Raw genomic sequence first — 56965 nt, 5'->3', positions numbered from 1 at the left:
GGTCCGGACGGGTGGAGCGCCGAGGTCCTGCGCCGCTTCTTCGATCGAATGATCGAAGCTCACCAGCCGCGACTGCACGACAACGGCGACAAAGCACATCGTCAGCGTCGTATGCGCCAGCGTGATCGTCCAGAAACCGCGGTCAAACCCGATCGCCACAAACAGCAGCAGCAACGAAAGGCCGGTGATCACCTCGGGCATGACGAGCGGGGCATAGACCATTCCAGAGAAGAGCATGCGTCCGCGAAACCGCGTGTAGCGCACGAGCGTGAGCGCCGCGAGCGTGCCGAGGATGGTAGCCAGCGTGGCGGAGAGCACGCCCACGCGCACCGTCACCCAGGCAGCGTCGAGCAAAGCCTGATTGTACAGCAGCTGTGTGTACCATTTCGTCGAGAAGCCGCCCCACACGGTGACGAGCTTCGATTCGTTGAACGAGAAAATCACGAGCAGGACGATCGGCAGATAGAGGAAGGCGAAGCCGAGCGTGACCGAGACGATATTGAAGCGGGTCCATCGCAGCATGGCTTACCTTCCCTGTTCGTCGGCTTTGGCTTGCGCGTTCTGGAAGAAGACGATCGGGATCACCAGGATCAACAGCAGGATCGTCGCGACCGCGGAGGAGACCGGCCAATCGCGGTTCGAATTGAACTCGCTCCAGAGCGTCTTGCCGATCATCAGCGTCTGCGATCCGCCGAGCAGGTCGGGGATGACGAATTCGCCGACGGCCGGGATGAAAACCAGCATGCAGCCGGCGACAACGCCCGGGAGCGAAAGCGGGAACGTCACACGCCAAAAGGCCATGATCGGCGTGCAGCCGAGATCGTGCGCGGCCTCCACAAGCGTTCCGTCCATCTTTTCCAGCGATGAATAAAGCGGCAGAACCATGAACGGCAGGTAGGAGTAGACGATCCCGATATAGACCGCGATGTTGGTGTTCAGGATGATGAGCGGACTGTCGATGATCCCGGTGGCCAGCAGCACCTGATTGAGCAGGCCTTCCGGCTTCAGGATCGCGATCCAGGCGTAGACACGGATCAGGAAGCTTGTCCAAAACGGCAGGATGACGAGCATGAGCAGTGTCGGGCGGATGCTGCGAGGGGCCTGCGCCATGCCATAGGCGATCGGATAGGCGATGAGCAGCGTCAGGAATGTCGAGATCGCGGCGATAACGACGCTCGAGACATAAGCGTTGAAATACAGCGGATCGTCGATGAGGTAACTGTAATTTTCGAAGGAGAACGTCGACACCTTGTCCCAGAAGCCGGCCCAGCCATCGCCGAGCGAAAAGACGGGCGTATAGGGCGGCATCGCGATCGCCGTTGCCGACATCGAGATGCGGAAGACGATGAAGAACGGCGCGAGGAAGAAGATGAGCAGCCAAGCATAGGGAACGATGATCACGAGGCGGCTGTAGATCGCGGAACCGAGCTTGCCCATGGTCAATCCCTCAGCAGCACGCCGGCATCTTCGGCGAAAGAGATCCAGACTTCCTGATCGTATGTGAAGGGATCATCGACCGCACGCTGCGCATTGAGCGAGGAAGCCTTCACGACCTTTCCGCTCTTCAGCTTGACATGGAAAACCGTCATATCACCGAGATAGCCGATATCCCAAAGCTCGCCGGATGTGGCATTGACCGAAGGGTTCGGCGGCGGATGACGAAGCACCTTCAGTTTTTCAGGGCGGATCGCAAAGCCGGCATTGCTGCCCTTCGCAGGCTTATCGGATGTCGCGACCTTGATGGTGAGGCCGCTGTCAACCGCAATCTCGACCGTACCGGCCCCGGTGGAAGCCACCTGGCCGTCGAAGATGTTCACATCGCCGATGAAATCCGCAACGAAACGCGAGTTCGGGGCCTCGTAGATTTCCGCCGGCGTCGCCACCTGGATGACCTTGCCGTGGCTCATGACTGCGATGCGATCCGCCATCGTCATCGCCTCTTCCTGGTCGTGGGTCACGACGACGAAGGTGAGGCCGAGATTCTGCTGCAGATCCATGAGCTCGAACTGCGTTTCCTCGCGCAGCTTCTTGTCGAGTGCACCAAGCGGTTCGTCGAGCAAAAGTACTTTGGGGCGTTTGGCAAGCGAGCGGGCGAGCGCCACGCGCTGACGCTGACCGCCGGAAAGCTGGTTCGGCTTGCGGGAGGCAAACTGCTCCAGCTTCACCATCTTCAGCATCTGCATAACGCGCTCGATAATCTCGTCTTTCGGCATCCCGTCCTGGCGAAGGCCGAAAGCGATGTTCTTCTCGACCGTCATGTGGGGGAAGAGCGCATAGGACTGGAACATCATGTTGACCGGCCGCCTGTGGGGCGGAGTACCTGCCAGGTTCGTGCCGTCGAGGACCACTTCGCCGGAGGTCGGCTGCTCGAAGCCCGCAAGCATGCGCAACAATGTCGACTTGCCGCAGCCCGATGCGCCGAGCAATGCAAAGAATTCGCGATGATAGATATTCAGCGACAGGTCATTTACGGCGGTAAAGTCGCCGAACTTCTTTGTCACGTTCTTGAAGGAGATAAACGGCTTGGAAGCCGGATCGGCCCAAGGCGCGAAGGTGCGGCGAATATTGCCAAGTGACTTCATATTGTTCCCCGAGACATGATTTGAGAACCGGTCCTCCCCAACGGCCGACAGTCGTCAAGAAAAGGCCCGGGCGTTTCCACCCGGGCCGGAGTCTTAACTACTGGCCGGTAACGACCTTGGTCCAGATTCGTGTCACGAGACGCTGCGTCTTCGGATCGAGCGGCGGCACCGTAAAGAGCTTAGCCATGACCTCCGGGGTCGGATAGATCGCCGTATCATCAATCACTGCCTTGTCCAGCAGCGGCTGCGATGCCTTGTTACCGTTGGCATAGAAGACAAAATTCGATGCCTTGGCGGCAACTTCCGGCCTCATCATGTAATTGATGAATTCATGCGCCTCTTCGACATGCGGCGCATCCTTCGGGATGCCGAAGACGTCGAAGAAGATCTGCGCGCCTTGGGAAGGAACGGAATAGTCGATATTCACGCCAGCCTTTGCCTCGGCCGCGCGATCGCGCGCCTGGAACACGTCGCCCGAATAGCCGAGTGCAATGCAGATATCGCCATTGGCGAGCGCGCTGATATATTCGGAGGAGTGGAACTTGCGCACGAATGGACGGACGGCGAGCAGGACATCCTGTGCCTTTTCCAGCTCTTCCGGCTTCTTGCTGTTCGGATCGAGGCCGAGATAGGCAAGAACGGACGGAATGACGTCCGTCGGCGAGTCCAGCATATAGATGCCGCAATCCTTAAGCTTAGCGGCCTTGGCCGGATCGAAAAGAGCATCCCAGTTCGGCTTTTCGTCAGTGCCGAGCGCGGCCTTCACCTTGTCCAAGTTATAGCCGATGCCGGTCGTGCCCCACATGTAGTCGACGCTGTACTCGTTGCCCGGATCGAAGGTGGCGACGCCCTTCATCACCACGTCCCACATGTTCTTCAGGTTCGGCAACTTCGACTTGTCGAGCTTCTGATAAACGCCCGCAGCAATCTGGCGCTGCATGAAGGAAACGGTCGGAACGACGACATCGTAGCCGGTCCCGCCTGCAAGAAGCTTGGTTTCAAGCGTCTCATTGGAATCGAAGGTGTCGTAGACGACCTTGATGCCGGTTTCCTTGGTGAAATCCTCGAGGATGGAACTGTCGATATAATCCGACCAGTTATAGACGTTGACGACACGCTCCTGCGCAAACCCCGGCGCTGCAGCGAAAACGGCAACGACAGCCGTGGCCGCAAGTCTTGCGATTCTTGACCTCATATTATCTCCTGTCCGTTCTTATTATAAAGCGTTTGCAGGCATCACCCCGGACACCGTTTCCCTCTGGATTTTCGGGTAGACTAGAAAGGATTTTGTGAGGCGACAAGCGCAAAATCCTGCACTCTCAATGATTTCACCGGTCACTGGAAATCAAAGGCACTGAGCCCTGTTACCATCTCATCTAACCCAAGCGGGCGAGTGACAGGCGGTTCGGCGCGCGCAAGACAGCCCTTCCTTTCGCAGAGGCGACAGGCAGGCCCGATTGCCACCGGATGCAGGGTTGCCGAGAGGGCCTGGCCATAGGCAGTGCTGTCTTTGAGCGCGATATCGCAGCCGAGCAGAAGTGCTGTACGCCGGACCCGTTCGCCAAAGGGTGCATGCGGCCCTTCAAGCGTCCGCGCTATGGTAAGATACGCGGAGCCATCCGGCATCTCGGTAGCCTCGGCCAGAACTTGGCCCGGCTGGAGAAAGGCGGCGTGGATGTTGAGCTTTGGACAGCCGCCGCCGAAGCGCGCGTGAGGAAAACCTGCCGCTCCTCCCCGCCGCAGCCGATGGCCTGCGGCATCGGCCTCCATGACAAAGAACGGAATGCCGGCATTCGCTGGCCGCTGCAGCATGGTCAGCCGTGTCGCAGCCTGGCCGAACGAACAGCCGAAGCGCGCGCAAAGAATATCGATGTCATAACGCGATGCTTTTGCCGCGGAAAGGAACGCATCATAAGGCATCATCAGCGCAAGTGCTGCGTAACGCGCGAGCTCGAAGCGGACAATGCGCCTCGCCTCCTGCGTCGAGAGGCTGAGTGCTTCCAGTTCTCGCGCAATGGCGTCGCGAAGCGCGAGCGTTGAGACCTCGACGGCGATCTCCTGGAGCTGATCGGAAGCCGCAAGGCGCTCCGAAATAAAAAGCCGCATGGAATGCCGGTCGAAGCGGCGACGCAGATCGGGCATCACGTGCACCGGCAGGATGCGGACGCTGATGCCACGCTCTTTCTGCAGCCAGTCCTTCAGAACCTGCGCGCGTTCACCCGCTGGCAGAGTGACGAAGAAAGCCTCAGCAGCCTCTTCAAGCGCGCCGAAATAGGCAGAACGGCGCTCCAGCACGTCGCGCACTTCATCTGCCGGCAGCCGCGCGCCAGCGGCCGGCGCCTGCCCCTCTCCCGCCATCAGGACCGTCAAATCGGAAAGCCGCATAGCCTGCTCGCGATAGGCGCGATAGAGTTTCACGACACCGCTTGCCGCATTGGGCGCGGCTTCTGCGACTTCGATGAGTTCCTGGTCTCCGGGCAGTTCGCCCGAAAGCAAGGGATCGGCAAAAACCTCGCGCAATTGCGCAAGATTGTTTCCAGGCTCACTGTGCAGCTCCTCAAGGTCGACCTTGTAGACCGACGCCAGCTTCAAGAGGAGCTGCACCGTCAACGGCCGCTGATTGCGCTCGATCAGATTGAGGTAGGATGGCGAAATTCCCAATGCCTCAGCCATCGCCGTCTGCGTGACCGCCAGGCCGTTGCGAATCCGGCGAACTTTCGGACCAGCAAATATCTTCCGCTCGACCATTCGACATCTCCCGTATCGAAACGAATTTACAAACATTCACAAATTTACAAAATAACGTTGTAAATGCGCCTGCAACCTAACCTCAATTCCCTCCTAAGAATCAAGCTTTTCCTGGCATTTTGTGTGTTTTTGTAAATTATGTCACACAGCTGACAAGGCCATGTTTATCGCGAAGGAGGATATCGTGACAGAATTTGACAAGCTTATCCGCAATGCTCCGGCAGGCCGTTTCGACGGTATCGAGCGGCCCTATTCGCCCGAGGACGTGAAGAGATTGCGGGGCTCCGTCGAACTTCGCTATTCGCTTGCCGAGATGGGGGCGAACCGGCTGTGGCAACTGCTGCATCAGGATGATTTCGTCAATGCGCTCGGAGCGCTATCTGGCAATCAGGCAATGCAGATGGTCCGTGCCGGACTGAAGGCGATCTACCTGTCCGGCTGGCAGGTCGCGGCCGATGCGAACACAGCTTCGGCGATGTATCCCGACCAATCGCTTTATCCCGCCAATGCCGGACCAGAACTCGCCAAGCGGATCAACCGCACGCTTCAGCGCGCCGACCAGATCGAGACATCGGAGGATCGGGGACTTTCCGTCGAAACATGGTTTGCGCCGATCGTTGCCGATGCCGAAGCCGGCTTCGGCGGACCGCTCAATGCCTTCGAGATCATGAAGGCCTATGTCGAAGCTGGCGCTGCCGGTGTCCACTTCGAGGACCAGCTGGCATCGGAAAAGAAGTGCGGGCATCTGGGCGGCAAGGTGCTGATTCCGACGGCAGCTCACATCCGCAATCTGAACGCGGCGCGGCTTGCCGCAGACGTCATGGGGGTTCCCACGCTCGTCATCGCCCGTACGGATGCCGAAGCGGCAAAGCTGCTGACCTCGGACATCGACGAGCGCGATCGGCCATTCGTCGACTACGATGCCGGGCGCACGGTCGAAGGCTTCTATCAGGTGCGCAATGGCCTCGAGCCCTGCATTGCCCGTGCCGTTGCCTATGCGCCGCATTGCGATCTCATCTGGTGCGAAACCTCCAAGCCGGATCTGGAGCAGGCGCGCCGCTTTGCCGAGGGCGTGCACAAGGTCCATCCCGGCAAGCTGCTTGCCTACAATTGCTCACCGTCGTTCAACTGGAAGAAAAACCTCGATGACGCGACGATCGCCAAGTTCCAGCGCGAACTCGGCGCGATGGGCTACAAATTCCAGTTCATCACGCTCGCTGGTTTCCACCAGCTGAACTTCGGCATGTACGAACTGGCGCGCGGCTACAAGGACCGGCAGATGGCTGCCTATTCGGAACTGCAACAGGCCGAGTTCGCCGCCGAGGCTCAGGGCTACACAGCGACCAAGCACCAGCGCGAAGTCGGGACCGGCTACTTCGATGCCGTCTCGCTCGCCATTACCGGCGGCAAGTCCTCTACGACCGCAATGAAGGAATCGACCGAACATGCCCAGTTCAAACCCGCAGCCGAGTAGCCACACCAAAGGAGAAAAGGCCATGGCTTCCATCGCACGTGTCCGCGAAAGAGCGGAAGAACAATCCTCCAGCATGAGCGCCGATCAGCAGGCCACGATCCGCATGCTCGCAAACGACCTGCACCGGCTGAATCAGTCCGTGATGAAGGCCGTCGAGGCCGGCGTCTCGGTCGAGCTCGTGCGCTCCGCCCGCCACCATGGAGGAGACGGCAATTGGGGCGATCTCCTGATCCCCGTCGTCGTCGCCAACAGGATGTAGGATCAGAGACGGCGGCGCCGCTCCGGCGCCGCCGTCTGCGTTATTCGACGTAATTGTCACTGTCACGAAAGGCGGGCATAATAAGCATCCGCTCATTTGAGACGCCGGATGCCCGCCACGACTGACGCCAATCTTGAATCTCTAACTGACCTGGTCTATGGCGCATTGTTTGGCGAAACGGACTGGCAGGACTTTCTCGACACCCTCAATACGAGAATGCCCGATGCGAAGACGACGCTCTTCTACCATGACAGCGTGGCAGGCGCCGGTGCCTTTTCGCTCTGCTCAGGCTTGGACGATACCGGCCTGGAAGACTACAACCGGTATTATTGCACCATAAACCCGTGGATGCCGAAGGCAGCCGTCCGGCCGGTCGGCCTCGGCGTCATCGCCGACCAGATGCTTCCGCATGTCGAACTCGTCAAAACGGAATTCTACAATGACTTTCTGCGTAGTATCGGCTGCCGTAGCAGTATTGGCGTGACGATCCTTCGCGAGAACAACCGGTCCTTCAATCTATCGACGCTGACATCGAGCACCGACACCGGCTTCAACCGGATCAACGCCGATCTCCTGACGCGGCTTGCGCCGCATCTGCAGCGGGCCTTCGATTTCATGCGCCGGGACAACGCAGGCAATGAGACGGGCCGTTCGCTGTTCGACGCGATCGGCGTCGGGCTCATCTACATCAGCGAAGGCCGCCAGATCCGATCGATGAATCTTGCCGCGGAACAGATGCTCGGCACAGATGCCGGGATCAGCGTCACGCCAACAGGACGTCTGAGTTCCAGCGATCGGGATTTCCTCGAGCATCTCGCCCTTTTCTCCGGCTACCGCCCCCCCGCCGCGGCAGGGCCGTTCACCGCAAGATTCAGTTCTCCCTGCGCCTCGTTCAAATGCACGCTCGTGCGCCTCACCTCCGATTTCATGACCGAGTTCCTGCAGGGGCCAACCGCAGCAGTCGTCATCGAGCGAATACCCGTTGCGTGCCCCGAGTTGAACGATCATTTGCCTGCAAAGCTGCAACTGACTGCTGCCGAACTGCGGATCGCCTCCTCCATCGCCGCGGGTCTCTCGCCGCGCGAGACGGCCAGGCTGCATGGCATCAGCTACGAGACGGCTCGGACGCATCTGAAGAAAATCTATTCCAAGCTCGGCGTGAACAGCCAGGTCGCGCTTGTGCGACGTCTGATGCCGTAGAATTCAGCTGCGGCTGGCGCGCTTGCCGGCGAAAAGATCGGCATAGCTTTTCAGCAGCTTCGTCATGCGATCTGCGACAGTGCGGATCTCCGGGCGATGGCGATCCTCGTTGTTCAGCACGATCCATTGCCGGTGGCGCAGCTCCGCCAGCTCGCCGCCGAGCCGTTGCAGTTCCGGATCAAGATCACCCACGAAGCAGGGGAGCACCGCCTTTCCCGCACCTGCACGGACGAGGTCCGGCAGTGACCGGGGCCGGTTGACCGTCGCAACGATCGGCTCCGGCGTCTGGCGGTACGGCCAGCGGAGATAGGCAGAAATGGCCTCATCCTCAGCGACCGCAATCCATCGGTTTTCCAACTCGCCGGCATTGCGCCGGACATAGACGGCATAAGCGACTTCGCCCAAAAGCCGAGCGGCGAGATTGGCTTCGTCCGGCTCGAAAGCGCGGATGCCGATGTCGCTCTCGCGGTAGGCGAGATTGGCCCGCGCCTCTCCGATCGTCAGCACGATGTTGAAAGCGTCGGCAGGCATGCGGATTGCGGAGAAGTTTCCTGTCAGCAGCCAGGCCACCCAGGTCCCGGCTGCGATCTTCACCGTTGCGCCGCCCTCGCCGGCCTGGCGCCAGGCATCGACTTTCCGGGCCGCCGCTTCCATCTCCTGGAGATGGTCGAGGAGCGTCTGACCGTCGGCCGTCAAGCGGTAGCCGGTCTGGCTGCGGGCAAAGAGCATCCGTCCCGTTTCCTGCTCCAGTTCAAGCATTCGCCGGCCGACCGTGGCCGGGCTCAAGCCGCTCGCGACACTCGCACCGGTCAGCCCGCCGCGGCGCGCGACCTGCAGGAAAAGCTGATAGGAGTCCCATGGGGTGTTTTTCATTGATGAAAAACATAGCCGGATCTTCGATGTTTATGAAGCGATTTTTGATGTGTATTTGAAGGGATGTCTTTAACGGAGGACGTCACCAATGATCGACCAGATCATGATTGCCAATTTCCTCGGCCTTTCGCAGAACTGCCAGCCAATCCAAAAGCGTGAGAGGACCGAGGATGACTTCTACAGGGATTTTGGAAGCTCGCCTTTCGTAAGCTTCACCGCGTGGCTTACAAGCATCAGCCTCAAAAAGCAGAAGGACCGCGCCCTTCCGGCGCGATCCTCCTCCAAACCTTCAAGCTGCAAGCCCGATCAGGCTGCCTGCCTTGCCCGGCCATGAGACTGTGTCGACGCTTCGATGCGGAACTGCTGCAGCAGGCTCATCAGCGTGTCGGCCTCGTCGGCGAGCTGGCGGCTTGCTTGTGTGGTTTCCTCGACCATCGAAGCGTTCTTCTGGGTCATCTGGTCCATGGCATTGACCGAACCGTTGACCTCCTGGAGCGCCGCCGACTGATCCTGGCTCGCCGTGGCAATGGTTTCGACGTGCTTGCTGATCGCAATGATCTCGTCGCTGATCGAGGCGAGGACGCTGCCGGTTTTCTGTACCAGCGCAGAGCCTGCCGTCACTTCTTGGCTGGACTTCTCGATCAGACCCTTGATCTCGCGGGCGGCATCTGCCGAGCGCTGTGCCAATTCGCGGACTTCCTGTGCGACAACCGCAAAGCCCTTGCCCGCCTCGCCGGCGCGCGCCGCTTCGATACCGGCATTGAGGGCGAGAAGGTTCGTCTGGAAAGCGATGTCGTCGATGACTTCGATGATCTGTTCGATCTGCTGCGAAGCCTGCTCGATGCGCCCCATCGCGGCCACGGCCTCGCTGACGACGACCCCGGAACTGTCGGCGGTTTTCTTCGTGGCGGTGACCGCGTTGTTTGCTTCGCGAGCGCGCCCTGCAGACGAGCGCACGGTCACAGTGATCTCTTCGACGGCAGCAGCTGTTTCCTCCAAGCTGGCGGCCTGCGCTTCGGTTCGCTTGGAAAGTTCGCCGGCTGAGCTCAGCATCGCGCCGCTATTGCGCTGGATGGCATTGGCGTTTTCGCGAATCTGCACGAGGGTATCCTGCAGGCGGAGAAGCGATGCGTTGAAATCGACGCGCAACTGCTCCAGCCGGCCGACAAACGGCGTCTCGATCGTCTGTGAGACATCGCCCTTAGCGAGGCGTCCGAGGCCGGCCGCAAGCTGGTTCACGGCAAAGTCGATCTGAGCGTCGAGCGAACGCTTATCGGCGTCGTTGCGGGCACGCTCGGCTTCGCTCAGCGCCCGCTGTTCCGCGGCCTGCGCCTCAAGATCCTGCTGGGCGCGGGCGCTGTCGCGGAAAGCGGCCAAAGCACGTCCTATCTCCCCGAATTCGTTCTTCTTCCCGAGGCAGGGGATTGTGCCGTCAAGATTGCCGGCGGAGATCGAATGAACGGTCTGCGTCAGCGCAAACAGGGGCTTCACGCAGGCGCGGATCGCAAAGAAGGCAAGCAGGCCGACAAGCAGCATGACGGCAGCGCCGACGCCGAGAACCATAGTCTGCAGGTGATTGATGCGGGCGAAATAGACTTCCATCGGAATGCCGATGAAGAGGATGCCGATATTGGCGCCGGCGGCACTCTTGACCGGGAAGTAGCCGGTCATGAAATTCCGCCCGAAGAGCTGCGCCGGACCGTAGTAGGCCTTGCCGTTCGCGAGAACCGGTTGCGCGGGATGATCGGCTGCAAGCTTGGTGCCGACAGCGCGGCTGCCATCTTCCTTCTTCACGTTGGTCGAAACGCGGACATAGTCATTGCCCTGCTTCTGAAAGACCGTCGCGACACCGGCGATCGACTGGGCCGTGCGATCGACGAGGGTATGGTCCTTGAATTCGGGAATGCCATCTTCCGTCACGGCGAGAAGCTCGTCCCCCGTCACGCCGACAGCCGCGTTCGCATCCGCCGCACCATAGAGTACCGCCATCGTGCGGCTTGCGCCCTTTGCGTCCGAAACGGCGCTTTCCATCACGTATCGGCTAAGATTGTGATATGTGACAGCGACGATCGCCGCGGTGCTGATGGCGAGCAGAGCAAGCGTGATCGCAACCACCTGACGCACGATGGACGTCGAAAAGAATCGCGGCATGAAGACCTCCGGTGAGTACAACCAAAGTAAGAATAAGAGAAAAGCGTTAAGGATTTTTCTCGCAGCCGGCTTGCCTGACAAGTTGTTGCCACTGGCCTGCTGACAGCTGCTTTCCTGCCTGCCGGATTAGCTGCACCGGTATGGCCAGTTTGCAACCATAGGAAAAGCGGCTCCGGAGACCGAAGCCGCTTCGCGAATGGCAAGATGGCGCGGAGTTTATGCCGCGCGATAGAACGCAGCGTCCGAACCTTCGCCGTCGATCTTGAACTGCTGGACGAGACCGAGAAGCGCGTCCGCCTGACAGGCAAGTTCGCGGCTCGCGGCTGTCGTCTCTTCCACCATCGCGGCATTCTGCTGGGTCATCTGGTCCATCTGATTGACGGTCGCATTGACTTCCTGCAGCGCACTCGACTGGTCATGGCTTGCACGGGCAATCATCTCGACATGCTGGCTGATCGTCACGATCTGCGCGCTGATCTTTGCAAGCACGGTACCAGTCTCCTGCACGAACTGCGAGCCTGAGCTGACCTCCGTCGTCGACTTGTTGATCAGGCCCTTGATTTCCTGCGCGGCAGCGGCGGAACGCTGCGCCAGTTCGCGGACTTCCATGGCAACGACTGCAAATCCCTTGCCTGCATCGCCCGCCCGCGCGGCTTCGATACCGGCGTTCAGCGCCAGCAGGTTGGTCTGGAAGGCGATCTCGTCGATGACGCCGATGATCTGTTCGATCTGGCGCGATGCGTCCTCGATGCGGGTCATCGCGTCGATGGCGTTGCTGACGACGGTTGCCGAATCGTCGGCGCTGCGCTTGGCCTCGCGAACGACCTGGTCGGCATCCTTGGCTCGCGCCGCCGACGAACGGACGGTGACGGTGATCTCATCGACAGCGGCCGCCGTTTCCTCGAGAGAAGCGGCCTGATGCTCCGTGCGCTTTGCGAGATCTTCGGCGGACTGAGCCATCTGATTGCCGTTGCCCTGGATCATTTGGACATTGTCGCGGATCTGGCTCATCGTCGCCTGGAGGCGCAGCATCGAGCCGTTGAAATCCTGGCGCAGCTGCTCGAGGCGGCCGATGAACGGCGTTTCGATCGTCGTCGAAATGTCGCCCTGCGCCATACGTTCGAGGCCGGCGGCAAGCTCGGTGACGGCGAACTCGATCTGGCGATCCATCTCGCGCTTTTCGGCGTCGTTGCGCTGGCGCTCCTGTTCGGCGGCTGCGCGCTCTTCTTCGCTTTCTTCCTCGATGCGGATCTTCGAGATCGCATTTTCCTTGAAGATGCCGAGGGCTCGGGCCATGTCGCCGATCTCGTCGAACCGCCTCTCACCGGAAATGCTGGTATCCAGCGCACCGTCGGCAATGCGGCGCATGGCGGCAGTGATCTGGCCGATCGGACGCTGCAGCGTCAGCACCAGGGCGAAGCCGCCGACGATCGAGACGAGGATGCCGAGGCCGGTGGTCAGAACGGAGATGCTGTTTGCCTGCGTGCGCTCGGTTCCTGCCGACTGCTTCTGCAGCTCGGCGAAGGTGGTCAGTTGGCCCCAGACGCTATCGAGCTGCTGACGGGCGGCTGCATAGTCAGTGGTACGCTGGCCGATCGTCGCAACCAGCTTTTCGCCGTCGCTGTCCATGGAAGCCAGTGCGGGCGACATGGCGGCAACGATGTCTTCGGCGAAGTCCATGCCCTTGGCGCTCGCAAGCAGCGTGTTCAGGTTGGTGCCGAGCGTCGTGATTTCCTGATGCAGGCGAACGCGGTTGTCCGGGTTCGGCTTGGCGGTGAATTCGCCGAGTACCAGCTGCAGCGAATAGATCGAGGTCTCAAGACGGCGAGTGTCTTCGAGAACGGAGTTCGTCTGAGCGATGCGGCCGTCGAGCTCGACGAAGGTCGTCGTCGCTTCCCGCATCATCTGCGTAGCCGTCAATTGCGTATAGGTCGACATCTGGCGGAAGCGGGAAACAAGGCGGCCAAGGTTGGCAATCGCTTCGTCGGTCGCCGCATCAGGCGCTGCCGCCTGCGTCTTCAGGTCGTTGATCGTCTGGGCAATCGACTGCGTCATGCTCTTCTGGTTCTGCGGCACGGAGATTTCGATGAGGCGCTGCGCCTTGGCGATCTGCGGGATCGCGTCGGTGACGACCTTCAGCTTGTCGGCAGGCACCTGCGCCTTGTTGAAGGCAGTCATGACGGAGGCAAGCGTATCGCCACCCTTCAACAGCCGATCGGCGGCGCGGAGCGTCGCGGTGGCCTTGCCTTCGTCGTTGCGAATATTTTCCTGGAGCTGCTGTGCGTCGTAATTGACATTGAAACGGCTGCTGATCAACGTCTTCTGTGCGTCATCGATCGACTTGCGAAGCGCCAGCTCCTGTTCATGAAGAGACCATAGCTTGCCGACGGTATCCGCAATCCCAGCCGTGCCGTCCGACGCGGCTTGCAGGTTCTCGCGGCCACCATTGTCGCCGATCTGGTTCAGGGTGGCTTTCAGCGTGTCCCGCTGCGTCTTGATGTCGGTGTAGAGCTTGTCGCGCGCTTCCTGGTTGGTGATCTGCAGGAAATCGCCCATCGAGCCATACAGATCCTTGAAGCCACTTAGCGACTGGAGGACGCTGTTTGAAATCTCCATGCGGCCCTGCAGCAGGCCGGAGGCATAGAGGCCTGTCAGGCCGACGGCGGAAATGGCGACCACGAAAGGCAGGACGAAGATCAAAACCTTGGTCTTGATCTTGAAGCGCGAAAGGATCTTGTCAATAAACATGGCGATACCGGCCTTCCATACACCACTCCTCCCACCGGCTGAAATCGGCGCCGGCCGAGTGCATCGAGCTGATTGTGGGACACTGGGGAACCCGAGGGGTCAGGCGGCAATCATTGCCAAATCATCTCCGGCACAAAAGCGGCGATGCCCAAACATTCGAGGTGAATGTGACAGAAGATATCTTAATATTCAGATAAGCTGAACCGTTTGAAATCGTGTCTTCCCACAACAGCGTATCCGCCCAGAGTTTGCCGCATAAGGACAAAGCGCAAAAAGTATGACGAAAGGGGTGTGTCAGAAGACGTGAACGATCAGGATGCTCACAAGTGCCGCCGTTGCACCGGTCGCGAGCATGAGGAAGCGGGAGGTCGCAAGCTTCGTATCAGGCTTTGCCTGAGCGATTGCGATGGCGCGGGCGCGTCGTGCGTTCCTGTTCATGCGAAGATCCTCACTTCGTTCAAGACTCAACAATCCATCAAAACGGCTTGCCGGTAAAGCGCGATTTAGGAAGCTCTTTCCTAACGGCCATTGGGACACGATGGCGCAACCTTCTTAACGAGTCTTGAATCTCCTGCTCCAGATTCCTGCCTACAAGGATTCACCTGCGGCAAAACCCGAGGCCCAGGCCCATTGGAAATTATAGCCGCCGAGCCATCCCGTCACATCGACGCATTCGCCGATGAAATAGAGGCCGGGTACGCTTTTCGCCTGCATCGTGCGGGAGTCGAGCCCAGTGGTATCTATGCCTCCAAGCGTCACTTCGGCGGTGCGATAGCCTTCCGAGCCGGAAGGCTTGATCTTCCAGTTCTGCACCGCATCGCAGAGGCGGATGAGCCCCCTGTCCGAGAGATCGGCCATGTTGCCGGAAATGGCTTCCCGTTCCGTCAGATATTGCGCCAGCCGCTTCGGCAGGATTTCACCGAGCGCCGTCTGGGCCGACTGGCGGCCGTTCGCCTGCTTGGCTTTTTTCAGATGCAGCAGAAGGTCGACGTCCGGCTCGATATCGATGGCGATCTCATCCCCTTCCCGCCAATAGGAGGATATCTGCAGGATTGCCGGGCCGCTAAGGCCGCGGTGGGTAAAGAGCAGGGCCTCGCGGAAGCCGGTTTTTCCATGCCGTATTTCGGACGGCGCCGAGATCCCCGAAAGCGGCGCAATGCTTTCCAATAGGACGGGATCGAGCGTCAGCGGCACGAGACCCGGGCGCGTTTCGACAAGCGCCAGACCGAACAGTTCGGCGATGCGGTAAGCAAAACCCGTCGCACCCATTTTCGGTATCGACTTGCCGCCGGTCGCCACGACGAGCGAGGCGCACTCGTATTCGCCTTCGGACGTCCTGACGCGAAAGCCGTCGCTGTCTTTTTCAACGGCCAGGATTTCGGTCTGCAACCGCAGTTGCACACCTGCCGCCCGCATCTCGTCGAGCAGCATCCGGATGATGTCCTTGGCACTGTTGTCGCAGAAGAGCTGGCCGAGCGACTTTTCATGCCAGGCAATTCCGTGGCCCTCGACCATGGCGATGAAATCGGCAGGCGTAAAGCGTGCAAGGGCGGATTTGCAGAAGTGCGGATTGGCGGACAGGAAGTTCTTCGGGCCGGCATGGATATTGGTGAAGTTGCAGCGGCCGCCGCCCGAGATGCGGATTTTCTCCCCCGGCGCTTTCGCGTGATCGAGCACGACCACGGAGCGGCCGCGCTGCCCGGCGCGGATGGCGCACATCATTCCGGCGGCGCCCGCGCCTATGACGATCACGTCGCTCTTCAGTCTCAAGCCCATTTCCCTTCCGTGAGTGGCGCCTTCTTTTTCTATCAAATGGCGAAAGTCAACGCTCCTGCCCCTCGCCAATTGCCAAACTCCAGTTATGATGACCTTCCGATCAACCGCGAACATGTGTGCCATGTCACCCAAGAAGACGACGCTGAAACCTGCCAGAAACGTGCCTGCCTCTACGAAAATTCCCCCAGATCCCGGATCTTCGCGCGGTGTGGCAAACTGGAAGGAAGCGGCGCAGTGGCTTCGCGCACGCGGCATCGAGGACATCGAGTGCATCACCCCGGACCTCGCCGGCGTTCCGCGCGGCAAGATGATGCCGACATCGAAATTTACATCCAATACGTCGCTGGCCCTGCCCTCGGCGATCTATCGCCACACGATCTCCGGCGAATATCCCGAGGAGACCGAGAGCTTCCGCTACGAGCCCCGTGACAGCGACCTCAAGCTGATGCCCGATCTTTCGACGCTTTCCGTCGTTCCTTGGGAGACTGATCCGACGGCGCAGGTGATCTGCGATATCGTCAACTCGGAAGGCGAGGAGGTTCCCTATACACCACGCAACCTTCTCAAGCGGATCATGGGACTTTACGCCGAACGCGGTTGGAAACCGGTCGTCGCGCCGGAGATCGAATTCTATCTCGTCGCCAACAACGACGACCCGGATTATCCGTTGCGCCCGCCGAAGGGCCGATCGGGCCGCTCGATCCTCGGCGGCCAGGGTTATTCGATCGCCGGCATCAACGAGTTCGACGAACTGATCGACGATATCTATCATTTTTCCGAGAAACAGGGCCTCGAGATCGACACGCTGATCCATGAGGAAGGCCCCGCGCAGCTCGAGATCAATCTGCGCCACGGCGACCCGATCGAGCTTGCCGACCAGGTCTTCATGTTCAAGCGCACCATCCGCGAGGCTGCGCTGAAACACGATATCTATGCGACGTTCATGGCGAAGCCGATGCAGGGTCAGCCGGGCTCGGCGATGCATATCCATCAGTCGGTCGTCAACATCGGGACCGGCAAAAACGTCTTTTCCAATTCCGACGGATCGGCGTCGAAGGAGTTCTTCCACTTCATCGGCGGCATGCAGAAATATGTGCCGAGCGCACTTGTGATGCTGGCGCCCTACGTCAACTCCTACCGGCGCCTTGCGCCGGACATGTCCTGCCCAGTCAACAACGCCTGGGGTTACGACAACCGCACCACCGCATTCCGCGTGCCGGTTTCCGACCCGCAGGCACGGCGCGTCGAAAACCGGCTGCCGAGTTCGGATGCCAACCCCTATCTGGCCCTGGCTGCTTCGCTGGCATCGGGCCTTCTCGGCATCATGAAGGAGATCGAGCCGACGGCACCGACCGAGGACGCAGCCAATGAAGGGTCGATCGACCTTCCGCGCGGCCTGCTCGAAGCCGTCGCACTCTTGGAAGACGAACCGGCATTCGAGGAGGTGTTCGGCAAGGAATTCATCGGCCTCTATGCAGGCGTGAAGCGGGGAGAGTTCGAAACCTTCATGCAGGTGATCAGCCCCTGGGAACGCGAATTCCTGCTGCTCAACGTGTGAGGAGGCCGCCGCATGACGGTGCAAGAAAACTGGCAGAGCCCCATCGCGCCGGGCGTTTCGTGGTACCAGGCGACGGTGGGCGAGCGGCCGACCTATCCGGAGCTTGACGGATCGAAGACCTGCGACGTCGCCATCGTGGGCGGCGGCTATACCGGCTTGCAGGCGGCATATAATCTGGCGAAAGCTGGCGTCTCTGTCGTGCTGATCGATGCATGCCGTTTCGGCGACGGGGCATCCGGCCGCAACGGCGGGCAGCTCGGCACCGGCCAGCGCTGGTGGCCGGAGGAACTGGAGGAGAAGATCGGCTACGAGCGTTCCAAAGCGCTCTTCGATCTTGCGGAGGCTTCCAAGAAACACCTGCTCGATTTTGCGACCGAATATCAGATCGACATCGAATTCATGCCCGGCCAGATGAACGTCTCGCACAAGGAAAGCTACAAGCGCTTCTACTCCGAAAATGCCGAGATCGCAGCCCTTCGTTACGATTATCCGCACCTGCGGTTCATGGACAGAGAAGAGACGCGGGAGCGCCTCGGCTCCAAGCGCTACTACTGCGGCGTGCGCGACACCGGCACCGGCCACATTCATCCGCTGAAGCTGCTGATCGGGCTGGCGCGCGTTGCGGCCAATGCCGGGGCGCAGATTTTCGAGATGACCAGGGCGACCGCAATCGGCCAGGGCGGCGGCAAGGTGACGATCGAAACGCCGAAGGGCACAATTGCCGCCGGCCGCGCGCTGATTGCCTGCAACGGCTATATCGGCAATCTGGAGCCGGTGACGGCAAGCCATGTCATGCCGATCCGCTCCTTCATCGGCGCAACCGTGCCGCTCGACAAGTATCCTGCCGTGCTTCCCGGAGGGGAAGCCGTCGCCGACTCGCGTTTCGTCGTGCGTTATTTCCGGAGGTCCAAGGATGGACGGCTGCTTTTCGGCGGGCGGGAAGCCTATACTGCCGACAATCCGCGCGATATCAGCGAACATATCCGCCGCCAGATCGCCGAAATCTATCCGGCACTCAGGGACATCGAGATCACGCATGCCTGGGGCGGCAGCGTCGGCATAACGATGCCGCGCCAGCCCTTCGTGCGCGAAGTGATGCCGGGCGTCACCTCAATCGGCGGATATTCGGGCCATGGAGTGATGCTGTCAAATTACTGCGGCAAACTTTATGCAGAAACGGTGCTTGGAAAATCCGCCGATCTCGAGCTCTTCAAGGCGCTCGATATTCCGGCATTTCCCGGTGGCGCGGCAATGCGCGCGCCGCTGCTATTCCTCGCCTTGTCGTGGTTCGCGCTGCGCGACAAGTTTTAAGGGCGATTGCGGGATTTCCTCCCGGGGCAATTCGCTTTAAAACCGAGATCCGACAGATTCATTGCATCGCACACTGGCTTTTTTAAATCGATTAGATTAAAAGGCCGCAACCAGCCTGATTGAGAGAAGAGCTCATGAGCAGCCAGATCATTCCCGTCGAACCCTTTGATTATGTCGTCTTCGGCGGCAGCGGCGATCTTGCCGAGCGCAAGCTCCTTCCCGCCCTTTATCACCGCCAGATCGAGGGCCAGTTCACCGAGCCGACGCGCATTATCGGCGCTTCGCGCAGCCCGCTTTCCGATGACGAATACCGCAAGTTCGCGCAGGATGCCCTCAAGGAGCATCTGAAGAAGGGCGAGTATGACGAGGCGGAAGTCGAGAAATTCTGCAAGCGCCTCTTTTACGTCTCCGTTGACGCGCGTTCTGACGGCGGCTGGGATCAGCTGAAGAAACTGCTGGACGAGGGCAAGGACCGCGTCCGCGCCTTCTACCTCGCCGTCGCACCCGGCATCTTCGGCGACATCTCGCAGAAGATCGCCGAACACAAGCTGATCACCAAGTCGACGCGCATCGTCGTCGAAAAGCCGATCGGCCGCGACCTTTCCTCGGCACTGTCACTCAACGATACGATCGGCCGTGTCTTCAAGGAAGAGCAGATCTTCCGCATCGACCACTATCTCGGCAAGGAAACGGTGCAGAACCTGATGGCGCTGCGCTTTGCGAACGCCCTCTACGAGCCGCTGTGGAACGCCAATTACATCGATCACGTGCAGATCACGGTTGCCGAAGCCGTGGGCCTGGAAGGCCGCGCCGGTTATTACGACACCGCCGGCGCACTGCGCGACATGGTGCAGAACCACATTCTGCAGCTCCTCTGCCTGACCGCCATGGAAGTACCGTCATCGATGGATTCCGAGGCGGTCCGCGACGAAAAGCTGAAGGTCTTGCGCGCCCTGAAGCCGATCGATGCTTCCAACGTCGAGCAGGTCACCGTGCGCGGCCAGTACCGCGCCGGCGCCTCCGGCAGCGGCCCGGTCAAGGGCTACCTCGAAGAGCTGGAAGGCGGCGTTTCGAACACGGAAACCTTCGTTGCCATCAAGGCTGAGATCAACAATTGGCGCTGGGCGGGTGTTCCGTTCTTCATCCGCACCGGCAAGCGTCTTACCGGCCGCATGTCGGAAATCGTCATTACCTTCAAGCCGATCCCGCACGCAATCTTCGACCAGGCGGCCGGCCGCATCAACCAGAACCAGCTCATCATCCGCCTGCAGCCGGACGAAGGCGTCAAGCAGTCGCTGATGATCAAGGATCCCGGCCCGGGCGGCATGCGCCTGCGCAACGTCTCCCTCGACATGAGCTTTGCGTCAGCCTTCAATGTGCGCAATCCGGACGCCTATGAACGTCTGCTGATGGACGTCATCCGCTCCAACCAGACGCTCTTCATGCGCCGCGACGAAGTTGAAGCCGCTTGGCAGTGGGTCGACCCGATGCTCAAGGGTTGGGAAACAACCGGCCAGCTCGTTCAAGGCTATACCGCCGGCACCTGGGGCCCAAGCCAGGCCATCGCGCTCATCGAGCGTGAAGGCCGCACCTGGCACGACAACATCTAGGATCGCGAGCGATGGCAGCAACCTTGCATGCTTTTACCAATGCAGCGGAACTTGCAAGCGGCCTTGCGGACAAGGTGACGGAGCGGCTTTCTGCAGCGATCACAGCCCGCGCAACGGCCAGCATCGCCGTTTCCGGCGGCTCGACGCCGAAGGCCTTCTTCCAGGCGCTCTCCGTCCGCGACCTCGACTGGAGCAAGGTGACCGTCACGCTTGTTGACGAGCGCTTCGTTCCCGCCGACAATGAGCGTTCGAACCATCTGCTGGTCGCAAACAATCTGCTGCAGAACAAGGCGAAGGCGGCGCGCTTTCTGCCGCTCTATCAGAAATCAGGCTCTGCCGAAGATGCGGCAAGGCTTGCGACTGCCGAAACGAAAGCGATTGGCAACCCGTTCGATGTGGTGATCCTCGGCATGGGCGGCGACGGCCACACGGCATCGTTCTTTCCCGGCGGCAGCAACCTTGCTGCCGCGCTCGATCCGGCGACGCCGCGCGGCATCATCACGATGGAAGCGCAAGGCGCCGGCGAGCCGCGCCTGACCTTCACCTTCTCCAGCCTTCAGGATGCCCGGCTCCTGGTGCTTCACATCGAAGGCGCGGGCAAGAAAGATACGCTGGCGAAAGCGGAAGAGGCCGGAGAAGAGGCCGAGATGCCGATCCGGGCCGTTCTGCGCCGGGCGGCTTCCCCGGTCGAAATCTACTGGGCGCCGTAAGACCAAGCCTTCGGGCAGAGCCGCCGAACGAAAAACTTGAAAGCAACCAAGGCAGGATACCTCCCATGTCCGCTAACGCACGCATTTCCGCGATCACATCCCGCATCGTCGAACGATCAAAACCGACGCGCGAGCGATATCTGGAACGCCTGCAGGCCGCAACTTCCAAGGGCGTGAGCCGCTCGATACTCGGCTGCGCCAACCTCGCCCACGGCTTTGCGATCTGTTCCCCCTCCGAAAAGGATGCCCTGGCGGGCGACCGCGTGCCCAATCTCGGCATCATCACCGCCTACAACGATATGCTCTCGGCCCATCAGCCTTTCGAGACCTATCCGGCGATCATCCGCGAAGCTGCGGCGGAAGCTGGGGGCATTGCCCAGGTCGCCGGCGGCGTTCCGGCCATGTGCGACGGCGTCACGCAGGGCCAGCCGGGCATGGAGCTGTCGCTCTTTTCCCGCGACCTGATTGCCATGTCTGCCGGCATCGGTTTGTCGCACAACATGTTCGATGCGGCGCTCTTCCTCGGCGTCTGCGACAAGATCGTGCCGGGCCTGGTGATCGCGGCCCTCTCCTTCGGCCACCTGCCCTCGATCTTCGTGCCGGCGGGGCCGATGACCAGCGGGCTGCCCAACGACGAGAAGTCTCGTGTGCGCCAGCTCTATGCGGAAGGCAAGGTCGGCCGCGCCGAGCTGCTCGAGGCCGAGTCCAAGTCCTATCACGGCCCGGGAACCTGCACCTTCTACGGCACCGCAAACTCCAACCAGATGCTGATGGAGATCATGGGCTTCCATCTGCCCGGCTCGTCCTTCATCAATCCGGGCACGCCGCTGCGCGAAGCGCTGACGCGCGAGGCGGCAAAGCGCGCTCTGGCGATCACTGCGCTCGGCAACGAATTCACGCCGGCCGGCGAAATGATCGACGAGCGCTCCATCGTCAACGGCGTCGTCGGCCTGCACGCAACCGGCGGCTCCACGAACCACACGCTGCATCTCGTCGCCATGGCGCGCGCTGCCGGCATCCAGCTCACCTGGCAAGATATTGCCGAACTCTCCGAGGAAATCCCGCTGCTTGCCCGCGTCTATCCGAACGGACTGGCGGATGTGAACCATTTCCACGCCGCAGGCGGCATGGGCTTCCTCATCAAGGAGCTTTTGAAGAAGGGCATGCTGCACAATGACGTGCGCACGGTTGCCGGCCAGGGTCTCGAAGCCTATACGATCGACGTGCGCCTCGGCGACGACGGCACGGTCGTTCGCGAACCGGCACCGGAAAAGAGCCACGATGGCAAGGTGCTCGCCAGCATCGAAACGCCGTTCCAGGCGAATGGCGGCCTGAAGATGCTGCGCGGCAATCTCGGCAAGGCGGTCATCAAGATCTCCGCGGTGAAGCCGGACCGCCATATCATCGAGGCACCGGCGATCGTCTTCCATAGCCAGCAAGAGCTGCAGGACGCCTTCAAGGAAGGCAAGCTCAACCGCGACTTCGTGGCGGTTGTGCGCTTCCAGGGGCCGAAGGCAAACGGCATGCCGGAGCTGCACAAGCTGACGCCGCCGCTCGGCGTACTGCAGGACCGCGGCTTCCACGTCGCCCTGCTCACGGACGGACGCATGTCCGGCGCGTCAGGCAAGGTTCCCGCTGCGATCCATGTCACGCCGGAGGCTGTCGAGGGCGGGCCGATCGCCCGCATACAAGACGGCGACATCATCCGGCTCGATGCGATCCGCGGCACGCTGGAAGTCCTCCTTGATGCCGCCACCCTGGCGGACCGCGAGCCGGTGACCGCCGATCTTTCGGACAATGAATTCGGTATGGGCCGCGAGCTCTTCGCTCCCTTCCGCCGCGCCGTCGGCGCCTCGGACCACGGCGCCAGCGTGCTCTTCCACTGACGCAAACAGCCCGCGAACGGATCGCGGGCTTGTGCAATTCCAGAAATGTCCGATCAGGCGCGAACGTCTAGAACGTGGTCGCGATGCGCCGGATGCGTGCTGTAGACAAAAATCTTGTTCATTTCCTTCTGCGTCAGCAGGCGCAGGAAGCGGACCTCGATGGTGTTGTTGGTGTTCACCCGCATCAGCATGCAGCCGACCTTGGTGATGCGTGCATCGGGAATATCCAGATAAAACTGCTTCGGCAAGGTGAACTGCGTCAGGATCGCCAGGATCGCGCTGCTCATCGAAATTCGAATGATATCGCAGCGCCGGGACGCCATATGCATGACGCCCTTTTCGGTGTACTCGATCCGCGCAGCGTTCATCGTATCCTCCATTTTGAACCGCTGTTCGCGGTCGTACATGAAGGATTCTTCCTTGTTGAGAAAATGCCCTGTTGGCAATGGATTGGATGCACCCACGACCCTGATTCCCCTTGAAACTATAAAGGGAAAGCTAGCAGCGGATGTTTAACAGAACGTGATGATCGCTGCGTTTCAGGCGCTCACAAAGAACCGCGCAAAAATAGTCTCCTACCTTCTGTAAGTGTGGCCCTCGGCATCGAAAAGATGCAGTTTCGAGCGATCAGCAGCGAACCTCATCTTCTGACCTTTCTTGATGTCGGTGATGCCCGGCAGCTTGACGATGATCGGCTCTCCCGGCATCAGGCCTTCGATATAAAGGAGCGTGACTTCGCCGAGCGCTTCGACGATCGAGACCTCGCCTTCGAAGATGTAGTCGTCGCCATTGGCGATCTGCAGGTCTTCAGGACGCACGCCGAAACTTGCCGTCTTGCCTTTTTCGGAAGCCGCGGTCGGAATGTCGAGCGTGACCGACCTGCCGCCCTTGAGCGTGATCGTCGTGGTGGCACCCGCTTCACTGATGGTAGAGGGGATGATGTTCATGGCCGGAGAGCCGATGAACTTCGCGACGAAGAGGTTTGCCGGGCGCTCGTAAAGCTCCAGCGGTGCGCCGACCTGCTCGATGTGGCCGGCCGACAGGACGACGATACGATCGGCAAGCGTCATCGCCTCGACCTGGTCGTGGGTGACGTAAATCATCGTGGTATCGGCCATCTGCTCATTGAGGCGGGCGATCTCGATACGGGTCGCGACGCGCAATGCTGCATCGAGGTTCGACAGCGGCTCGTCGAAGAGGAAGACCTTCGGATCGCGGCAGATGGCGCGGCCGATCGCAACGCGCTGGCGCTGGCCACCGGAGAGCGCCTTCGGCAGGCGGTCGAGATAATTGGTGAGCTGCAGGCTTTCGGCGGCGGCTCTCACGCGACGATCGATCTCCTGCTTGCTTTCGCCGGCGATCTTCATGCCGAAAGCCATGTTGTCGAAGACCGTCATGTGCGGATAAAGCGCGTAGGACTGGAACACCATGGCGATGCCGCGCTTCGACGGCGGGACGTCGTTGACGAGCTGGCCATCGATATACATCTCGCCGCCGGTGATGTTCTCAAGGCCGGCGATCATGCGCAGCAGCGTTGACTTGCCGCAACCCGACGGCCCCACGAAGACGATGAACTCACCCTGTTTGATCTCCAGGTCGATGCCGTGGAGGACATCCACGGAGCCGTAGGATTTACGGATTTCCTTTAGAGTAAGTCCAGTCATTTGATGCTCCCCTCCTGATCCTTACGCGAGACGGGCGAAATACGCCCCCCAAGCCGGAATATCGATCTTATCGCCGTAGTTGTTGCTGGTGAAACCGTGTCCCGTCAATGCCTGCCATTCTCCCATCGGCAAGCTGACGTTGATTTCCACCGGGCTGATGTTGAAAATGCAGAGCAATTGCTCGTTGCCGTATATGCGCGTGAAGACAAGCGCATCGCCTTGCGGCTGCTCGAATTCGATCTCGCCCTTGGCAAACGCCGGATACTGCTTGCGAAAGGCGAGGAAGCGGCGGTAGTGCTCGAGCACGGAATTCTCGTCGCCCTGCTGCACGCTGACGGCGCGCAGGATATGCTCGACCGGCACCGGCAGCCACGGCGTGACGGTCGAGAAGCCGCCTTGGGAAACCTGCGAGTCCCAGACCATAGGCGTGCGGCAGCCGTCGCGTCCCTTGTATTCCGGCCAGAACTGGATGCCGTATGGATCCTGAAGGTCCTGGTAGGCAAGATCGGCCTCGGTCAGGCCGAGCTCCTCACCCTGATAAAGGCAGACGGAGCCGCGCAGGGTCATCAGCAGCGAGGCATATAGCTTGGCAAATGCGTCATGATCGGCGACGAGCGAACCCCAGCGGCTAACATGACGCATGACGTCGTGATTGGAGAATGCCCAGCAGGCCCAGCCATCGGGCGCTGCAGCGGCGAAATCTTCCATCACTTCCTCGACGCGCTCCGGCGATAGCGGATCGGGGGCGAGAAACTCGAAGGCATAGCACATATGCATCTTGTCGTTTCCGGAGGTGTATTCGCCGACGATCTCCAGGCCGCGCTGGCTGTCACCTACTTCGCCGACGGCCGCGATTGCCGGAAACTCTTCCAGAACCGCACGGAAGCGCTTCAAGAACTCCAGGTTCTCCGGCCGGTTCTTATCGTAGATGTGTTCCTGGAAATTATAAGGGTTCACCGCCGGCGCGGTCGAAGCGTTGCGGCGGGCGGGCGGCAGCGCCGGATTGTCGCGCAGTTGCTGGTCGTGGAAATAGAAATTGATCGTGTCGAGACGGAAACCGTCGACGCCGCGCATCAGCCAGAAGCGGACAACATTGAGCAACCGGTCCTGTACTTCCGGATTGTGCAGGTTCATGTCGGGCTGCGAGGTCAGGAAATTGTGCAGGTAATACTGCATGCGTCGCGGATCCCACGCCCATGCCGAGCCGCCGAAAATCGACAGCCAGTTGTTCGGCGGCGCGCCATCCGGCTTTGCATCCGCCCAGACATACCAATCCGCTTTTGCGTTCGTCTTGCTGGAACGGCTTTCGGCAAACCACGGGTGTTGGTCCGAGCTGTGCGAGATGACGAGGTCGATCATCACCTTGATGCCGAGGCGATGGGCCTCGGCAATCATCGTGTCGAAATCCACCAGCGTGCCGAAGATCGAATCGACGTTCTCGTAGTCCGAAACGTCGTAGCCGAAATCGCGCATCGGCGAGGTGAAGAAGGGCGAAATCCAGATCGCGTCGGCACCGAGGCTTGCTACATACGGCAGGCGGGCGGTGATGCCCTTCAGATCGCCGATGCCGTCGCCGTTTGAATCCTGAAAGGAGCGCGGGTAGATCTGATAGATTACCGCACCGCGCCACCAGTCCTTGTCGGCCGTCAAAGTGGTTTGAGATGCTATGCTCATGTCTGTTCCTGCGGGATGTGTCGTGTTGGGATGATCAGCCCCCCTTGACCGAACCGGCGAGCAGGCCGCGCACCAGATAGCGCTGCAGCCCGAAGAAGACGAGCAGCGGTATGATGATGGTGACGAAGGCCGAAGCGGTTAGGATTTCCCAATTGCCGCCGCGCGAACCGAGCAGCGCGTTCAGCGCGCCGGTCAGCACGAGGTGCTGCCTGTCGGTGCCGAGGAAGACCATGGCAACAAGCAGGTCGTTCCAGACCCAGAGGAACTGGAAGATCGCGAAGGATGCAAGTGCGGGGAAAGAAAGAGGCAAAACGATGCGGACGAAGATTTCGAAATCGCTCGCGCCATCGACGCGCGCGGATTCGATGATCTCCTTCGGCAGCCCTGCGATATAGGCGCGGAGCAGGTAGATGGCCAGCGGCATGCCGAAAGCCGTGTGCGCCAGCCAGATGCCGAGATAGGTCTTGGACGGCGCATCGAAAGCCGCTCCAACCATATTGTAGAGGCGCAGCAGCGGGATCAGCGACATCTGCAGCGGCACGACGATGAGGCCGACGACGAGCGCGATCAACAGCGCGCGGCCCGGGAACTCCATCCAGCTCAAGGCGTAGGCTGCAAAGGCAGCTATGAGGATCGGAATGATGGTCGCCGGGATCGTCACCGTCAGCGAATTGATGAAGGATTGGCCGATGCCCTCGCCTGTCAGAACCGTCCGGTAGTTCTGCATCGTGAATTCCGGCGGCGTTGCGATCGAAACGTAGACGCGCCGGCCGCCGTCGTCCGGGCCGAAGGGGGCATTCTTTATGTAGCGATAGCTGCCGTCGCTGTTGACGAGCAGCGAGACGCCGTCGCCGAGGTCAGCGGTCTCACCAGCGCTGTAGGCAGCCGGCTGCTGGACACGCGTGCCGAAGGCTCTGACCGAACGTCCCTCCTGGCCTTCCAGGACATTGCCGGCGATCACATAGGTCGCGCCCTCCTGCTTTTGCTGGTCGGGTTGTCCAAGGCGGGATGCCACGGTGCGGGAGGAGCCGGCGAAGGCTGTCCACCAGCCGGAGACGACGAGCTGATCCTTGTCTCGCAGCGCGCTGATGAAGATGCCGAGCGTCGGAATCAGCCACAGGACCACGATGACCAGAACGACGAAGTGCACAAAAAGGCGAGCAGGGCCAATCTTGAAGAAATCTCTGGCAAGCGTCATCTCAGTGGCCTCCCAGCTCGCGATTGGCGCGGCGGACGTTCCAGACCATGATCGGCGTCACGGCCAGCATGATGATGAGGGCGATGACGGCGCTTCGGCCGGAATCGCCGCCTCCGCGGAACATCCAGTTGAACATCAGGTTGGCAAGAACCATCGAGTTCCATTGACCGTTGGTCATGGTCAGAACGATGTCGAAAACCTTCAGTACGAGAATGGTGATGGTGGTCCACACGACGGCGATCGATCCCCAGACCTGCGGTACCATGATGCGCCAGAAGATTTGCCAGCCGTTGGCGCCGTCGATGACAGCCGCCTCGATGGTTTCTTCCGGAATACCGCGCAGCGCTGCGGAGAGGATGACCATGGCAAAGCCCGTCTGGATCCAGATCAAGATCACCATGAGGAAGAAGTTGTTCCAGAAGGGCACCGAAATCCACACCTGCGGTGTGCCGCCGAAAAGCTGCACGATCGCGTTCAAGAGCCCGATCTGGGTGTCGTTGCCGCCGCGAAACTCGTAGATGAACTTCCAAATGACGGATGCGCCGACGAAGGAGATCGCCATCGGCATGAAGACGATGCTCTTGGCGATGTTGCCCCACCAGATGCGGTCGGTCATCACTGCGATGACCAGGCCGAAGAACGTGCAGGCCGCCGGAACGACGGCAAGCCAGAGAATATTATTAAAGATTGATTGGCGGAATTCACGATCGCCGAAGGCCCACTGGTAATTTGCAAAGCCGACGAACTGCTCACCGGAGCGATCGTAGAAGGAGAGGATTAAGGTCGCCACGACGGGGTAGACGAGATAGACGATCAGCAAAAACAGCGCCGGCCCGAGAAAGAGCCACGGGCGGATCATCGCCCGGCGGTTCAGATTGCGCGCCGCGGAACGAATGTCGCCATCCTTCACGGGTAGCGCCAGATCCAGTATCTTGTTCGAAAAATAAAAGTAGGCCGAGCAGGCGAATACCGCCACCACCACAACGCCCAACGCGGAAACTATCTGCGACAGCATTCGTCCCTCCCCGTGCTACCCTTGCCTATGTTGAAGGGCCGACACCAGTTACCGTCAACTTCTTTATGCGTTTGACCACAGTATCCGGCGTTGACCGGGCCTGCCGGTCCGGTCATTCGTGCCAGCAATGCCGCGGGTTTCCCGTGGCACCGGCTATCGCGATTACTTGATGGCGTCCCAGGCGGCCTGGACTTCCTTGCCGGTGTCTTCCGCAGACTTGCCGCCGACGAAATCGACCATGCCGGTCCAGAAGGCGCCCGCGCCGATCTTGCCGGGCATCAGGTCCGAACCGTCGAAGCGGAAGGTCGTGGCCGTCGTCAAGATCTCGCCTTCCCGCTTCATCTGCTCGTTGGCATAGGCCGCAGTGTTCACACCCTTGTATGGCGTCAGGAAGCTCGACTGCGCCATCCAGACCTCGTGCGCGATCGGCGTCTTCAGGAATTCGACGAAAGCGCGGGCGGCCTTCGAATCCTTGGTGATCGAGACGAGCGTGCCGGCACCGAGAACCGGCTTGCCGAGGTCGGCATGCGCCGCATAGGTCGGCATATAGAAGAAGTCGGCGTCCTGACCGAGCTTCGTGCCTTCGGGGAAGAAGGACGGGATGAACGAAGCCTGATGGTGCAGGTAGCACTTCGGCGGAACGGCGAAGAGACCCTTTGGGCTGTCGCGGAAGTCGGTCGAAGCAACGGCGGCAGCACCGCCATCGACATAGCTCTCGTTCTTGGCGAACTTGCCGAATTCATCGATCGCGGCAACGACGGCCGGGTCGGTGAATTTCACTTCGTTCGTGGTCCACTTGTCATAGACATCCGGCTTGTTCATGCGCAGCATGATGTCTTCGATCCAGTCGGTCGCAGGCCAGCCGGTCGCGCCGCCGGAGCCGAGGCCGATGCACCACGGAACGCCGCCGTCCTTGACGATCTGGTCCGTCAGGGCATGGAGCTCTTCCATCGTGGTCGGAACCTTATATCCAGCTTCCTTGAAGTTTTCCGGAACATACCAGACAAGCGACTTCACGTCGGCCTTGTAAGGGAATGCATAGTAGCCGTCCTTGCCGTCCTTGCCCTTGTAGGTGCCGTAACCGACCCAGCTGTCGCCCGCGCCGTAATTGTCCTTCACCCACTTGGAATTCTCCTCGCCCAGCGGCGTCAGGAGGCCCTTGCTGGCGAGATCGGCCAGGAGGCCGGGCTGCGGCAGGATCGCCACGTTCGGAGGCGAGCCCGCCTGCGTATCGATAACGATCTGTTGTTCGTAGTTTTCGGAGGATGAATAGGTGGCATCGACGCCCGTCGCCTCAGTGAAATAAGCGAGGATGCTGCGGAAGAAGGCCTCGTCCTCACCGCGCCACGGCCCGAAGATTGTCAGCGGCTCGCCTTTCAAATCGGCGTGAGCTGCCTTGAACTCGTCATAGCTCTTCCAGTTGAACTTCGTATCCTGACCTGGAGGAAACTTCAGATCGGCAGCAGAAGCTGCCCCGGCAAACAGCGCCGTTACGGCAACGCCCATCAAAAGAATTTTCTTCATGTGATCAACCTCCCATCACAATCCCAACGGCGCTTCCCAACCTCCCGAGAGCAAATTTCAAAGCGCTTTGACACTCATTTCACTTTCGGCAGAAAAGAGTCAAGCCATTTCAAAAATACCGCGGAACGAGACGCTTGCATTGCCCATTGCAGCGGCATCTGGAGGGGAATATGGAGGGATTTTTCTTGAGTCAAGCGCCGTAGTTGCTACATAATTGAAAGCGCTTTGGACATAGGGAGGCGTGTGTTGAGGGCGCTGAGGAGGAAACGCGGCAGGTGAATCTCAAACAGCTCTCGCAATTGCTTGGTCTTTCGCAGACGACCGTCAGCCGTGCACTCAATGGCTATCCTGAAGTCAACGAGGCGACGCGCGAACGTGTGCTTCGCGCCGTCAAGGAAACGGGATACCGGCCGAACAAGGCGGCCCAGCGTCTCGCGACGGGCAAGGCGGGTTCGATCGGACTGGTGATGCCGATGGCGCCTGGCCATCAATCGGATATCCATTTTGGCGAGTTCCTGGCCGGCCTCGGAGAGGAGGCCGTCCGGCAGGACTTCCATCTCGTCATCATGCCCTCTGACCCCGACGACGAAGTGGCTGCACTTCGCCGCCTCGCAATCAGCGGCAATGTCGATGCGCTTTTCGTTGCCTATATGCGCGCTCACGACCCGCGCCTGGCGATGCTGAAATCGCTGGCGATGCCGTTCATCGTACATGGCCGCTCGTTCGGGTCGGAGCCGGATTATCCCTATCTCGATATCGACAACGAGACCGCCTTCTACGATGCGGCGAAACTCCTGTTGCAGCTCGGCCATACGCGATTTGCGCTGATAAACGGGCCGGCGCATCTCGACTTTGCGATCCGCCGGAAAAACGGGGTGGTCGCCGCCTTGTCGGAACGGGGACTGACGCTTTCCAAAAATTGCGTCAGTCACTCACTGATGACCGACGAGCAAGGCCTGATCGCGATGGAGCAGTTTCTGCAGATGCCGGAGCGTCCGACCGCCGTCCTCTGTTCCAGCACCGTGCTAGCACTCGGCGCGATCCGCGCCCTGAACCAGGCCGGCCTGAAGCTCGCAGAGGATATCTCGCTCATCGCCCATGACGACGAGCTGCCGCTTCTGAAGCCGGAGAATTTTTCGGTCCCGCTGACGACGACGCGCTCGTCTCTTCGTGCCGCCGGCGCCCGGATTGCGCAGCGCCTGATCGGCACCGTCAAAGAGATCGGCTCCTATCCGGAGCACGAGCTGTGGAAAGCGGAGCTGATCGTCAGGGCCTCGACCGGCCCCGCACCGCGATAGGCCTCAAAACTTCGGCGGCGTCTGACCGGCGACGCGATGCGCGGCAATGACGGTATTGGCCATCAGCATGGCGATCGTCATCGGGCCGACGCCACCTGGAACCGGGGTGATTACACCGGCGACATTCGATGCTTCCTCGAAGGCGACGTCGCCGACCAGCCGTGTTTTGGCCTCGCCCCTTTCCAGTGCGGCGATGCGGTTGATGCCGACATCGATGACGGTGGCGCCGGGCTTCACCCAATCGGCCTTGACCATCTGCGGGCGGCCGACGGCCGCCACCAGGATATCGGCGTTGCGGCAGACGGCGGGCAGATCCTTGGTGCGCGAATGGGCAATCGTCACCGTGGCATTGGCATTGAGCAGCAACTGCGCCATCGGCTTGCCAAAGAGGTTCGATCGGCCGATGACGACGGCGTTCAGCCCAGACAAGTCCTCGCCATGCATTCGGCGGACGAAAACCATGGCACCGGCCGGCGTGCAGGAGACGAGGCCGGTTTCAAGGTCGCCAGTCGCAAGCTTGCCGGCATTGACGACGTGTAGCCCGTCGACATCCTTTTCCGGCAGGATCGACTGGATGATCGGCTCGCTGTTCAGATGCTTCGGCAGCGGCAGCTGTACGAGAATGCCATGGATCGAGGGATCGGCGTTGAGTGACGAAACGAGGCTGGAAAGCTCTTCCTGCGTCGTGTCGGCCGACAGGGTGTGCTGCACCGACTTGAAGCCGCATTCCTTGGCCATTTTGCTCTTTGAATTGACATAAGCATGGCTTGCCGGATCGTCGCCGACGATCACCACGGCAAGGCCGGTCTTCACGCCGCTCTGCTTTTCCAGCGAAGCCGTCGCCATCTTTACCGTTTCGATTATCGAAGCGGCTACCTGCTTGCCATCGATCACTGTCGTCACGCGATTCTCCTGCCCTGCCTCGCGCGCAAGCTAGGCTCTCGCCAGCCGCGCTGTTTGCCTCAGAACGCCGTATCCTGTTTAAAAGCGGCAAATGCAAGAGCTTTGATGCCGCGGCCGAGATCAACGATGGCCGGCGCCGTGGGATTGCAGCCTGTCGCGCAGGCCGGCGAGCCGATCGCGCAGCAGTTCGAGTTCGCCGGCTGCCACCTCCGGCTGTTCCGGGACCGTTAGCGTCTCCGGTGCACGTACGGGACGCTGTTGCAAGAAGCGCAAACCAAGCATGCCTGCAAGACCGATCGCCATTGCGAGTGCAGCACCGACGGCAGAGCGAACCGGCAGTCCGGGACCGGCGGCAACGGCAGTGGTCTTTATCGGTTTGGCGGCAGTGATCGCAGCGGCGATGGAAGCCGTCGCCGTAACGGCATCTGCCATACGCGATCTCGCCGCCTCTGTCTTGTCGCGCAGTTCGGTCAGTTTGGCGAGATCGACACCGGTGTCCCGGCTCTGGGCGATCAGCGTGTTGCGCTGATCGTTCAGCGTCTTTCGTGCTTCTGCGGCTACCTTGAGAGCGGCATTTGCGTCTTGCAACTGGCGAGCCAGCTCCTTCGCAACCTTGTCCTTCAGGCCGTCAACGACAGCCTGCTGTCCGAGACGGCGCGGATGGCGCGGACCGAGCTCGTTCGAAAGCAGCGACAGCGTCGCCTTCTCGGTGACGTATTTGTCGCGCGCGTCCTGCAGCGCAGGCGAGATCGCTTCGAGCGGCAAGGAACCGCTCAGCACATCTCCGGGCTTGGCCGCCTTGAGACGATCGGTCTCTTGCTTGGCAAGCGTGATCCGCTGCTCGGCGATCTTGAGATCGGCGTCAAGCTGGTTGATGCGCTGCTGAAGATCACTTGCGACTTTGACGTTGCCTTCGCCGCTGCTTGCAGTGAAGGCGGCCAGCTGCGCCTTCACATCCTCATAGGCCTTGCGCAACCCAGCGCCTGCCTCCACCGATGCAGGAGGGCCGCTGGACGTCAGCATATCGGAAAGCCAGGAAGCGATACGCGAAGACTTCGCGCCGTCGGCCGTCGTGACTTTCAGACGGACTGTGCCTTGCGTTCCATCCGCATTGGCCTCGACCATTCCTGCAAGCGCCGCTTCCGCGCGCGAGGCCGCGTCGGCCGCTGCACCACTGCCCGAAAGGAGATCGAGTGCTACGCCGATCGTGGATTGGCCGCCCGTGAACTCGGGATCGCGATCGAGCTTCAACGCCCCGACGGCGGCAGACATGGTGCGGCCGGAAAGCAGGCGTTTCACGGCTGCCGCAGTCACCGCGCCGCGCTCGGCTTTGGCCGCCTGCACATGAAATGCCGCCTCCGCCGCGTAATGCGCGGATTCGGCCGGCATCAGCAAGGGGACGCCTGCGCCGATCAAGGCAGCAACGGCGAGTGTGCCGATCGGCTTCGCCAAACTGCGGCGGCGGACGGGACGAGCGCCGAGATCTGCTGCATCGACCTGCCGGGCCTTTACAGGCGCCGCCAGTCCATACTGCGGCGGCTCTGGAGGACGGACATCGTTTGCGGCACGCAGCCGTGTTTCGAGGATTGTCTCGATGCGATCGACCAGATGCGGCGGTTCGGGCGGTGCGCTCCGCTGCAGGCGCTGCTCTTCGAGTGCTTTTCCGATCACCCTCAGCAGTTCGGCCTCCGAGGGGCGAACGGGCAGGATTTCGAGATTTCGGTCTCGTGCATCGACGCGCGCCGCCGTTGCCAGTCGGCGCCTGTCAATACTGCCTTTTAACCTGCTGTCATACATGACGCCATATCTCATGCGCACGAGCCGAGCCGCCCGTAGGAAGCGGATGATTAAGGCACTCTAAATTTTCATGGCAAAGAAATGGTTAACTGCGCGAGGCAAGAAGCACGGTCTCAGCGACCCGCCTCGCTCTGTTCCTGCGGTAACGGCAAGGCAACGCTGTTGTTGCCCGCCTGGCTAAGGATGCGCTTGCGGCGATTGAAGCGGTATTGCATCACGTAAAACAGAAAGACTGGGATGCCGAGCACATAGCGCCGCCAGAGACGGGCCGGTTCCTGCAGCATCCGGTAGGCCCATTCCAGCCGCATCATGCGAACGGTTTCCGGAGCGCGGGGAACAACTCCGGAGATGAAATCGAAGAGCGCCCCGACGGTCAGGACAAGCCGGGCATGGTCGGGGCGAATGTGATGATGCGCCCACTTCTCCTGCAGCGGCGTTCCCATGCCAATGATCAGGATGTCGAGGGCCTGGCGCTCAACCTCGTCGATGAGCTCCGTCGGGTTCTCCTTGTCGAAATAGCCGTCCGAAATGACGATGAACTCGTGCCAGGGCGCATGCTTGCGGAAATTCGCTGCGGCTCTTTCGACGACTTCGCGCCTGCCGCCGATCAGGCCGACACGGCGCGGATTTTCCATATAGGTCAGAAACGCGGGAACGAAGTCCGTGCCATTGAGATTGGCAGGAAACGGCGCCCCATGCGCTATCTTGGAAGCGATGTTCAGGCCGATGCCGTCCGGCAGCACGAGATTTTGCAGGAGGATATCCCGGTATTCGCTATCGCGCAGCGTCATCAGCATGTTGTGAGCGTTGACGAAGGAAATGACGGTCTGGCCGACAGGAAAGGAGGCAAGCTCGTTGATGAAGACGAGCGCGTCGTCCCATCCGAGGTCGCACACCGGCACGTCGAAGATCGTGCGGCGCGATGCGAGAACCGCGAAATTCGCGATCAGGTTCATTCCAACCTCCAGCCAGGGTGCTTCACGCGCCCGACATCCCGGAAAACACAAGATACATTCCGCACCAGCAGGTTTTTACGAACCGGCAGCACCCGCCCGCCTGCAGCAAGTCCCGAATGCTACATCAGGGATATGAAGGGAGCTATAGCAGGTGGGTTTCAAACAACTCTTAGAAAAGTCGTTCGAATTCCGCCGCCGCTTTCAAGGCTTTGTTAAGCTTGTGCGCCAAAGCAAAACTGTATTGGAGCGCCATTGATGCTCACGATTAGCGCTTCGGCTGCGGCTTTTCGATCCCCGGAATGCCGCCAATCTGCTCGACGAGGAAGTCGACCAGCAGCCGGACCCGGGCAACGCCGGCGCGTTCGGGGACGATCAGCATGCTGAGCGGGACAGGCGGCAGCGAATAGTCCGCCAGGATCACCTCAAGCTTGCCAGCCGTCAGGAGATCGTCGACAAGCCATTGATGGGTAGGTGCGATGCCGCGCCCGGCGACAATGGCCTCGCGTGCAGCAAGCCCATGGTCGACCCGAAAGCGCCCGTCAAAGGGCACGGCATGGTTTTCGCCGCTGGGCCCTCGCAAAGCGAGCATGTCGCTTCCTGCCACGTTCGACATACGGATGCCTTCATGACCGAGCAAATCCTGCGGGGCAACCGGCGTCCCCCGCGCTGCAAGATAGTCCGGCGATGCGACCAGCAGACGCCGGGACTGGCCGAGCGCCCGCAGCTTCATCGAACTGTCGGTGAGCGGGCCTAAGCGAAGCGCGATATCGACACCTTCCCGCACAAGGTCGACCCGCTCATCGGTAAGGCTGAGATCGACTCCGATATCGGGATAGCGGTCCTGAAACGCGAAAATCAGCCGGCTGACGTGCAGAACCCCAAAAGCCGCGGTGCAGGATATCCGGATCGTGCCGGCCGGCGCACCGCGCGTGCCCCGCGCCTCATCGCCGGCCTGTTCGACAAGGCGCAGGACCTGGACGCTGTTGGCATAATATCGGCTGCCTTCATCGGTCAGCGCGACACGCCGGGTGGTCCTGCTCAGCAAAGGCACGCCGACGGCCTCCTCAAGCTCCCGCAAATGCCGTGTGACCGTTGACTGACCGATCCCGAACTCGCGCGCAACCGCCGACAGGCTGCCGCGTTCGGCAACGCGGACGAAGGTTCGAATACGTTCCAGCGTAACGTCTGAACTATCCATTATTCGGCATAATCTTATGCATTACACACATCTAGTGGATGATTTAAATCCTGTCTACCTATGGGTCAGTTCTCACCCTCACAGGATCACCGACCATGAAAGTTCTGCTTGTCTTCGCCCATCCCGAACCGCGCTCGCTCAATGGGGCACTGCGAGACGTGGCCATCAAGGAGCTCGAGGCCCAGGGCCATGAGGTGCGCGTGTCCGACCTGTATGCCGAGGGTTGGAAATCCGAGATCGACCGTGCCGATTTTCCGTCGCTGGCAACTGATACGCGCTTCGTACCTGTCGCTGCATCCAAGAGAGCGTTTGAAACTGGTGCGCTGACCGAGGATGTCAGATCCGAGATCGATAAGCTCCTGTGGGCCGATATGCTGATCCTCCAGTTTCCGCTTTGGTGGTTCAGCATGCCGGCAATTCTCAAGGGCTGGGTCGAGCGGGTCTATGCCTATGGGTTCGCCTACGGCGTCGGCGAGCACAGCGACAAGCGATGGGGCGACCGCTATGGCGAAGGGGCTCTGGCCGGCAAGCGGGCCATGTTGATTGTGACCGCCGGCGGATGGGAGGAACATTACTCGACCCGCGGGGTCAACGGACCGATCGACGACCTGCTATTCCCGATCAATCATGGAATCCTCTACTACCCGGGGTATGACGTTCTTCCGCCTTTCGTGGCTTACAGGGTCGACGGTCTGGATGAGGCCGGCTTCGAATTCGCAGCCGAGCGCCTGCGTGAGAGGATGCGCACGCTCAGATCCACCCAACCTATCCCCTATCGTCAGCAGAATGGCGGAGACTATCTGATCCCCAGCATGCAGCTACGCCCTGAGCTCGGCGAACCGGGCGCAACCGGCTTTGCGCTTCACCTGAACGACGCAGACGATGCCGGCGAAACTAGTGGGCAGCGCTCGCAGCTTCAGGTGGCGGGGGCTCGATGATCTTGACCGGATCGGCCGTTTTCTTCTGTTGGCCGGAGGCGTTGGCTTTCACGTCTTCCTTGGAAAGGTAGTCGAGCTGCTCCAGCATGACCTCGGAAACGTATTCGCCGCCGAGTTTCTCGTTCATGCCTTTCTTGATCGCGTCGCGGAAGGCCTGCGGGTCGAAGGATTTCAGCTTGCTGATATCGACCATCTTGTTGCCGACAAGCAGGGTGAAAAGCTCGTCGGTGGTCATTTCGGTAAGCGGCAGGGTCATACCCTTCACCGTGTCCTTGTTCATCATGAAGGACACGCGGCCGAGGAAGTAGCCGGTCACCGCGCCGTCGCCGATGATCGGTACGGTGATTGTCTCGCCCTTCACAAGCTCAAGCTGGCTCTGCTTCGAATCATCAGCCGGCGGGGCCGGCGCTGTCGCCAGCTTCACGGAGAAATAGACCGAAGCAAGCGTGATGGCGCAGACCCAGATGCCTGTCAAGACGAGCTTCACCATCCGGCATCACGCGCGACGAACTGTTCCTGGGAATAGGTGCCGTCGGCATCCGCATCCTGAACGGCATTCTTTAACAGGTCGGCAACCGCACGGACGGCTTCGAGATGTGCCTCAACGCGCCGCGCGTTCAGCGTCAGCTTCTGCTTCAGCCCGTGAAGCTGTTCCAGATGCGACGCGGCAAGCTCGGCCGGGTCCGTATCACGGAAGAGCATCGACAGCTCATAAAGGCAGCGGCTCTTATGCGCATTCGAAACCTTGAGATCGAACTGCGGGTCGCTGCCGATCCGCATGTTCTCGTTGTCAATGATCATTTCCAGGCGGCCGAGGACCGACTTGATACGATATTCGTTCGAGATGATTTCCATTTTATCCTCGGTTATGCTTCATTATTGATCTTGGCATCCGCCGTCGGCGTGCCGAATGTCTTGCGCTGGAATTCGTCGATCATGCTGAAGGCGACCTTGCGGTCATCCTGGTCCGCCGACGCGTTCACGATGGCGCCTTCCTTCTTGCGAAGCGCCTCGTTATACATCTGCTTGGCTATGCCGACGCCATCACCTTCGGAGATGACGTTGCCAAGTTGCTCGGCCATCATGCCCTTCCAGATGTCGCCAGTAGCGCCCTTGCCGTAGACCTGTTCGCTGTCGCTCGGCAGCATGTTCTTGATGAAATTCTGAAGCACCATGGCCTCGAACTTCCGGTAGGTTTCCGGAATCTCCTCAGTCTTGGCGCGATTCTTGACGTTGTCGAGGCCGGTGGCGCTGTCAAGCACGTCGACCTTGGCAGAAAAGCCATCGCCGTTTTCGGCAAGGCCCGTTGCCCGAAAGGCCGCGCGGCTCGCTTTCAATTTCTCCTGGGCCACCTGAACCTCCATCGGGTCGGCGGCTTTGACAACATCCAGGACCAGATCACTTGGGGGTGAAATAGCCAATGTCACAATCCTCTAAATTAAGTTGTAGGGATTATGGTTTTTGAAGCTTGCTGGAGGCTGGTGTTGCAAATTTCTGATCGATGACATCGTAGACCGCGTTGTCATCGGCCTGGCGCCGTTCGGCTTCAAGGGCTTCCTTCATGCCCTCTTCCAGCCGGTCGCCCTTGGCCCGCTCGCGCTGCAGGCGCATCTCGTGCAGCTGCTGCATGCCGGTCAGCTGCTTGTCCTTGGTGCTCAGCCGCTCGAACCGGTCGGCATAGCTTTGCGAAAACGCACGATGGACCGGATCCATGGAGCCGAGCGCCATGACGACATTGTCGATCGACTGGTTGACCTCGGCGCGCTGGCGGCTCGTTTCGGCAAGGTCGTATTCCGCCATCTGCTCCAGATGCCGCTGGACTGCGACGAGCCGCTTCAGTTTTTCCGAACGGGTCTTCTCCGCCATCCGCTATCTTCCGATGAACACGCTTGGGAAAGATTGTGCATACTGGCTGATCAAGGCAGCAACCGAGAAATAGAACAGGAACAAGCCGCCAAGCAGCATGTAGGGCGTCGAGATGAAGTACACGGGAATCTGCGGCGCCAGCTTGTTGATGAAGCCGATCGAGACGTTGAACATCATGCTGTAGATGAGGAACGGGCTTGCGAGCCGGAGCATGATGTAGGTGGTCGATTGCAGCGTATCGGTGAGCGAAATCAGATTGGCACGCATATCGGCAATGCCGCCGAAGGGCATCGTCGTGTAGGAATCGATCAGCGCCCGGAACACGATGTGATGGAAGTCCATCATGAAGAGGATCATCATTCCGGCAAAGGTGATGAAACCGGAGAGACTTGTTTCCACCGAATCCTCGATGACATCCGCCGCACCCGGTGAGGTGTACCCGACCATCATGGCGATGATGCTGGCGGCGAATTGGAAGCCCAGCGTGTAGAGCCGCGCCAGCAAGCCGTACATGACGCCGATCAGCGATTCGCTGACGATGAGCCCGATATAGCTCGCGCCGGTATTGCTGACGGCCGGATAAACCGTATCCCAAAGAACCGGCAGCATGGCGATCGAAAGACCGCCGGCCACAAAGACCCTCAGCAGTTCCGGCACGCGCGCCGAGGAAAAGCCTGGCATTGCAAGGACACAGCCGCCGATCCGGCAGAAAACCAGGAAGAGCGCCAGAACAGTCCCTTGCGGGTCGGAAATCATGAAATGGAGCCCAAAATCTTTATCTCGATGCCCTTGGCCAGTTCGACGTGCGAAAGAACCGGAAGCGTGGCGAACAGCCGTTCGATGATCATGCGCACATAGGAGCGTGTTTCCGGCGATGTGACAAGGGCGAACGGCAGGCCGCGGTCCATGAATTCACGGATAACCTTCGTTGCCTGCTCGCTGAACTCCTCAAGGCTGCGCGGGTCGATGTCGAATTCGACGACCTCGCCCTTGTTGTCGCGCTTGAGCGCCTGGTGGAACGCCATGTCCCACTTGCTGCCGAGCCGCAGGACGCGCAGCACGCCATTGTCCGCCAGGTCGCCGCAGAGCTGCTGCGCCATGCGGATCCGCACATGCTCGACGATCTGCTCGGTCTTGCGCACATGCGGCGCGAGCTCGGCCACGGCTTCCAGGATCAGATGCAGGTTACGGATCGAGACGCGCTCGGCAAGCAGCAGCTTGAGGACGGCCTGCAGGCCCGAATACGACATATGCGAGGTGCAGATCTCGTCTGCGAGCTTCTTGTATTCGGGATCGAGACGGTCGATCAGAACCTTCACGTCCTTGTAGGAGAGAAGCTGCGGCAAGTTGTTGCGGATGACCTCGCTCATATGGGTGAGGACCACCGAGACGTTGTCGATCGGCTGGAAACCTTCGCGTTTCAAGTCCTCGGCGAAAGCCTCAAGAATGGAAACCGCCGGCATGCCGAAAGCCGGTTCGCGGATTTCGTCTCCTGGAATGCGCGGCTTGCGGCCGGAGCCGGTGACGACCAGCACTTCGCCGACACGCAATGCATTCGATGCCACCGTCGTGCCGTGGATGCGGATCTGATAGGACTTCTCGGGAATGCTGATATCGTCGGTGACCTTGATCTCCGGAACGACGAAGCCATACTGCGTTGCAAATTTCTTGCGCATCTTGCCGACGCGGAAGGCGAGTTCCTGATGTGCGCCGAGGAGGCGTGTCGACACCATCTTGCCGAGCGCGAGTTCGATTTCCGAGGTGCGCAGGACCGATTTGACGGAGTCCTTTTCGAGCTCCTTGGTCTGAACGACCTTCTTTTCTTCCTGCTCGCGACGGACCTTGTTCTCCGCTTCGATCTGCCTCGGAATGAACCATGCGCCGAACGCCATGAGGCCGCCGAGGAACATGAAGGGGACTGTCGGCAGGCCGGGCATCAGGCCCAGGACCGCCATCAGCACGGCGGAAACGGAAAGCGCGCGCGGATAACCGCTCAGCTGATTGACGACGGCCTGGTCAGTCGAGCCGATGGTGCCGCCGCGTGAAACGAGAAGGCCGGCCGCCAAGGAAACGATCAGCGCCGGCATCTGGGCGACGAGGCCATCGCCGACCGAGAGCTTGACGAAAACGTCGGCCGCTTCGGAAATCGGCATGTCATGGCGGAAATAGCCGATGATGATGCCGCCGAAAATATTGATGCAGGTAATCAGGAGGCCGGCGACCGCATCGCCGCGGACGAACTTGGAGGCACCGTCCATGGCGCCGAAGAAGGAGCTTTCCTCCTCCAACTCCTTGCGACGGCGCTGCGCTTCCTTCTCGTCGATGATGCCCGCGGACAGATCGGCGTCGATCGACATCTGCTTGCCGGGGATCGCATCCAGGGTGAAACGCGCGCCGACTTCAGCGATACGCGTCGCACCCTTGGTGATGACAATGAAATTGATGGTGATCAGGATCAGGAACACGATCAGACCGATCACGAAATCGCCGGACATCACCAGGCTTGCAAAACCGGCGATCACGCCGCCGGCCGCGTCATGTCCCTCGTTGCCATGCGAAAGGATCACGCGCGTCGTTGCAATGTTCAGCGACAGTCGCGTCATGGTCGCGATCAGCAGGATGGTCGGGAAGGACGAAAATTCGAGAGGCTTCTGAATCCAGAGGGCAACCATCAGGATCAGAACGGAAAACGCGATCGAAAACGCCAGCCCCAAGTCGATCAGAAACGGCGGAATCGGCAGGAAGAGCACACAGATGATGACCATGATGCCGAGGGCAAAACCGACATCACGAAGGCTCGGAGCAGATTTCGGAAGGGGGAGTGCAGGTGGTTGCGCCATTTCGATTCCGTCTCTTCATGAGAGGAGGCAGGTATGCCCTGCCCAATTCGGATCGAGAATTAACCGGCGAAGCTTGCGCGAAGGTAGCTCAGAAGCCGGACTGGATACGTGAGAAGACCATGTCGGTGAAAATGGAGATCTGGGAACCGACGAACGGTGCAGAAATGCCGACGGTAATGAGGACGGCGACGATCTTTGGAACGAAGGTGAGCGTCGCTTCCTGGATCTGCGTTAGCGCCTGGATCAGCGCGATGACGAGGCCGACGATCATGGCAGCAGCCACCGCAGGGCCGGCTGCGATCAAAACGGTCCAGATCGCCGCCTGAAAAAGGTCGAGTGCATCGGCTTCATTCATCGTCAGGCAACCTCATATCGCCTTTCGGTCCGCCCCGCAGTAGCCGGACCATTATTGGTTCAATTGCAAGTCAGTTCACGACGAGGTGTCTGACGTCGGCGCTTCATCCGCGAGAGTGATTCCCGCCTGCACGAGAATACTCTTCCCGTCCGTCGTCGTCGCGATAATTCCATCGGAATACACCTTGACCGAGGCGACAGTGCCTTTAACGGTGCCGTCGGCGCTGGTCATGTACTTGCCGATATAGCTGCCTGCCTGGGTGAGGCTGGAGCTTGCGAGCAACGTGTCCAATTTCGTGTTGGTCTGGATCGTCTGCTCGACCTGCGAGAAGCTTGCGAGCTGCGACATCTGCTCGCTGGCGTCCATCGGATCCGTCGGATCCTGGTTCTTCATCTGCGCGATGAGCAACTGCAGGAAGTTGTCGTAGTTGAGCGTCGCCTTCTGCTGCGCAGTCTGCGTCGTCGACGTCGTGCCGACGCTGGAAACGCCCTCTACCGCCATGGTGCGATCTCCTTGCGGATTTGCTCGACCATAGCCGGGTGCATTTCCTGGTTGTTCAAGATGCCGTCCTCGGTCGGATAGAGCGCGCGGATCGCCTTCAGGGCATCGAATGCCCGTCCCGTCGAGACGAGCCCATCGATGCGCTTCAGCTCGGCGAGGACCTCTTCGTTCTTGAAGCAGGTCAGCAGCATGGTGATCGACTTGCGGAACATCGCCGTCGACTGCTCCTTGCCTTCCGGATTAATCAGAATCATCTGCGCGATGAAGTAGAGCTGGCGCAGCGGCGTCGTGGCGTCTTCCGGCTGAAGAACATGGTTTTCAAGAAGAAACGTCACATCATTCAGGAATTCCAGCGCGACCTTGCGGTCAACGCGCAAAACCGCGCCGTTGATGAAGATTCTCTCTCCGGCTTTTAGCGAAATGCGAAGTGTACTTTTCATTTAAGTCCATCCCTGATGATGGTGGTAACGTCGATAATGCCTTGGTAGTTACTCGATTGGCGTCGCCTGATCTTGTCGCATTCCTTCAAAATCCAGATTGCGATCGAAATCAGGTTGGCCCGCAGCTCGATCTGGAGCTGATTGTCGGGATGCTTGAGATCCTCGATAAAACTCACCCAAACACGCCGGGTGTAAAACAGTGCCTCAACGGATTCCCGGCTGTACTTTTCCTTGTCGCGCGCCAGCGAGAGCAATTCGATTGACCGGTCGAGAACTTGCCGCTCCCGCTCTTTCGCGTCGGTCACCGAGTCTTGCATGACCTCGGCATAAGAGAATTGATACATTCATGCATCCTTCTTTGTATTGCGCGCCTTTGATCATCAAAGGTAGTTCACGAGGCTCAGCTGCTGTATTTTCGATACGATCGTGTAAGCCGTTTCGAGCTGCGTTTCCAAGGTCTTGACGAGGGTCGAAGCTTCTGCAGGGTCAACTCCCTGTAGGTCCACGACCTTGTTGTTGATGATGGCAGCCTGGGCATCGAGAGCGTCGTTCGCCTTTTCGACGCGCTCCTGCGACAGGCCGAGCTGGCTCTGCTGCGTCACGAGGCCGGAGGTTGCCTGCGCCGCATAGCCGATGGCGCGCGAGGAAACCGCGTCCATGGCATCAGTGCCAAGGCCCTGATCGATCAGCGCATTCGTCATGACCGTCGCCATTGCGAGGTAGCGCATGCCGTCGGAATTGGCGTTGGTGGACGATGTGATGACTTCCGAGTTGCTGATCCGGCTCGTCATGTTCTGGTTGGAAGCCTTGGACCAGCCTGTGGTCGGGTCCGTCCATGCCGCAGCGCTGAACATCGGCTCCACGGTGCTGGTCATGAAGGTATCGATTTCAGCCGCCGTCAAGGCGCTGACCGGCTTGGCGAGCCCGGTCGCGTAAGTGTTCAGCGCAGTGACGATAGCGGCTTCAACGGTCGCGCTGCGATCCGTCAGTGGCGGAACGTCCGTATTGACACCGGAAAACAGGTATTCGCCGCCGGTGATCATGTTGCCGGTGTCCATGAGCTGCGAAAGTGCCGCCGCCGAGGACTGGAGGGTAACGGTGATGGCGGTCGATGCCTGGCTTCCCTTGAGCGCCGTCAGATTCTTGACCAGGGCATCACTCGCCTTCTGCACGTCGGCCAACCCGCTCTGGGACATTTCGAGACGGAGATTGACGGTGGAGTTGCTGTCCTTGAACGAGGAGATCCGATCAAGCTCTCGCGCATAGTTCACGCTCTTGGCCGCGTCGATGCCGAGCGATACGCCGATATCGGCGTAGGTTTTGGTGGTGGCTTCAATCGAGGCCTTGACCATCTGGTTCTGCGACTGGCGGATCGTCAATCGCATCGCGTTCTGAATGGCTGAACTAGAAATAAAGGAGCTCTTCATGGCTTAACTCGCTATATCCAGCAATGACTTCAACATTTCATCGATGGCGTTCAAAATCTTCGTCGCCGCCTTGTAGGATTGTTCGATGTCGAGAAGCAGCGTCAGCTCTTCGTCCAGGTTGACGCCGGTCTCGTTGGAATAGGCTTCGTCGGATCGCGAAAGCGCTGCCGCCGTGTTCTCCGTGGCACCGCTCGCGTCGCTGCGGTACTGTTCGAACCAGCCGATCGAGCTAGACGAAAAATCCATGATGCTGACGTTCGAGTCGATACCCGTCGCCGAGTTGAAGCCGATGACGCCGGCGCCCGGATCGAAATCCATCTTGGCGCCCATGGCCGTGTAGAGCTTGTCGAGCTGCGCGGTGTAGCCGCCATTGGCAGCGGTATTCTGATTGAACGCGGCGCCGTTGATCGAACCGTCGCGCAGCTTCATCGGATCGCCGCCCAGCGAGGTCACCACCGCCGGATTGACCGTGATGGAACCTGCAATGCCGTCGATGATCGTGGCCGTCGTCGGCGTTCCGCCCGCAAGCCCGCTCGGCAACGTCCAGGTAAAGAGACCCGGCAGCGTGCTGGTTCCGGCCGTGTTCGTTTCCGAAAATAACGAAACGAGACCCTTGGCGATTTCGTCGAGCTGGGATTGGAATGTCGGCGCGACTTCGTCACGAAGCTGGAGAAGCGCCTGGAGACTGCCCTGCGCCGACGTCGTGCCCCCCGAACCCTTACCGAGCGCCACGCCATCGATGTAAACGCCGTTGCCGTCGGTGGAAGCGCCGTAGCTCTGGGTCGGCTTGAAAGTCACCGCGCGCGGAATGGTTTCGAAGAGCGTCACCCCGTCCGAGGTATACAGCACCATGTCGTTGTTATCGCGGGCGACGGTCGTGACTCCCACGATCCCCGAAATCTGCTTGAGCAAGGCATCGCGCTGGTCGAGCGCTTGCGACGGATCGGCACCGGAGGACGTGGCAGACTTGACGGCGTTGTTTGCGGTCTCGAATTGCGCCAGCAGCTCATTCAGCTCTTCTACGGAATTTGCAATCGATTTGTCCGCATTCATCCGCACCTGCTGGACAGCGTTGGTCGCATTGTTGAGCGAGTTCACGACGTCCTGCGCCGCCGTGATGGCGCCCTGGCCCGCAATCGTGCTGTTCGGTGCGGCTCTGAACGCGCTGAGCTTGTCACGAAAGACCGCCAGGTAGGTGGAGGGCGCCGTCTCGTAATCGTTGCCGCCGATGACGGACTTGATGTCTTCCAAGCCGTTCAAAAGGGTCTGCTGGGCACTGTCTTGAGAATTACTCTTCAGGTATTGGCGCAGGAGAGCATCCTCCTGCGCACGGTTGATCTTGACCACCTGCGCGCCATTCAACGAGGTGGTGAGCATCGCCTGCCGACGCACATAATCCTTATTGCCGGCATTGGCGATATTGTTCGATACGACGCTGCTTTGAGCGCCTGTATTGTTGAATATGCCCTGTGCCGTATTAAGTGCGGAAGTGAGCGACATGGCTTAGCCGTTACCTTACTTATCTCTTGAGATTGACGAGGACGTCCATCAAGTCCGAACCCGTCTGGAACACTTTCGAGTTTGCCGTATAGCTGCGCTGCGACTCGATCATTTCCGTGAGCTCGCCCGCCATATCGACGTTCGAACCTTCAAGCGCGCCCGATTGAATCTTGCCGAAGCCACTCGTCTGCGGGAAGCCGGTGACGGTGACGCCGGACCTGCCGTTCGCGGAGTAGACGTTGCCGGACATCAGCGTCAAAAGATCGGGGCTCGGCACGTTTGCGAGCGGGATCTGGAAGACGGGCTTGGTGCTGCCATCGTCGTATTTCGAATACACCACACCATCGGCGTCGATGGTGATATCGACCGGCGAGTTTGCGCCCTGTCCATCGACGTTACCCGTGCCGGACCAACTGTCGCCGACCTGCGAGAGATCGAGGCTCATATTGATGGTGAGACCCGTCACCGGATCGATGATGTCCGTGGTGCCGGTATGCGTTGCATCCGTCAGCATCTGCCCCGAGCTGTCGAAATATACCCGCTTCACGTCAACGGCGGCGGAAGAGTACGGGAAGGAGCTCGTGCCAGTCGCGGCCTTGTCGGCGTTGCGGAAGACGGCCATTTCCCATTCGTAGGCGGTGCCGGTCGGCGGCAGCGGGGCCACGGTCGTTACCGGGACCTTTGTGAAGTAGATGTCGTACATCACCTTGCTGCCGAGCTTGTCATAGGTGACGATCGAATATTTCTGCGTATCGGATGTGGCCGTTGCGTTGTTTGCGCTCGGGAGGTCTGCCGCAGTGGTTTCGATGGGCGAAGATGGCTTGAGGTTGCCCGTCCACGTCCCATTCGCCGTCGGCACGGCTTCCAGTTTCTGGTCGCCGAGGACATTGATCGGAACGAGGCCGTCGAAGCCGTTGACGACGACGGCCGGAGCGGACGAACCATAAGGATAGCCCATCAGCGTGAAGCCCGCCGAGTTGACGAGGTTGCCTTCGTCGTCCTTCGTGAAGTCACCGGCGCGGGTCAAGACCGGCGTGCCGTCGGCGCCCTGCACGATGAAAAAGCCGTCGCCGGAAATGGCGAGGTCATAACCCGAAGTCGTGTAGGAGATGTCGCCTTGGTCGGAAACAGCCTGACGGACGGACGTCTGCACACCACCGGAATTGTAGTTGCCTGCCGTGGACGGCAGGACGAGAGAGGAGAAGGCCGTCGAGACAGCCTTGTAGCCGGTGGTATTTGCATTCGCGATATTGTCGGCAACGGTGCTCAGGCGGTTTGCCTGCGCGTTCATCCCCGACACTGCCGTCTTCATGCTGCCAAAAATGCTCATCTGAAAACCTCGTTTTCCTTGATAGCTTGGAGAGTATTTGGCGGGCCTTGCGTGAAGCTGTCTGTAGCGGAGCTGCCTGATCGAAATATTGAAAGGCACGTTTCCGCGGGCCGGGCCCGCCGCTGAAAATCAGTTCCAGTCGATGCAGTAGCCGAGAAAGCGCTTCGAATCGACCGGGTCGAAGCCGAGCTTCTTGCGCAACTTCTTGCGCAGCTTGGAGATATGGCTCTCAACGACATTCTCTTCGACTTCCTCGTCGAAGATGCCGTAGATGGCGTTGAAGATCTGGGTCTTGGTGACGCGGCGGCCGCGGTTGGCGATCAAGTATTCCAGAATGCGGCGTTCGCGGCGCGGAAGCGCAAAGACTTCACCGTTGATTTCCGGATCGCGGCCGTCCGAGAAGACGCGGATCGCGCCGATATCGGTGTGGGTCGAAATCGCTTTCAGGCGGCGACGGATTGCAGCGGCGCGCGCCAGGATTTCACGGGGGTGCACTGGCTTGCGGACGACGTCGTCGACGCCGCAATCAAAAAGTGCAAGGGTGTTTTCGAGCGAAGGCTGGTCGCTGACCGCAATCACCGGCGCCTGGGAGCGATCCCGGATCGCCCGTGGCAGCTCTAAGGTCTGCCGGCCCTGGCCGATCAGGAAAGCTTCGACAGCCGCGATATCGGAATCCGCCGCCGTTTGCACCCACTCGCCGAATTCGCTTGGATCAAAGCCGGTCGAGGGAATGCCCTCACGGCCAAACAGTGATGTGTAACCATCTTTCACGAGCTCACGCTCATCAACCACTACGATCATTCGTCCGCCTCCGAATCAGTGTGGCACCTCGATGATCTATGGGTACGAATCGCACGAATCTGGGACAAGCTGCTGGAACTTAATGGCAGGAATTAATAGTTGATTAAGAACTGGGACCCGATTTGCTCTATATGTAGTATGCCGTGTCAGTTATGCACACAAAAATTTCGTGGAAAAGTTAACGGATGGTAAATTAGGTCTTGTGAACCCAATTTTCGGCCAATTCCTGCCACATTATGGCACGATTCCGTTTTGTTCACATTTTTCTATTTTTGCTTGCATCAGTTATGGCAGAAGTTACTCGCATTGGGAGTCCACTTGCCATAGCCGGTCGCGACGAGATTGGCGATCACGCGGCAGACATACCGCTTCTGCGCAGGGTCGTTGTTTGGTCCGGCGTGGTATCTGGCTACCGCCATCGTCCAGGTTTCATGCCGGTCGTGAAGATTGCGAAGGAACTTCGCCGCATATTCGACATTGCGGTGGGGGTCGAACATGGCTTCCGCCGAGCTGAAATTCTCGCCATGAAAGTAATGGTTGATCTGCATGCAGCCGATGTCGATGAGCTTTGCACCGCTTTTTCGCGCCGAATAGAACTGCCTCATGGCGTCCAGCTCGGAAGGCGGGAAGACTGCCTTGCCTTCTATGTTCAGCGCAAAAGGATAGAGCGAACCTTTGCGCCCGGTTTCCGTCAGGCCCACGGAATAGAGAATGCCTTCCGGTATGCCGTATTTGGCGGCAGCAGAGAGGATTTCCCTTTCGCAGGCACCGTTGGAAGCGCGCGCCTCAGAGGTAAACGCTGCCAGAAACGCCGCCGCCAGCGGCGCCAGAAGCAACATCTTCAACATTGGTCTCCACTGCCCCATTAGGGCCTCCATTGCCGCGCTGTGCCGTCTGGGCGTAACGCTCGCGCGCTTCACCGCCCTGCCCCTGCTGCAGAGATTGTTGCTGGGAAGACTGCTCTTGCGCATTTGCCTGGTTCCCCGCGTCGGGCTTTTCGACCGGCGCCATGCTGATCGTGACGTTGTCGATGGCATAACCCTGGCTGCGAAGCACCTCGATGATCTTGCCGTGATCTTCCTTGAGCTGCCGATAGGCCGCACCGGTTTCGACCTTCAGATCGACGTTCAGGGCATCGCCGGAAAGGCGCATCGTTGCCGTCACGAGGCCGAGGTCGATCGGCGTCATCTGGATCTTCAGGGTGTTGACAACCTTCCCGGTGCTCGTCCATTCAGCGGCATTCGACAGTGCCGAACTCGGCTGCATCGCACCCGTCCACTCCCTGTCGCCAAGGATTGCAGCGGTCACGGATGCAGAATTCTGCGCGAGGCCGATATATCGGCGTGAATCGAGAACCGTGACGTTTTCGATATCGCTCTTCGCCTTGGCGGCGGACGCTTCCTGGTCAGCACCGATACGCATGTCCATGGACTCGCCGCGCCCGTCCGCGCGGCTCAAACGGAACGTCTTTCCATCAAGATTGGCTGCGTCGTCCACGGCGGGCATCTGCACGTCGCTGGCGCTGATCGCCGCCAACGCATCGGCCGCAGGCGCAATACCAGTGCCACGGCCGGCATCCTTTTCCTTGCCGGCCATATCGTCCTTCGCATTCACATGGGCTGCGGCCAGGAATGCCGCCGGGACCACCGTGTCCGTGGCATCCTTGTTCAAAAGACCGAGCGCATCAGAGACAGACGTCGCATCCGACGGAGCGCCTTCATCGGCTCCGGTCTTGTTGTCCAACGTCTTTGCCGATTTTCCGTCTTTTGCGACATGTGCATCTTCTGCGACCTCGCCGGCGTCTTCCTGGACGTCGAATTTTGCGGAAGCCGTATCGACGCGGCTTTTCATCTGATCCTTGCCGGATTTGCCCGTGACGATCGCAACCGTCTCCGGATGCGTCGCGGCCTGTTGTTTCAACGATTCATCGCTGAGAGCGATCATCGGCTTGCTGCGAGCGCGCAAATTGAGTGCGATACTGCCGGCGGCGCCTTCCTCGACTTCTGTTTGGGCATCATCAGCCGCAGGGGCCCCAGCAGGCTCGCCGCCGGTGCCGTTTTGCGGACTGTTTCCTGCCTTTGAGAGCACGTCCGAAAAGCCGCCATTGCCAGCGTCGCCGCCCTTGGCTGCCGGACCATTGCCTCTGGCGGCTGGCGACGCCTCGGTTGCGACCGCTCCCCCCAAAACGCTCATATCGATCATTTCAATTGCTCTCTTGGCTCAAGAGACCGTCGATTTCATCGAGTTTCGAACGGCTCGTCGTCACAAAGGATTTGAATGAGGGGTCAGCCTCCTGCTCTGCACCGTCCGGCATCAGCACCGGCGCCGCCCCATCGTCAGCAGGCTCGGAGGGCACCGCGATCTCTGCGGGCTGGGATCCGTCGGCCGTGGCTACGGCTGCCTGTTCAGAAGTAATTTCTTCATTAGCAGGTTTAGAACCGGACGCTTGTGTCAGGCTTGCCGGATCCGGCGGCTGCAGCACCTGTTCGGCGATTGATTTGGCTGCAGCGCGCAACGCGCGGTCGCGCGGGGAGAGCTCGCTGTCTGCAACGCTGCCGATGCTCTTTACGGCCGCACCCACGTCGGGCGTGGAGACTAAGGCCATGTTGCCGTAGAAATCCGCGAGCGCGCCGAGCGCATTGTTCGGTTCGCCGGCAAGCGATTGCGCATATGCGGCCGCCGTCCTTGCAAGCTCCGCCTTGCCGGCAATGCCGGCGGCGCGCGCAATGCGCAGATAGACCTCGCGCCGCCGCGACTCGTCCATGAAGGAGACGATGCTGACGATATCTTCCGTCTTCACATGGTCGTGGTCGACGATCAGCTTGACGAAAAGATCGGCGAACTGGCTCGCATAGGGCGAATGCAGGAACCGCCGCACATAGCGCTGCGAATAGGCAAGCCCCTTGTCACGGAGACCCGCCTCGACGCAAATCGCCACCGAGCGGCGCAGGGCCGCCTCTTCGACGATCGTTCCCGGCGCCGAAAGCCGCGCCTGATCATAGAGCTTGAGCGCTTCGTCCGGGCTTCGCGCCACCATGACGTTGCCGCCGACAAGCGCGAGATAGGGACCGATCTTCTTGTCGCGATACTCATTTGCGGTATCGACCAGTGTCTTTGCAACGAGAAGGCCCTTGCCGCTCAGGTACTTGCGCAGGACATCGGTCACGCGATTGTCGAAATAGCCGTTCACGTCCCGGGCGATCAGATATTCGAGCGTGGCCGGATTGCCGCCGCTCATGGCATAGACGAGTGCGGCATCGACATTGCGGTCATCATCGAAGACTGAGGCATCCGCACTGCGCAGGCGCTGATCGATCGTGCCGAGCATGAAGCGCTGCATCTCCGCCGCCGAATGATCGCCGAGAGCGACCGAGTCCTGTACGAACTGCAGCGAACGCAACATCTTGTAGGGCGCCAGGTTCGCCTGATCCTCACCCGCAGCGACGGCTGGTGAAGCGATCGCCAGTCCGAGAGCCAGGAGAAGATGCCGGTGCTGCGGGCGCGCCATGAGACTATCCTTGATCCGCCTGAACCAGGATTTCGATGCGGCGGTTGGCGGCATTGAATGGATCGTCGGGCAACTTCAGCCTCCGATCAGCAAAGCCGGAAACCTGGGAGACGCGCTCCTCGTCCACCCCGCCCCGAACGAGCATGTAATAGGCTGCCTGCGCACGATCCATGGAAAGACGCCAGTTCTCATTGTCGGCGCCCTTGTATTGACGGCCGTCCGTATGGCCGCGGATCACGACTGCGCCCTGACGGCTCTTCAGGATTTCGCCGATCTTCTCCATCGCCAGCACCATTTCCTTACGCGGAACGGCCGAGCCGATATTGAACATGGAACTGTCGTTCTGGTCGGCCAGGCTGACGAGCAGGCCGCCCTCTGCTGCAGTGACGGTCAAACCCTCTGCAAGCTTGCCCGCAATACCGCTGATCTGCCTGGCGATCTCCTGCTGCAGTTCCTCGGCCTGTTTCTGCTCGTCGGCGAGCTTCGGTGCATCGGCAGACTGCTGTTGGCCGGATTTTTGCGCATCGGCTGCGGCTTCACCCGATTTTTCCGGCAAGAGCGCGCCTTTGTCCTGCGCTTCGCCTGCTGCGGCCAACGCCTGATCCGCGGTTGCAGGCTTGAGAGCCTCTGCCTTCGCCAGTTCCGTCGCATCGGGCTTCTGTTCGGGGTCGGCCTCGTCGGCTGCGGCCTGTTCGGCCTTGTCGGCATGCGTGACCTCGACCTGTTTCGTCCAGAAATCCGGATCGAACGGATCGCGATACGCCTTTCCGCCATCAGCCCCGGTTGCGGGACCCGAATCGCTTGCTCCGCCCTCGCCTTTCGCGCTGACATTTGCTTGCTGGCCGACTTCCTGGGCGATTTCGGCAAGAACCGAATAGGGGTTCTCGAAGAAATCGGCTTCGGAGTAATTCTTCTGGTCGCCTGAAGTCGACGTCTGGTCGTCACCATTCGCGGCGGATGCGCCTTTGGTGGGTTCTTCTTCCTCTTCCTTCGACTTGTCCTGCTTCCGATCGCCATCGGCCTGGTCGACGGGCTTCTTCAAGCCCTTCTCAGTGGGCTTCTCATCGGCAAGCTTGATCGGATTGAAATAGGTGGCGACGGAGGCCTTGGTTTCCTCGTTGGCTGCATTGACCAGCCACATGACGAGGAAGAACGCCATCATCGCGGTCATGAAGTCGGCATAGGCGATTTTCCAGGCGCCGCCATGCGCGCCGTCATGATCGCCGCCGCCATGCCGCTTGACGATGATGACTTCGTTCCTGCCGTGGTGATGGTTTTCGCTTTCACTCATTCAAGAACCTTCTTCAGGCTGGCAGACCAGGCGGAAATGCGCGTAACCAATACGGAATCGCCGACTTCGACAGAGAGATCGGCGTCATCGGATTCATGATGACGCAGCAGATCCGGCCTTTCACCGATTTCGGCCTTCAGCAATTCGAAAAGCCGCGCCGGGCCTTTGACCGTCATCGAACCTGCTGCTCCGTCCAGGATCGCTTCGCGTAGCAAGGCTGCAAGACTTGAGACCGCCTGGACGGCAAGCGCTTCCGTCAGCATCGGCGCAATCGCTTTCGCGGTTGCCGCACTTACGAGATTTGCGACCTCCGCTGCGATCTCATCGAGGCGGCGTGCAATCACCGCTGCCGTCTCTTCTTCATACCTTGCCGTCAGTTCTTCAATCTCGCGCTGGTGCACAAGCGCGACCGTCTGCGCCTCCAACTCGTATCTCTCCGTCAGCTCGGCCGTCGCTGCGGCATAGCCGTCGCCATAGGCCTCGCGGCGCTCGGCTTTGACATCGACCGCAGGCTCTTCCGGGATGTCCGGAAAGCCGGCGAAGACGTGGTCGGCGAAGTTGTCCGTATCGACGACCGGTGCGGCAGGTTTCGTCTCACCGAAGTCCTTCAAATACCGAGAAAGCATAGCGCTCATTGAAACCACCCGGCATCAGCAATCAAATTCGACATGCGCGTCCCGCCTTGCACGAACCAAACACTTACGCCGGCAACGGACGCGAGGGCATTCTTCAGCCTTCGCACGGCTCAAACAGCGTTTCTTCTTCAGACTAGAAACCCAAACTTGTGCGAGGATGAATGGCAGGCTCTGCGCCTGCCTTCAGGCCGACACTACTCGAGCAGGATCAGGACCTTGCTCGCGGACGTATTCATGACAGAAAGTGCTTCGGTTGCCATATCACGTGCTGTTTGAGCTGCCGACAGGCGGACCGACGCTTCGTCCATATCAGTATCGACAAGGGCGCCGATGCTTGTCTTCAGCGACGTCGAAAGCGTGGCGACGAAATCCTGCCGATCTTCGATGCGGGAATTCATCGTGCCGAGGCCCGCGGCGGTGGCATTGAGGCTGGAGAGGATATTGTCCAATACCGTCAGCATGTCCTGCAGGTCCTGCGACGTCGAGCTCGTGGAGATCGATATTTCGGTACCAGCCGCCGACGTCGTCGAACCCACATCGAGCAGATAGTAATTGCGGGCCGGCACTGCGTCCGGATCGGCATTGATCGATTTCGTCAGAAGTCCGCGGCTGGCGTTGTTCGTGTCGATCATGATCGTATCGCCTGCCGGGTAGGTAATATTCTGCGGGTAGAATTCACCGTTCGGACCGCGGACGAAGCCGCCGATGACCGACCGTTGCACAGGTGCCGTCGCATCTCGGTTCAACAGCCAGTTCTCACCGGAAAAATTGACGGAATTCACGGCACTTTCCAGCTGTGACTTATACTGCTCCATCGTGACGCTGAGCTTGTCGCGATCATTGGCGGGGTCGGTCGCCGATACGACGGTTTTGCGTATCTCCGAGACCACGTCGATAAGCGAGGTTATCGCCGTGTAGGCGGTATCGACCTTCGCGGCACCGAGACCTAGTGCATCGCCGACCGTCTTCAACGCGTTTTCGTCCGACCGAAGGGTCGTTGCCGAAGCCCATGAGGAGGCATTATCCGCCGCAGTCTCGACGCGCAGCTCCGACGAAACCTGCCGCTGAACGGTGTCGGCTTCCTTGCTAACGCCGCGAAGAACAGTGAGCACGTTCAACGCGCCTACGTCTGTGATCGTGTAGGCCATCGATTAATCCCTGAAATAATATGAATGGGACAGGCCGGATTGCCGGCAGCGACTTAACTGGCTTCATGCCGCCGGCTGGTCCCTCCAGGCCGGTACGTCGCAAACAAATCAACTCTACAATGAGGTTAACCTGACATTTACCTTGACGGCAAGAGGATGAACGCATCCGCCGAATGCACCGGCAAGCTTGACGCAAGCTCTTGATTTCCAAAATCGAAATCGCGCCATGACGGCGCGATTTGCTGTCTGTTGTTGAAGCCGAAAGCCGCCGCTTGGCCAGGATCTGGGCCCGGCCTTGCTTCAACCGGAAGCTTAACTGCGGAAGAGCGAGAGAATGTTCTGCGCGCTGGAATTCGCAATCGACAGCGATTGGATCGCTAGCTGTTGCTGCGTCTGCAATGCCGTCAGCTTGCTGGATTCCTCTTCCATGTTTGCATCGACGAGACGGCCGACACCCGAGTCGATCGAGTCGCTCAGCGCTGAGACGAAATCCTCCTGTAGCTGGATTCGTGTCGAGATCGAGCCGAGTTGCGAGGCTGCCCTCGTCATCGCTTCGAGGCCGAGTTCGACGGCCGTCAGAGCGAGCGAAATCCCGTCCGTGCCAAATGATGTGATGTCCATCGAGTAGATTGAACCGATGGTCCCGTTCGAAGAGCCGATAATGCCCGACGAGGTTTCGATTGCGCCTCCGCTCACGCCAAACAGAACGTTGCCTGTCGACGAGGAGTCGAGCTTATAGTCGGTGGTCGTAACGGAAGTGTTTCCGTTGCCGTCGCGGACGAAGGAGGAGACAACGCTTTTCGTTTCGTTGCCTGCGACCCAGTTTTCGCCGGAGAAGGATGCGGATTGCGCAATGCTGAGGAGTTGCGCCTGCAGCTGCTTGATCTCTTCCTGGATTTTCGTTCTGTCGACACCCTTCTCGGTCGCTGCAACCAGCTTCGCCTTGATTTCTGTCACCACGTCGACGGCGCTGTCCATCGCAGAATAGGCAGTGTCGACCTTGGCGGCACCGAGGCCCAGAGCGTCGGAGACAGCCGAAAGTGCCTTATTGTCGGAGCGCATGGTCGTTGCGATCGACCAATAGGCGGCATTATCGGCGGCCTTTTCTACGCGATAACCGGATGAAACATGATTTTGAGTTTCCTCCAGACTGTCATTGATGGCGCGCAGCGTCTGGAGAGCGGCCATTGCAGCGACATTGGTCAAAATACTGGTCATAAAATGATTGCCCCTCGTTGGCATATATTGGGAAGGGACATTCCGGACTACCGGGAGCGGCGGTCAGCTTTCATGCCTGTTAACCGAAAATCAATATTGGTTAACCCGCCGTTTCGTTGAGCGCAGAAGACGCCAAAATGGTTAACGAATAGTTAACGCCAACAGAAAAAGCCGCGCTCCAACAAAGCGCGGCCTCTTTATCGTGGCCTGCCGGACGAGCCGGCAGGTGTATGTTCTTCGACCTGTTAGCCGCGGAAGAGCGACAGGATGTTCTGCGAAGAGGAGTTGGCGATCGAGAGAGACTGGATCGCCAGCTGCTGCTGCGTCTGCAGGGCGCTGAGCTTGGAGGATTCCTCTTCCATGTCGGCGTCGACGAGACGGCCGATACCGGAGTCGATCGAGTCGCTCAGGGCCGAGACGAAATCGTCCTGCATTTCGATGCGGGTGGAGATCGAGCCGAGCTCGGCACCAGCCGAAGTCATCGCCTTCAGTGCGGATTCGACGTTGGACAGAGCCGTCGAGAGCTGGCCCAGCGTGAAGTTGGTGATGTCCATCGAGTAGACGGAACCGGTTGCGCCCGTCGAGGTGCCGAGGATGCCGGTGGACGTTTCGATCGTGCCGCCGCTCATGCCGAACAGCACGTTGCCGGCCGAGGTGTTGTCGAGCTTGTAGTCGGTCATCTTGACCGACACGCCGTTCGAACCATCGCGAACGAAGGTCGAAACAACGCTCTTCGTGGTGTTGTTTGCGCCGGCAACCCAGTTTTCGCCGGAGAAGGCAGCCGACTGAGCGATGCTCAGCAGTTGTTCCTGAAGCTGGTCGATTTCTTCCTGGACCTTCGCCTTGTCGACGCCGTTTTCAGTCGCGGCGACCAGCTTGGCCTTGATTTCGGAAACAACGTCGATGGCGCTGTCCATCGCAGCATAGGCAGTGTCGACCTTGGCGGCACCGAGGCCGAGAGCGTCGGAAACAGCCGAAAGCGCCTTGTTGTCGGAACGCATGGTCGTTGCGATCGACCAGTAAGCGGCATTGTCAGCGGCCTTGCCGACACGCA

53 protein-coding genes (1 of these 53 cut by a window edge) are annotated in these 56965 nt (G+C 59.9%); 11 read left to right on the top strand and 42 right to left on the bottom strand.

Translation table 11 applies throughout. The features are described from left to right. From A3C3_RS0124505 to A3C3_RS0124485, 5 genes are all read right to left on the bottom strand, one after another. Positions 1-522, bottom strand: partial view of an ABC transporter permease gene (locus A3C3_RS0124505; RefSeq protein WP_022717220.1) — the 5' portion only. 297 nt of this gene lie to the left of the window's left edge; 522 of the gene's 819 nt are visible here — the first part of the coding sequence; it begins with the start codon at positions 520-522; the stop codon falls past the left edge of the window. Between the two features lie 3 nt (positions 523-525). Beyond that, positions 526-1437, bottom strand: coding sequence for an ABC transporter permease subunit (locus A3C3_RS0124500; protein ID WP_022717219.1), 912 nt, complete (start codon positions 1435-1437; stop codon positions 526-528). Positions 1438-1439: 2 nt separating this feature from the next. Then, on the bottom strand, positions 1440-2582 hold the full coding sequence (locus A3C3_RS0124495; RefSeq protein ID WP_022717218.1) for an ABC transporter ATP-binding protein: 1143 nt from the start codon (positions 2580-2582) through the stop codon (positions 1440-1442). A gap of 97 nt (positions 2583-2679) precedes the next feature. Beyond that, complete coding sequence (locus tag A3C3_RS0124490) at positions 2680-3777, bottom strand: polyamine ABC transporter substrate-binding protein (protein ID WP_022717217.1); 1098 nt, start codon at positions 3775-3777, stop codon at positions 2680-2682. A 140-nt stretch (positions 3778-3917) separates the two neighbouring features. Next, positions 3918-5330, bottom strand: a complete 1413-nt coding sequence (locus A3C3_RS0124485) for a helix-turn-helix domain-containing protein (protein WP_022717216.1) — start codon at positions 5328-5330, stop codon at positions 3918-3920. Between the two features lie 160 nt (positions 5331-5490). Here A3C3_RS0124485 and aceA point away from each other — a divergent pair, with 160 nt between their 5' ends. From aceA to A3C3_RS0124470, 3 genes are all read left to right on the top strand, one after another. Continuing rightward, positions 5491-6804: an isocitrate lyase gene (aceA, locus tag A3C3_RS0124480; protein WP_022717215.1), complete on the top strand. Its 1314-nt coding sequence runs from the start codon at positions 5491-5493 to the stop codon at positions 6802-6804. 22 nt (positions 6805-6826) lie between these two features. Then, positions 6827-7063: an SMc00767 family acetate metabolism repressor gene (locus A3C3_RS0124475; protein WP_022717214.1), complete on the top strand. Its 237-nt coding sequence runs from the start codon at positions 6827-6829 to the stop codon at positions 7061-7063. A gap of 108 nt (positions 7064-7171) precedes the next feature. Next, positions 7172-8263 (top strand): helix-turn-helix transcriptional regulator, encoded by a 1092-nt coding sequence (locus A3C3_RS0124470; protein ID WP_022717213.1) that lies wholly within the window; start codon positions 7172-7174, stop codon positions 8261-8263. Between the two features lie 3 nt (positions 8264-8266). On the opposite strand, the gene A3C3_RS0124465 is transcribed toward A3C3_RS0124470, so the two are convergent. Beyond that, positions 8267-9136, bottom strand: a complete 870-nt coding sequence (locus A3C3_RS0124465; protein WP_022717212.1) for a LysR family transcriptional regulator — start codon at positions 9134-9136, stop codon at positions 8267-8269. An 88-nt stretch (positions 9137-9224) separates the two neighbouring features. Here A3C3_RS0124465 and A3C3_RS39175 point away from each other — a divergent pair, with 88 nt between their 5' ends. After that, positions 9225-9470, top strand: coding sequence for a hypothetical protein (locus A3C3_RS39175; RefSeq protein WP_022717211.1), 246 nt, complete (start codon positions 9225-9227; stop codon positions 9468-9470). Here the strand turns inward: A3C3_RS39175 and A3C3_RS0124455 are convergent. The 4 genes from A3C3_RS0124455 to A3C3_RS0124435 all read right to left on the bottom strand — a co-directional run bounded on the left by A3C3_RS0124455 (position 9443) and on the right by A3C3_RS0124435 (position 15811). Further along, positions 9443-11287: a methyl-accepting chemotaxis protein gene (locus A3C3_RS0124455; protein ID WP_022717210.1), complete on the bottom strand. Its 1845-nt coding sequence runs from the start codon at positions 11285-11287 to the stop codon at positions 9443-9445. The two genes, A3C3_RS39175 and A3C3_RS0124455, sit on opposite strands and share 28 nt — an antisense overlap. 216 nt (positions 11288-11503) lie before the next feature. Beyond that, a complete protein-coding gene (locus tag A3C3_RS0124445) occupies positions 11504-14035 on the bottom strand; it encodes a methyl-accepting chemotaxis protein (RefSeq protein WP_022717209.1) in 2532 nt (843 codons plus the stop codon). Between the two features lie 294 nt (positions 14036-14329). Further along, entirely contained in the window at positions 14330-14473 is a 144-nt protein-coding gene (locus A3C3_RS46210) for a hypothetical protein (RefSeq protein ID WP_022717208.1), read from the bottom strand. Between the two features lie 150 nt (positions 14474-14623). Beyond that, the gene (locus A3C3_RS0124435; RefSeq protein ID WP_022717207.1) at positions 14624-15811 is read right to left on the bottom strand and encodes a BaiN/RdsA family NAD(P)/FAD-dependent oxidoreductase; all 1188 of its coding nucleotides are present in this window, start codon (positions 15809-15811) and stop codon (positions 14624-14626) included. Positions 15812-15932: 121 nt separating this feature from the next. Between A3C3_RS0124435 and A3C3_RS0124430 the strand changes: the two genes are divergently transcribed. The 5 genes from A3C3_RS0124430 (at position 15933) to edd (ending at position 22886) form a co-directional block, all read left to right on the top strand. Beyond that, positions 15933-17369 (top strand): glutamine synthetase family protein, encoded by a 1437-nt coding sequence (locus A3C3_RS0124430; protein ID WP_028739958.1) that lies wholly within the window; start codon positions 15933-15935, stop codon positions 17367-17369. A gap of 12 nt (positions 17370-17381) precedes the next feature. After that, on the top strand, positions 17382-18680 hold the full coding sequence (locus tag A3C3_RS0124425) for an NAD(P)/FAD-dependent oxidoreductase (RefSeq protein WP_022717205.1): 1299 nt from the start codon (positions 17382-17384) through the stop codon (positions 18678-18680). Between the two features lie 134 nt (positions 18681-18814). Further along, the gene (gene zwf, locus A3C3_RS0124420) at positions 18815-20290 is read left to right on the top strand and encodes a glucose-6-phosphate dehydrogenase (RefSeq protein ID WP_022717204.1); all 1476 of its coding nucleotides are present in this window, start codon (positions 18815-18817) and stop codon (positions 20288-20290) included. Positions 20291-20301: 11 nt separating this feature from the next. Beyond that, complete coding sequence (pgl, locus tag A3C3_RS0124415) at positions 20302-21000, top strand: 6-phosphogluconolactonase (protein WP_022717203.1); 699 nt, start codon at positions 20302-20304, stop codon at positions 20998-21000. A gap of 65 nt (positions 21001-21065) precedes the next feature. Beyond that, the gene (edd, locus tag A3C3_RS0124410) at positions 21066-22886 is read left to right on the top strand and encodes a phosphogluconate dehydratase (protein WP_022717202.1); all 1821 of its coding nucleotides are present in this window, start codon (positions 21066-21068) and stop codon (positions 22884-22886) included. 53 nt (positions 22887-22939) lie between these two features. Here the strand turns inward: edd and A3C3_RS0124405 are convergent, their stop codons facing one another. From A3C3_RS0124405 to A3C3_RS0124380, 6 genes are all read right to left on the bottom strand, one after another. Further along, a complete protein-coding gene (locus A3C3_RS0124405) occupies positions 22940-23293 on the bottom strand; it encodes a hypothetical protein (RefSeq protein WP_022717201.1) in 354 nt (117 codons plus the stop codon). 168 nt (positions 23294-23461) lie between these two features. Further along, positions 23462-24550, bottom strand: coding sequence for an ABC transporter ATP-binding protein (locus A3C3_RS0124400; protein WP_022717200.1), 1089 nt, complete (start codon positions 24548-24550; stop codon positions 23462-23464). 21 nt (positions 24551-24571) lie between these two features. After that, positions 24572-26224, bottom strand: a complete 1653-nt coding sequence (bglA, locus tag A3C3_RS0124395) for a beta-galactosidase BglA (protein ID WP_022717199.1) — start codon at positions 26222-26224, stop codon at positions 24572-24574. Positions 26225-26258: 34 nt separating this feature from the next. Beyond that, complete coding sequence (locus A3C3_RS0124390; protein ID WP_022717198.1) at positions 26259-27422, bottom strand: carbohydrate ABC transporter permease; 1164 nt, start codon at positions 27420-27422, stop codon at positions 26259-26261. A 1-nt stretch (position 27423) separates the two neighbouring features. After that, complete coding sequence (locus A3C3_RS0124385; protein WP_022717197.1) at positions 27424-28437, bottom strand: carbohydrate ABC transporter permease; 1014 nt, start codon at positions 28435-28437, stop codon at positions 27424-27426. A gap of 162 nt (positions 28438-28599) precedes the next feature. Further along, positions 28600-29961: an ABC transporter substrate-binding protein gene (locus A3C3_RS0124380; protein ID WP_022717196.1), complete on the bottom strand. Its 1362-nt coding sequence runs from the start codon at positions 29959-29961 to the stop codon at positions 28600-28602. Positions 29962-30236: 275 nt separating this feature from the next. Between A3C3_RS0124380 and A3C3_RS0124375 the strand changes: the two genes are divergently transcribed. Further along, complete coding sequence (locus A3C3_RS0124375; RefSeq protein ID WP_022717195.1) at positions 30237-31259, top strand: LacI family DNA-binding transcriptional regulator; 1023 nt, start codon at positions 30237-30239, stop codon at positions 31257-31259. A 3-nt stretch (positions 31260-31262) separates the two neighbouring features. Here the strand turns inward: A3C3_RS0124375 and folD are convergent, their stop codons facing one another. The 4 genes from folD to A3C3_RS0124350 form a co-directional block, all read right to left on the bottom strand. Continuing rightward, a complete protein-coding gene (gene folD, locus A3C3_RS0124370) occupies positions 31263-32162 on the bottom strand; it encodes a bifunctional methylenetetrahydrofolate dehydrogenase/methenyltetrahydrofolate cyclohydrolase FolD (protein WP_022717194.1) in 900 nt (299 codons plus the stop codon). A gap of 120 nt (positions 32163-32282) precedes the next feature. After that, positions 32283-33959, bottom strand: coding sequence for a GumC domain-containing protein (locus tag A3C3_RS0124365; RefSeq protein ID WP_022717193.1), 1677 nt, complete (start codon positions 33957-33959; stop codon positions 32283-32285). A gap of 113 nt (positions 33960-34072) precedes the next feature. Then, complete coding sequence (locus A3C3_RS0124360; protein ID WP_022717192.1) at positions 34073-34915, bottom strand: WecB/TagA/CpsF family glycosyltransferase; 843 nt, start codon at positions 34913-34915, stop codon at positions 34073-34075. 265 nt (positions 34916-35180) lie between these two features. After that, positions 35181-36113, bottom strand: a complete 933-nt coding sequence (locus tag A3C3_RS0124350) for a LysR family transcriptional regulator (protein WP_022717191.1) — start codon at positions 36111-36113, stop codon at positions 35181-35183. Between the two features lie 95 nt (positions 36114-36208). Here A3C3_RS0124350 and A3C3_RS0124345 point away from each other — a divergent pair, with 95 nt between their 5' ends. Continuing rightward, positions 36209-37051 (top strand): NAD(P)H-dependent oxidoreductase, encoded by an 843-nt coding sequence (locus tag A3C3_RS0124345; protein ID WP_022717190.1) that lies wholly within the window; start codon positions 36209-36211, stop codon positions 37049-37051. Here A3C3_RS0124345 and A3C3_RS0124340 read toward each other — a convergent pair. The 22 genes from A3C3_RS0124340 to A3C3_RS0124235 form a co-directional block, all read right to left on the bottom strand. Continuing rightward, positions 37008-37541 (bottom strand): membrane protein, encoded by a 534-nt coding sequence (locus tag A3C3_RS0124340; RefSeq protein ID WP_022717189.1) that lies wholly within the window; start codon positions 37539-37541, stop codon positions 37008-37010. The two genes, A3C3_RS0124345 and A3C3_RS0124340, sit on opposite strands and share 44 nt — an antisense overlap. Further along, positions 37535-37906, bottom strand: a complete 372-nt coding sequence (locus tag A3C3_RS0124335; RefSeq protein ID WP_022717188.1) for a hypothetical protein — start codon at positions 37904-37906, stop codon at positions 37535-37537. Before A3C3_RS0124335 ends, A3C3_RS0124340 begins: the two co-directional genes overlap by 7 nt. Positions 37907-37917: 11 nt before the next feature. Further along, positions 37918-38472 (bottom strand): rod-binding protein, encoded by a 555-nt coding sequence (locus A3C3_RS0124330; protein ID WP_022717187.1) that lies wholly within the window; start codon positions 38470-38472, stop codon positions 37918-37920. Between the two features lie 31 nt (positions 38473-38503). Further along, positions 38504-38917, bottom strand: a complete 414-nt coding sequence (locus A3C3_RS0124325; protein WP_022717186.1) for a hypothetical protein — start codon at positions 38915-38917, stop codon at positions 38504-38506. 3 nt (positions 38918-38920) lie between these two features. Further along, the gene (locus A3C3_RS0124320; RefSeq protein WP_022717185.1) at positions 38921-39673 is read right to left on the bottom strand and encodes a flagellar biosynthetic protein FliR; all 753 of its coding nucleotides are present in this window, start codon (positions 39671-39673) and stop codon (positions 38921-38923) included. Beyond that, a complete protein-coding gene (gene flhA / locus A3C3_RS0124315; protein WP_022717184.1) occupies positions 39670-41757 on the bottom strand; it encodes a flagellar biosynthesis protein FlhA in 2088 nt (695 codons plus the stop codon). Before flhA ends, A3C3_RS0124320 begins: the two co-directional genes overlap by 4 nt. A gap of 88 nt (positions 41758-41845) precedes the next feature. Beyond that, positions 41846-42112 carry a flagellar biosynthesis protein FliQ gene (gene fliQ, locus A3C3_RS0124310; RefSeq protein WP_022717183.1) on the bottom strand — a complete coding sequence of 89 codons (267 nt, stop codon included), beginning with the start codon at positions 42110-42112 and terminating at the stop codon, positions 41846-41848. Between the two features lie 75 nt (positions 42113-42187). After that, positions 42188-42613, bottom strand: a complete 426-nt coding sequence (gene flgD, locus A3C3_RS0124305; RefSeq protein ID WP_022717182.1) for a flagellar hook assembly protein FlgD — start codon at positions 42611-42613, stop codon at positions 42188-42190. Next, entirely contained in the window at positions 42604-43053 is a 450-nt protein-coding gene (gene flbT / locus A3C3_RS0124300) for a flagellar biosynthesis repressor FlbT (RefSeq protein ID WP_022717181.1), read from the bottom strand. The genes flgD and flbT overlap by 10 nt, the downstream gene beginning before the upstream one ends. Beyond that, the gene (flaF, locus tag A3C3_RS0124295) at positions 43050-43397 is read right to left on the bottom strand and encodes a flagellar biosynthesis regulator FlaF (RefSeq protein ID WP_022717180.1); all 348 of its coding nucleotides are present in this window, start codon (positions 43395-43397) and stop codon (positions 43050-43052) included. The genes flbT and flaF overlap by 4 nt, the downstream gene beginning before the upstream one ends. Before the next feature lie 36 nt (positions 43398-43433). After that, complete coding sequence (locus A3C3_RS0124290; RefSeq protein WP_028739956.1) at positions 43434-44480, bottom strand: flagellar hook-associated family protein; 1047 nt, start codon at positions 44478-44480, stop codon at positions 43434-43436. A 3-nt stretch (positions 44481-44483) separates the two neighbouring features. Continuing rightward, the gene (gene flgK / locus A3C3_RS0124285; protein WP_022717178.1) at positions 44484-45980 is read right to left on the bottom strand and encodes a flagellar hook-associated protein FlgK; all 1497 of its coding nucleotides are present in this window, start codon (positions 45978-45980) and stop codon (positions 44484-44486) included. Positions 45981-45999: 19 nt separating this feature from the next. Next, positions 46000-47310: a flagellar hook protein FlgE gene (locus A3C3_RS0124280; protein ID WP_022717177.1), complete on the bottom strand. Its 1311-nt coding sequence runs from the start codon at positions 47308-47310 to the stop codon at positions 46000-46002. 129 nt (positions 47311-47439) lie between these two features. Continuing rightward, the gene (rem, locus tag A3C3_RS0124275) at positions 47440-48111 is read right to left on the bottom strand and encodes a transcriptional activator Rem (protein ID WP_022717176.1); all 672 of its coding nucleotides are present in this window, start codon (positions 48109-48111) and stop codon (positions 47440-47442) included. A gap of 281 nt (positions 48112-48392) precedes the next feature. Next, positions 48393-48956, bottom strand: coding sequence for a transglycosylase SLT domain-containing protein (locus A3C3_RS0124270; protein WP_028739955.1), 564 nt, complete (start codon positions 48954-48956; stop codon positions 48393-48395). Next, the gene (locus tag A3C3_RS0124265) at positions 48898-50313 is read right to left on the bottom strand and encodes a flagellar hook-length control protein FliK (protein ID WP_022717174.1); all 1416 of its coding nucleotides are present in this window, start codon (positions 50311-50313) and stop codon (positions 48898-48900) included. Before A3C3_RS0124265 ends, A3C3_RS0124270 begins: the two co-directional genes overlap by 59 nt. 1 nt (position 50314) lies before the next feature. Then, complete coding sequence (motC, locus tag A3C3_RS0124260) at positions 50315-51619, bottom strand: chemotaxis protein MotC (protein WP_022717173.1); 1305 nt, start codon at positions 51617-51619, stop codon at positions 50315-50317. A gap of 4 nt (positions 51620-51623) precedes the next feature. Continuing rightward, complete coding sequence (locus A3C3_RS0124255; protein ID WP_022717172.1) at positions 51624-52910, bottom strand: MotB family protein; 1287 nt, start codon at positions 52908-52910, stop codon at positions 51624-51626. Continuing rightward, the gene (locus tag A3C3_RS0124250) at positions 52907-53545 is read right to left on the bottom strand and encodes a hypothetical protein (protein WP_022717171.1); all 639 of its coding nucleotides are present in this window, start codon (positions 53543-53545) and stop codon (positions 52907-52909) included. Before A3C3_RS0124250 ends, A3C3_RS0124255 begins: the two co-directional genes overlap by 4 nt. Positions 53546-53739: 194 nt before the next feature. Then, positions 53740-54693, bottom strand: a complete 954-nt coding sequence (locus A3C3_RS0124245) for a flagellin N-terminal helical domain-containing protein (protein ID WP_022717170.1) — start codon at positions 54691-54693, stop codon at positions 53740-53742. A gap of 312 nt (positions 54694-55005) precedes the next feature. Further along, entirely contained in the window at positions 55006-55911 is a 906-nt protein-coding gene (locus A3C3_RS0124240; protein ID WP_022717169.1) for a flagellin N-terminal helical domain-containing protein, read from the bottom strand. A 245-nt stretch (positions 55912-56156) separates the two neighbouring features. Further along, a partial coding sequence (locus A3C3_RS0124235; protein WP_022717168.1) for a flagellin N-terminal helical domain-containing protein occupies positions 56157-56965 on the bottom strand: 809 nt, incomplete at its 5' end.

Origin of the sequence: Rhizobium mongolense USDA 1844, assembly GCF_000419765.1 — a bacterium.
GTDB lineage: Bacteria > Pseudomonadota > Alphaproteobacteria > Rhizobiales > Rhizobiaceae > Rhizobium > Rhizobium mongolense.
Note: the sequence above shows the minus strand (reverse complement) of the source record. Positions and strands in the feature narration are given on the sequence as shown.

What these genes read in the sequence shown, in the direction of transcription:
- A3C3_RS0124455 (WP_022717210.1), bottom strand. Translation starts at nt 11,287, where the DNA reads ATGCCGCGATTCTTTTCGACGTCCATCGTGCGTCAGGTGGTTGCGATC.
- flgK (WP_022717178.1), bottom strand. Translation starts at nt 45,980, where the DNA reads ATGTCGCTCACTTCCGCACTTAATACGGCACAGGGCATATTCAACAAT.
- A3C3_RS0124345 (WP_022717190.1), top strand. Translation starts at nt 36,209, where the DNA reads ATGAAAGTTCTGCTTGTCTTCGCCCATCCCGAACCGCGCTCGCTCAAT.
- aceA (WP_022717215.1), top strand. Translation starts at nt 5,491, where the DNA reads ATGTTTATCGCGAAGGAGGATATCGTGACAGAATTTGACAAGCTTATC.
- A3C3_RS0124320 (WP_022717185.1), bottom strand. Translation starts at nt 39,673, where the DNA reads ATGATTTCCGACCCGCAAGGGACTGTTCTGGCGCTCTTCCTGGTTTTC.
- flgD (WP_022717182.1), bottom strand. Translation starts at nt 42,613, where the DNA reads ATGGCGGTAGAGGGCGTTTCCAGCGTCGGCACGACGTCGACGACGCAG.
- A3C3_RS0124445 (WP_022717209.1), bottom strand. Translation starts at nt 14,035, where the DNA reads ATGTTTATTGACAAGATCCTTTCGCGCTTCAAGATCAAGACCAAGGTT.
- A3C3_RS0124240 (WP_022717169.1), bottom strand. Translation starts at nt 55,911, where the DNA reads ATGACCAGTATTTTGACCAATGTCGCTGCAATGGCCGCTCTCCAGACG.
- rem (WP_022717176.1), bottom strand. Translation starts at nt 48,111, where the DNA reads ATGATCGTAGTGGTTGATGAGCGTGAGCTCGTGAAAGATGGTTACACA.
- A3C3_RS0124400 (WP_022717200.1), bottom strand. Translation starts at nt 24,550, where the DNA reads ATGACTGGACTTACTCTAAAGGAAATCCGTAAATCCTACGGCTCCGTG.
- A3C3_RS0124485 (WP_022717216.1), bottom strand. Translation starts at nt 5,330, where the DNA reads ATGGTCGAGCGGAAGATATTTGCTGGTCCGAAAGTTCGCCGGATTCGC.
- zwf (WP_022717204.1), top strand. Translation starts at nt 18,815, where the DNA reads ATGAGCAGCCAGATCATTCCCGTCGAACCCTTTGATTATGTCGTCTTC.
- A3C3_RS0124385 (WP_022717197.1), bottom strand. Translation starts at nt 28,437, where the DNA reads ATGCTGTCGCAGATAGTTTCCGCGTTGGGCGTTGTGGTGGTGGCGGTA.
- A3C3_RS0124405 (WP_022717201.1), bottom strand. Translation starts at nt 23,293, where the DNA reads ATGTACGACCGCGAACAGCGGTTCAAAATGGAGGATACGATGAACGCT.
- A3C3_RS0124350 (WP_022717191.1), bottom strand. Translation starts at nt 36,113, where the DNA reads ATGGATAGTTCAGACGTTACGCTGGAACGTATTCGAACCTTCGTCCGC.
- A3C3_RS0124245 (WP_022717170.1), bottom strand. Translation starts at nt 54,693, where the DNA reads ATGGCCTACACGATCACAGACGTAGGCGCGTTGAACGTGCTCACTGTT.
- A3C3_RS0124255 (WP_022717172.1), bottom strand. Translation starts at nt 52,910, where the DNA reads ATGAGTGAAAGCGAAAACCATCACCACGGCAGGAACGAAGTCATCATC.
- A3C3_RS0124325 (WP_022717186.1), bottom strand. Translation starts at nt 38,917, where the DNA reads ATGGCGGAGAAGACCCGTTCGGAAAAACTGAAGCGGCTCGTCGCAGTC.
- flhA (WP_022717184.1), bottom strand. Translation starts at nt 41,757, where the DNA reads ATGGCGCAACCACCTGCACTCCCCCTTCCGAAATCTGCTCCGAGCCTT.
- A3C3_RS0124475 (WP_022717214.1), top strand. Translation starts at nt 6,827, where the DNA reads ATGGCTTCCATCGCACGTGTCCGCGAAAGAGCGGAAGAACAATCCTCC.
- A3C3_RS0124290 (WP_028739956.1), bottom strand. Translation starts at nt 44,480, where the DNA reads ATGAAGAGCTCCTTTATTTCTAGTTCAGCCATTCAGAACGCGATGCGA.
- A3C3_RS0124495 (WP_022717218.1), bottom strand. Translation starts at nt 2,582, where the DNA reads ATGAAGTCACTTGGCAATATTCGCCGCACCTTCGCGCCTTGGGCCGAT.
- A3C3_RS39175 (WP_022717211.1), top strand. Translation starts at nt 9,225, where the DNA reads ATGATCGACCAGATCATGATTGCCAATTTCCTCGGCCTTTCGCAGAAC.
- A3C3_RS0124250 (WP_022717171.1), bottom strand. Translation starts at nt 53,545, where the DNA reads ATGAGCGCTATGCTTTCTCGGTATTTGAAGGACTTCGGTGAGACGAAA.
- A3C3_RS0124360 (WP_022717192.1), bottom strand. Translation starts at nt 34,915, where the DNA reads ATGAACCTGATCGCGAATTTCGCGGTTCTCGCATCGCGCCGCACGATC.
- A3C3_RS0124265 (WP_022717174.1), bottom strand. Translation starts at nt 50,313, where the DNA reads ATGATCGATATGAGCGTTTTGGGGGGAGCGGTCGCAACCGAGGCGTCG.
- bglA (WP_022717199.1), bottom strand. Translation starts at nt 26,224, where the DNA reads ATGAGCATAGCATCTCAAACCACTTTGACGGCCGACAAGGACTGGTGG.
- A3C3_RS0124425 (WP_022717205.1), top strand. Translation starts at nt 17,382, where the DNA reads ATGACGGTGCAAGAAAACTGGCAGAGCCCCATCGCGCCGGGCGTTTCG.
- A3C3_RS0124470 (WP_022717213.1), top strand. Translation starts at nt 7,172, where the DNA reads ATGCCCGCCACGACTGACGCCAATCTTGAATCTCTAACTGACCTGGTC.
- flaF (WP_022717180.1), bottom strand. Translation starts at nt 43,397, where the DNA reads ATGTATCAATTCTCTTATGCCGAGGTCATGCAAGACTCGGTGACCGAC.
- A3C3_RS0124365 (WP_022717193.1), bottom strand. Translation starts at nt 33,959, where the DNA reads ATGTATGACAGCAGGTTAAAAGGCAGTATTGACAGGCGCCGACTGGCA.
- A3C3_RS0124465 (WP_022717212.1), bottom strand. Translation starts at nt 9,136, where the DNA reads ATGAAAAACACCCCATGGGACTCCTATCAGCTTTTCCTGCAGGTCGCG.
- edd (WP_022717202.1), top strand. Translation starts at nt 21,066, where the DNA reads ATGTCCGCTAACGCACGCATTTCCGCGATCACATCCCGCATCGTCGAA.
- pgl (WP_022717203.1), top strand. Translation starts at nt 20,302, where the DNA reads ATGGCAGCAACCTTGCATGCTTTTACCAATGCAGCGGAACTTGCAAGC.
- A3C3_RS0124435 (WP_022717207.1), bottom strand. Translation starts at nt 15,811, where the DNA reads ATGGGCTTGAGACTGAAGAGCGACGTGATCGTCATAGGCGCGGGCGCC.
- flbT (WP_022717181.1), bottom strand. Translation starts at nt 43,053, where the DNA reads ATGAAAAGTACACTTCGCATTTCGCTAAAAGCCGGAGAGAGAATCTTC.
- A3C3_RS0124280 (WP_022717177.1), bottom strand. Translation starts at nt 47,310, where the DNA reads ATGAGCATTTTTGGCAGCATGAAGACGGCAGTGTCGGGGATGAACGCG.
- A3C3_RS0124430 (WP_028739958.1), top strand. Translation starts at nt 15,933, where the DNA reads ATGTCACCCAAGAAGACGACGCTGAAACCTGCCAGAAACGTGCCTGCC.
- A3C3_RS0124340 (WP_022717189.1), bottom strand. Translation starts at nt 37,541, where the DNA reads ATGGTGAAGCTCGTCTTGACAGGCATCTGGGTCTGCGCCATCACGCTT.
- fliQ (WP_022717183.1), bottom strand. Translation starts at nt 42,112, where the DNA reads ATGAATGAAGCCGATGCACTCGACCTTTTTCAGGCGGCGATCTGGACC.
- A3C3_RS0124490 (WP_022717217.1), bottom strand. Translation starts at nt 3,777, where the DNA reads ATGAGGTCAAGAATCGCAAGACTTGCGGCCACGGCTGTCGTTGCCGTT.
- A3C3_RS0124390 (WP_022717198.1), bottom strand. Translation starts at nt 27,422, where the DNA reads ATGACGCTTGCCAGAGATTTCTTCAAGATTGGCCCTGCTCGCCTTTTT.
- A3C3_RS0124335 (WP_022717188.1), bottom strand. Translation starts at nt 37,906, where the DNA reads ATGGAAATCATCTCGAACGAATATCGTATCAAGTCGGTCCTCGGCCGC.
- motC (WP_022717173.1), bottom strand. Translation starts at nt 51,619, where the DNA reads ATGGCGCGCCCGCAGCACCGGCATCTTCTCCTGGCTCTCGGACTGGCG.
- A3C3_RS46210 (WP_022717208.1), bottom strand. Translation starts at nt 14,473, where the DNA reads ATGAACAGGAACGCACGACGCGCCCGCGCCATCGCAATCGCTCAGGCA.
- A3C3_RS0124500 (WP_022717219.1), bottom strand. Translation starts at nt 1,437, where the DNA reads ATGGGCAAGCTCGGTTCCGCGATCTACAGCCGCCTCGTGATCATCGTT.
- A3C3_RS0124380 (WP_022717196.1), bottom strand. Translation starts at nt 29,961, where the DNA reads ATGAAGAAAATTCTTTTGATGGGCGTTGCCGTAACGGCGCTGTTTGCC.